Genomic DNA, 55,615 nt, shown 5'->3' with positions numbered 1-55,615 from the left:
TGTCACTGGCTGAAAAAGACAAGATGGTCCTGCAGGCCGAACAGATCATTGGATCTCATCCGGCGGTAATCAACGTCTTTTCCTTTGCCGGCGAAGGCGGTCTTGACCAGAATACCGGCGGCGCGCAGGCACCGGCGGACACGGTGGGGCGGGTCCAGTTTGAAATTATCCCATGGGAAGATCGTCCGAACGTTTCGGAATCCGCTTTGTGGGGATTGTTTGAGCGCCACTTTGTGGCACCCGAATATGATGGCGATTACGTAATCGGCGATCTCAACGCCAAACTGGCGACAATACCCGGTATCGTTGTTGAAATCCTGGCATTGGAACAGGGCCCGGCCTCGGCCAAACCGGTTCACCTGCGTATCAAGGGGGACGGTTGGGACGAATTGAGATCGGCCACCGTCGCCGCGCGCCAGGTCTTTGACGAAACGCCGGGGCTGATCAAAACCGAAGATACCCTGCCCCTGCCTGGTATCGATTGGCAGATCGATGTCGACGTGGCCAAAGCTGGTCGGTTCGGCGCTGATGTAGCCACTGTTGGTGCCATGGTGCAGCTTGTGACACGCGGCATCCTGTTGGGTGAGATGCGCCCAGACAATACGGATGAAGAGATCGAGATCCGTGTCCGATTGCCGGAAGAGGATCGCGTGCTGTCGACTTTGGATACGCTCAAGGTCCGCACTCCGGACGGGTTGGTTCCGCTGTCGAACTTCGTGACCCGGGAACCCGTGGCCAAACTGGCCCAGATCAACCGTGTCGACCAGCAACGTTACTATGACGTCAAAGCGGATGTTGAACCGGGTCTGAGCAAGGTTGTGACCAAAGGGCCGGACGGGAAAGAAGAACGTCTGGCTATAATGCGCGAAGTGACCGACGGCTACACTCCAACCGGCACCGTGTTGGACGGCGACGTAGGAAAGTCCTACGAGCTGGTTCAACTGACCGGTGCAAAGAATATAGACCAGCTACGTAGCGTGATTGACGCGGGAGACGCGCAGTTCGCCCTGATCAACCCGAATGAGCGGATCGCAGTACTGACCGAATGGCTGGAAACCAGCCCCTTCGCCAACTCGATCAGTTGGCAATGGACCGGTGATCAGGAAGAGCAGGAAGAATCCGGCGCATTTCTGGTGAATGCCTTCATGGGTGCTTTGGGGCTGATGTTCGTGATCCTGCTCGCCCAGTTCAACTCGTTCTACAATTCGGTGTTGGTGCTGTTGGCAGTTGTTCTTTCGACCACCGGGGTTCTGATCGGCATGATCGTGATGGAGCAACCCTTCTCGATCATCATGACCGGCACCGGCATCGTTGCTCTGGCAGGAATTGTGGTGAACAACAACATTGTTCTGATCGATACCTATCAGGAATACAGCGCCTATATGCCAAGGATCGAGGCAATCGTCCGCACCGCGGAATCGCGTATCCGCCCGGTTCTGCTGACTACGTTGACCACGATGGCAGGTCTGACCCCAATGATGTTTGGGCTTTCGCTGGACTTTATCAATGGCGGCTATTCCATCGACAGTCCCACCGCTCTGTGGTGGAAACAGCTGGCCACAGCGGTTGTCTTTGGTCTTGGCATCGCCACTGTTCTCACCCTGATCGTGACGCCGTCGCTTCTGGCGCTGCGTGTCTGGGTGACGACTTACGCTGTCTGGCTCAGCCGCGGGCTTGCCCGTATGACCGCGGGGCGGTCCAGTAAGATCGCGCAGGACATGGCTATTGGTCGCTCGGCCCGCAAACTACAGGCGACCGAGATTGTGTGGGATGAGCCGCACCAATCCGAGACCGGTTTGCAAGACGAGCCCACGGATCAAATTCCTGGATCGCCGCTAAAAGCCGCAGAATAAGAATGAAAGGACCGGGATTTCCGGTCCTTTTCGTTTTCTGTCGTCACAGTCGGGACCAGGTCTGGTGCGCGCAAATCGAATGTTCACAGCCTTTGACCATGAGCTTGTCACCCTGCAACGTCATCTGCGGAACAGCATCAACGTCGATCAGGGGAACCCAGAACTCACCCCCACCATATTTTCCGCCGCCTTCGCTCGACACGTCCCAGAACAGCTTTTTCCCGATATTCGGCGTTTGAACTTCTTTGCCGGAAGAATCAAAAGCCGAAAGTATCGTGCCGCAGAACTTGTCCGCGCAGGCGGATATCTGGATATGCGAGATCAGGTTCTTTCGATCAGGTTCGGTCTTCCACACGCCCTCAATCGGGTCAGCCGCGACCATAGCCGGGAGAAGAACCACAACGGCTACAGATACTAATCGTCTTGCTAATCCATTGATCATGGCGTCCACCTACATGCACGGCGCATCCTAGCACATTCCGCAGGGCAAGATGAGCCCCTCAGGCGGCCTCACTGTCGGATTGCTGGCGGTTCCACAGTTGAGCATATCGCCCGGACCGCGCCAACAGCTCGTCATGGGTGCCCTGTTCGATGATCTCGCCAGCTTCCAGAACCACGATCCGATCAGCCTCGGCAATGGTGCTGAGGCGATGGGCAATCGTGATCACGGTCCGCCCTTCCCCAGCGCGCGCCAGCGCATCCTTGATATCCTGTTCCGTGTCGGTATCCAGGGCCGAGGTCGCCTCGTCCAGCAACAGGATCGGAGGGTTCTTCAGCAATGTCCGCGCGATGCCAACCCGTTGCTTTTCGCCGCCGGACAGTTTCAGGCCGCGCTCACCCACCATGGTGTCGTATCCGTCAGGCAGCGAAGTGATGAAGTCATGAATCTGGGCGGCACGGGCTGCGGCCTCGACATCCTCCGGGGTGGCATCGTCGCGCCCATACGCAATGTTGTAGCGAATGGTGTCGTTAAACAGCACCGTATCCTGTGGCACAACGCCGATCGCGGCATGCAGGCTGGTTTGGGTCACATCCCGAACATCCTGCCCGTCGATCTTCAGCGCGCCTTTGGTCACGTCATAAAACCGGAACAACAGCCGCCCGATGGTCGATTTTCCAGACCCCGTCGCCCCTACGATCGCGACCGTCTGTCCGGCCGGAACCGTCAAGGAAACACCCTTGAGGATTTCCCTTTCAGGGTCATAACCAAAATGCACATCTTCAAGTGTTACCTCGCCACCATTGACCGCAAGGTCGGGTGCATCGGGGTGATCGATGACTTCGGCGGGTTGTTCGAGCAGATCAAACATCTGCCCCATATCTACCAGCGATTGCCTGATCTCGCGATAGACCGTCCCCAGGAAGTTCAATGGAACGGTAATCTGGATCATATACGCGTTGACCATGACAAAATCGCCCACGGTCAGGTTTCCATTCTGAACGCCAATTGCGGCCAGAACCATGACTCCGATCAGGCCGCAGGTGATCAGGAAGGATTGGCCAAAATTCAAGAACGCCAGCGAATAGGCGGTTTTCAGCGCCGCCCCGGCATAGGCTTTCATCGACACGTCGTAACGTGCAGTTTCGCGGGATTCCGCGTTGAAATACTTGACGGTTTCGAAGTTCAGCAAACTGTCAATGGCGCGCTGATTGGCTTCGGTGTCCTGATCGTTCATCTCACGCCGCAGCTTTACCCGCCATTCGGTCACGGCAAAAGTGAACCAGATATATAGGCCTATGGTGACGGCGACGACCACCAGATACCAGACGTCGAACAACCACATCAGTATGATCGCAACCAGCAACAGCTCAAGGATCAGCGGCCCGATTGAGAACAGCAGGAAGCGCAGCAGGAATTCCACGCCTTTGACGCCCCTCTCGATGATACGGCTCAGCCCGCCGGTGCGGCGCGAGACGTGATAGCGCATGGACAGGTTATGGATATGTCGGAACGTCTCCAGCGCCAGCGCCCGCAAGGCCCGCTGTCCAACAGGGGCAAAGGCGGCGTCCCGCAATTGCTGGAACCCAACCGTCATCATGCGCGCCACGCCGTAGGCAACCGTCACACCCACTGCGCCCAGCGCTAGCGGCGGCACGCCTTCACCTGCCAATGAGTCAACGGCGCCTTTGTAAAGGATCGGTGTATAAACCGCGATCAGTTTGGCCAGAACCAGCATCGCCATGGCAATAACCACGCGGCGCTTTACCCAAACCTCGTCCTGCGGCCAGAGGTAGGGCGCAACCTTGCGGATTGTGCGCCAGCCTGAACTGCGCCCGCCGCTCTGCACCCCGTCATTCGAGGCCATCGGAGATGTTCGTCTCATCACGTACCTTGTCTGCGGTCAGAGAAAGGCTCTGGCCCGCGACGGGCCAGCGCGTTGATTATTCCGGTATCGTAAAGATTTGCCCCGGATAGATCAGATCCGGGTCGCGGATCAAGTCGCGGTTGGCTTCGAACAGGCGCACATACAGGATGCCATCGCCAAAGCGGTCACGCGAGATCGCCCACAGCGTGTCTCCCCGCTGCACAGTGACCGACCGGATTGCCGGGGTGTCCTGCGCCGCCGTTCCGTCACCGCCACCTGATGCTGCTTCCAAAACTTCAACAGGCTCGCGCTTGAAGGGGGTTTCGACCCGGCTGAGGACCTTCCCGTCCGTGTTCACCGCGTCAACACGCAACGTGTAAACACCGGGGTCGATGCCGTCCAGATCACTCCGCCAGGATCCATCCTGTTCCGGAGCGAGGTCGGCAACAAGACGATTGTCCAGATACACCCTGATGGCCGCGCCGTCCTGTACTCGCCCGGTCAACTGGACATCACCGGTTTCAGAATACCCGATGGTATCCAGCGCGACCTGTTCCGGCGGGGTATCCCGAACCACGGGCGGCTGCACGAGCTCAACGCCTTCTTCGCCCGACCGCAGTACCGCGATCTGCTGACCAGTTTCAGTTGTCTCTACTGCTTCGTCGGCAACCTGCGTTTCGCCGGTATCCGGCGCGGTCGCTACAGGGTCTGATGTTTCGGTCTCAGCAGGAGTTTCGGTCTCTGGGTCGACCACTGCAGCGGCTATTTGTTCATCACTCTCGGCTATTTCGCCCTGATCGGCAGCATCAGTTTGCTGCGCAACCGGCTCTTCCTCGACCGGCTTGGGCAGGGCGGCGATCAGATAGTCATCAGACCGGGTTGTTTGCCCGCTGCTTTTGCTGTGCAGGACTAGTCCCTGCGCGGAATCGCTGAAGGGGATCGAGACAAACTCGGCGAATTGCCCGCCGCTGTCCACCGTGAATGTGTGCACGGTTTCACCGTTCAGCAGAACCTCAATCTGGCTGCCCGGCTCGGCGTCACCTGACAAAAGCGCCGTTCCGTCTGCTTCAACAAAAATCTGATCCAAAACCGGGGGGGCCACGGGTGCCGGTGCATTCTCTTCCGTCGGGGCCGCTGCAGGTTCTGTGTCTGGAACCACATCTGTCGCTGCAGCCGTATCTTCAGCGGGTTCAGCGGTTGGTGCCGCATCCGGTGTTACGGCGGCCTGCTCAGCTGGTTCTGTTGTGGTGGTTCCTGCGGGCGCTTCGGCCACTTGTTCCTGCGGCTGTGTGGCCGCAACAGATGCGGGTTCCTGCGGTGCGCCCGCCTCAGGCTCTGGCGCTTTGGTGAAAGCGCCGGACAGATACACACCCCCAACGCCCAGCACGGCAACCAGACCCGCAATCACACCCCAGACAAAATTGCCCGAGCTTCCGTTTCCCGATTTGGCGTCCATTGTTTTCCTTTCACCCCACCGTACAAAAGCTTTGTCTTCAAAAGCCTTCCAGCGGACAGTTGAGCCAATCTATCAATCCCGCTATCACGGGTCAAAACCTCTGACACAACCCCGGAGCCTCTCTTTCATGTCTCAGAAATCCGTCTGTGTGTATTGCGGGTCACGCAATGGGGCCGAGAAGGCTTATTCTGAAACCGCACGACAATTTGGAAACCTGCTTGCACAGGAAGGCTGGCGACTTGTTTATGGCGCTGGGGATGTCGGGCTGATGGGAGAAGTTGCCCGTGCCGCGCAACAGGCCGGTGGCGAGACCTTTGGCGTCATTCCGGTACACCTGGTCAAACGAGAGGTCGGCAAGACCGACCTGACCCATTTCGTGATCACCGAAACCATGCACGAGCGGAAAAAGGTCATGATCATGAATTCTGACGCCGTCGTGGTCCTGCCCGGTGGGCCAGGATCACTGGACGAGCTGTTTGAAGCGCTGACCTGGCGGCAGCTGGGCTTGCACGACAAACCCATCGTGATCGTCAATGTGAACGGCTATTGGGACGCGTTGAAAACCCTGTTGCACCAGGTGATCGGCCAAGGATTTGCAGATCGGTCACTGGGCGACTTTGTTATCTGGGCTGAGGATGCGGAGACAGCGATGACAGCCCTGCGCGACAAGCTGAGGTAAACCCGGCAGGTCGCGTAGGTGTTTGACCGAACGCTGCGGTGCATCGTTGCCGCACATATGCGGGTAAGAAATGGGGCTGGTCGATTTGGCGAAGCCTCAAGCCTTTAGGCAGACAGTTCGATGACCGTGATCTCGGGGGTCACACCAAAGCGAACCGGAAGGATGGAACATCCGATGCCGCCGGACACAACCAGATCACGCCCACCTTCGCGTACATGCCCATAGGCATATCTGTTGCCGTATTTAGAGGGCACGATCGGCGACCAGCCAAACAGGCGGATCTGACCGCCATGCGTATGACCGGACAGCGTCAAGGCCACCCTGTCGGGCACTTGAGGGAAGATGTCGGGTTCATGCGCCATCATCACAACCGGGGCGTCGTCGGTGATTTGTGCCAGTGTCCCCGACAGATCATCCAGCCCCTGCGGTTTACCGTTACGCCAGATCGCAAGCTGATCTTCAAGACCCGCCAACCAGATACCAAGAGCTTCTAGCTTGATGGCGGCATTCGACAAAACCGTAATTCCGCTCTGTTCCAGCGCATCGACATATCGGTTGGGGCCAGCACCACGGCGCTGCGCCTGCCGGTCATCCCACCAGTCGTGATTGCCAAGTACCGCAAAGACGCCGTTCTTGGCCTCAAGCTTAGCAAGAACCGGTGCCAGATCGTTCATTTCGACAGGACGTGAAACGCCTTTGTGGCTTGCGAAGAAATCACCCAGAAGCAGGATCATATCCGGCGCAAGCGCATTCGTACGCCGTACCACCTGTTTTATTCGGTCCAGCCCGACCAAAGGCTCGCCCAGATGCAAATCGGCCAGCACGGCAATCCTGATCGGTGGCGCTGTCCAATCCTCTCGGCGGACGCGCCATTTTCGCACGCGCAGCCGTAGGGCGGGTTCGATGAAAAACCCGTAGACTGATGTGATTAGGCCTACCAGCGTCACCGCCAGCAGGCCCTTGATAAACCAGCGTCGGTTCAATTCATTACATCCGCGACGCGACGTTTTCCCAGTTCACCAGATTGTCGAGGAAGTTCGACAGGTAAGCCGGACGCTTGTTGCGGAAGTCGATGTAGTATGAGTGTTCCCAAACGTCACAACCCAGCAGAGCGGTTTGGCCAAAGCACAGCGGATTCACGCCGTTTTCGGTCTTTGTCACGGCCAGCGAACCGTCAGTATTCTTGACCAGCCACGCCCAGCCCGAGCCGAACTGACCGGCACCCGCCGCACTGAACTGCGATTTGAATTCGTCAACCGAACCAAAGCTTTCGGTCAGAGCTTTCTCAAGCTCACCGGGCATGGCGTTGTCGCCGGGGCCCATCATTTCCCAGAACTGGTTGTGGTTCCACAGCTGGCTGATGTTGTTAAAGATACCGTTCTGCGCGACGGCATTTGCGTCGTATGTGCCAACGATGATCTCTTCCAGCGACTTGCCGTCCCATTCGGTGCCGGCGATCAGCTTGTTGCCATTGTCGACATAGGCTTTGTGGTGCAGATCGTGGTGATATTCCAGTGTTTCCGCGGACATACCCTTGGCTGCCAGCGCGTCATGTGCATAAGGAAGATCAGGAAGTTCAAAAGCCATGTCGGCCCCCTGTTTAAATTTGAGTTGCGGTTCCCAAGGTTAAATGCTTTGGCAGCCGCCGCAGGTCAAGGGCCGAGACAAGAAAACCCGGAGGCAGGCGATGCTGACACAGGCGCGCAAGATGTTCTACCGCGCCCGCGGTTACTATGCGGGCAACCTGAACGGCGAGCCGTTTCGTCTGGACCCTTATCATTCAAAGTTCTGGCGTAAAGCCTCCACTGGCCAGTGGGAGCCTGAAACCTTTGCCGTGATGGACCAGTATCTCTCGCCTGAAAACGATTACTTGGATATCGGCGCATGGATCGGGCCCACAGTTCTTTATGGTGCGCGTAAGGCACGCCATGTCTGGTGCTTTGAGCCCGACCCCACAGCGTTCCGTCACCTGGCTTGGAACCTCGACCTGAATGACATTCATAACGTTTCCGCTTTGGGTGTCGCACTGTCGGATAAGTTCGGTGTCGCCCGCATGGCCTCGGTTCGTGGAGAGCCCGGAGATTCTACCAGCTCCCTTCTGCACGACGGCGCGCACGGAACCGATACCCTGACGATTGCCTGGGATCAGTTCGCCGCAGTGAACGATCTGTCCGCCGTGTCTTTGGTGAAGATGGATATCGAAGGTGCCGAATTTTCCGTGCTGCCGACGCTGGTGCCATGGCTGAAGGAACAGCGCCCAGCCCTTTATCTTTCAACACATGCGGGACTGTTGGATTCGAAGACGCGGTTGGATCGTATGGAGGAATTGGCAGAGCTTCTTACATTTTACCCAACCTGCCGAACCAGTGAAGCGACCGGAACCGGATCACAGTGCTTTACCGACGCCTCCGCACTCTCCGGGTTCAAAACTTTTTTGCTAACCGGTTGAAACCCTCGAACAGAGATTCAACCGATCTGCCTCTCAGTACAAACTCGGCGACGAGACGGGCTTACACGCCCCGCTGCCGCTTGGTCGGTTTGACGCGTTCGCTTGCGGGAAACTGGCGCGGAGCTTTAAGTTGCTGGTATTGGGATCGAATGTTGCCGTGTAAGCAACCCTGTAGCTACCCGACACTTTAGCCTGTAGGGTCAAGTGCCAAGACAAATGATATTCACCATTTCGCGTTACTTTGAATTTCGTGTTAGCCGGGGTTTCTGGGGAAATGCCTGCTAGTTCATTCGAAGCGCGTATTGCACCATCGAAAGCTCGGGCGCGTTTGTTTTCGCTATCCACACTCAGATAAACCTTGGGAGGAATCCATCCCCTTCCTTCAATGCTATGGAGATCACATGCGTAGTTCTTGACATCAGCCTGCGCAGTCGCCGCAAACATCCCCGCGATCAGAACAAAAACAGAAAGCTTCATCATACCAATCCCACGTTTCAAGAGGCCGGTACCACGATTACTTTGCATTTGCCTTTCGCAAAGCCGTCACGTGGCAGGTAGCTGGAAGTGGAGGTAGACTTAACAATGGCTTTCATTGTGTTCCGATTCAGATTCAGCGTAAATGTTAAATTTAGCAGGTCAATCGCATCGTATCGCGATTCATTCGTCGCGTATGTTCGCCCACTGGCTGTATAAACATAATTCTGTGCGCCCCATCCAATCAAAAGCACTTTTGGGGAGTCGCGTTTCACTTCACCAGTGCTGAACGTGGTGTCAATCTTGGGGATGTCTACTTCCTGCAACAACGCTGAACGGCCAAGCCTATCTATTGAGAAGACCACGCGCTCAGGGGTCGGGCGATTAGCAATACCTTTGCCAAAATTACATTCAAAGCTTTCTTTGTACGTTTCGGAAATAGCAACTGCGGGGAATGCAATAACGATCGAGGCGCAAAATGCGACTGCCTTGATAAAATTCATTAAACGTCAAACTCCTGTATACTTTTTTGATTAGCTTAAAAACACTTAGAGTTCAGGCTGTCCACATGCAATACGCGAGTTTTAGTTAACTTTCTCTGATTATGAGTGTGACGCTCACATATTCAACACTGAACCAACGGAAAGCACTAACTTACAGATTTTGTATGGTAGGCTGTAAGCGTGAAAAAACCGCCCGCATATCGCGAACGGTTCAATTCTAACGCGCAATAGTTTTGGTCAGTAAACGCCAACCTCACTGCCCGGTTGCGCCGCAACCTTCAGCAGTTTGAAAACGTAATCCGCAGCCGAACGGAAGCAGACCACGCGGAAGGTTTCGGCATCGTCCATCCAGAACGCACCTGCCACTTGCGCCAGGCGCGAGCGGCGGATTTGGCCGGGTTGGAAGGCCTCGGTCGACAGATCAACCGGAGCGACTTTGCCCAACACTTCTCGTGCGCTGGCGCCTGATATCGTGAAGACCGCGCGGGCATCCGAGACGTTGACGGCCAGTGCGTGAGTTTTTCCCAAAGCTTTGATCATTGCGGCCAGTTTGGCCTCGACCTCGGCATAAGGGACCAGCACCAGCAGCTCGTCTGGTGACATCCAGCATACGCCGGTATCGCCGCTGACCAGCGCCGCGCGCTGACCGGGCACATTCTGCCCAGTCGCGTCCTTGACGGCCTTGGCGAGGCTTTTGTCGGACAAGTCGCCGCGCAGGGTGATCATGCCTTGCAGGCCACATTCCCTGACATTAGCGATGCCATCATAGCTGGCGTGGTTCAGTGCGCTGATGGGTTCAGACATTCTGCTTCTCCCCGTCCTTGTCGAAGAAGATCGGGTCCACGATCTTGGCTTTGTACGTTTTGCCGTCGGTGCCCGGGAACTCGACGATTTCACCCATCCGGTCCGGGCCGTGCTTGATCAGGCCCATAGCGATCCCTTTGCCAAGGTTCGCTGAGAAATAGGTCGAAGTGACACGCCCGATCATGTTGCGCTGACCATTGGCATTTACACCCTCGCCCACTGCATATGCGCCATCAGGCAGAACAGAACCATCCACAGTCTCAAGCCCGACCAGTTTCCAACGCTCTGGGTCGGCCATATGGCTGCGCGAATGGGCGCGTTTGCCAAGGTAGTCTTCTTTCTTTTTCGACAGTGCCCAGTGGAGCCCCAGATCCTGCGGGATCACGGTGCCGTCGGTTTCGTCGCCGATCATGATAAAGCCCTTCTCGGCCCGAAGAATGTGCAGACATTCGGTGCCGTAAGGCATCACACCGAATTCCTTGCCTGCTTCCATCAGGGCATCCCAGAACGCCTGACCCTGCGAGGCGGGAACGGCGATCTCGTAGGACAACTCGCCCGAGAACGAGATGCGATAGGCGCGGCAGTCGAACACGCCGATCTTGCCATCTCGCCATTCCATAAAGGGCAGCGTCTCGCGGCTGACGTCCATGCCGCCCAACTTTTCTAGAACCTTGCGGGCGTTCGGGCCGACTACAGCGACCTGAGCATATTGCTCGGTCACGTTGGCGACATAGACTTTCCAGTCCCACCATTCGGTTTGTAGCCATTCTTCCATGTGACCATGGATACGCTCGGCACCGCCGGTGGTGGTGTGGCACAGCCATGTGTCCTCATCGATGCGTGCGACCACGCCGTCGTCGATCAGAAAGCCGTTTTCCGAGCACATCAGGCCATAGCGGCATTTTCCGACCTTCAGCGTGGACATCATGTTGGTGTACAACATGTCCAGAAACTTGCCTGCGTCAGGGCCTTTGACGATCAGCTTGCCCAACGTCGAGGCGTCCAGCAGGCCAAGGTTTTCGCGGGTGTTCTTCACCTCACGGTTCACGGCGTCATGCACGGATTCACCGGGACGGACATAGGCGTAGGTCCGGCGCCAGTGGCCGACCGGCTCCCAATCGGCGCCGTTCTTGTCGTGCCAGTTGTGCATTGGTGTCTGTCGGATCGGCTGGAACACTTCACCCCGCGCTTCACCGCCGATTGCGCCCATCGAGATGGGTGTATAAGGCGGGCGGAAGGTCGTGGTGCCGACCTTCGGGATTTCGGACTCCAACGCATCAGCAAGAATTGCCAAGCCATTGATGTTGCTCAACTTACCCTGATCCGTCGCCATACCAAGTGTGGTGTAACGCTTGGTGTGCTCAACGCTCTCATAGCCCTCGCGCGCAGCCAGTTGGACGTCCGAGACTTTGACGTCATTCTGGAAGTCGAGCCAGGATTTCATGCGCAGCTGGATTTCTGCGTTTGCTGGCATCAGCCAGACAGCCTCCATAGGAGCTTCTGCAGTGGTTTCGCCAACAGGAGCCTTGATGTTTTTCGGCTTGAAACCTGCGGCCTTGGCTGCGGCTTTTCCCGCCGTGTGGGCGTCGGTCAGAACGTCGCCCAGCGCCAACGCACCATTCGATGCCCCGGCGGCCAGAACAAAGCCCTCACCGTTTGCGCCCAGCGGCGGGCGCGAGGGATCGGGGCGGAAAAAGGCATTCGCGTCATCCCAGGTCAGCTTGCCACCGCAATGAGACCACATATGAACGACCGGCGACCAGCCGCCCGACATGGCCACTGCATCTGCTTCAACCTCTTCACGTGCGCCGCCAACACCTTCCTGGTTGCAGATGGCGACTTTTTTGACGCGCTTGCCGCCCTTGACCTTGGCAATGGCCTTGCCCGGATCAACGCGGATCCCCAACTGGCGGGCTTCCTCTGCCAAAGGTCCAGCCGTTGCCCGTGCGTCAACAATACGCAAAACATCCACACCCGCTTGCTTCAGCGTAATCGCGGTGCGATAGGCGTCGTCATTGTTGGTGGCGACGATGACACGCTCGCCCGGGGTGACACCCCAGTTCACGGCATAATCGCGCATAGCAGAAGCCAGCATCACACCCGGAACATCGTTACCAGCAAAGGACAACGGGCGTTCAATTGCGCCGGTTGCAGTCACAATTTGCTTGGCACGGATACGCCAGAGGCGGTGGCGCGGGCCTTGCACGCCCGGCGTGTGGTCTGTCAGGCGTTCATAGCCCAGCACGTAACCATGGTCATATACGCCCGCACCCATGCAGCGGGAGCGCATGGTGATGTTGTCCATTGTTTCGAGTTCGGAAACCAATTGCTCCACGAACTTATCCACAGGCTCATCATTGACCGTGCCGCCGTCAACCGGAGCGCGACCGCCCCAATGTGCGCTCTGCTCAATCAGCAGAACCTTGGCACCCGAAGCTGCTGCCGCCTTTGCCGCCTGTAGGCCAGCCACGCCGCCACCGATGACCAGAACATCGGTGAAGGAATAGAAGTGCTCATAGGTATCGGCATCGCGGCTGTCCTTGTCGGGCGCTTTGCCCAGACCGGCAGACTGACGGATGAACGGCTCGTAGACATGCTTCCAGAACGGTTTGGGGTGGATGAACATCTTGTAGTAGAAGCCAGCCGGCAGGAACCGGGCAAAGGCTGTATTCACTGCCCCAATATCAAAGTCCAAGTTAGGCCAATGGTTTTGCGAAATCGCAGTCAGACCGTTGAACAACTCGGTCGTGGTGGCGCGCTGGTTCGGTTCAAACCGGTTGCCCTGCCCCAGCCCGACCAGGGCGTTCGGCTCTTCGGCGCCGCTTGCAACGACACCGCGGGGGCGGTGGTACTTGAACGACCGGCCCATCATCATCTGATCGTTGGCCAGCAGTGCCGAGGCAAGCGTGTCGCCCTCATAGCCCTGCATCGAAGTTCCATTGAAGGTAAACGTGACCTTTTTCGACCGATCAATCAGCCGGCCTTGTTTTGCGAGACGGGTGCTCATTGTGCGGACCTTTCGCGGGTGGAGGCGTCGGAGCCTCCGGCGGGAGTATTTTTGAAAAGATGAAGCATCAGGAGAACTCTCTCCAGGTCCATCCAGGGCGCTTTGCGGCGATGGCCTCTTTGATGTCCTGCGGCGGCTCAGAGGTCTGAGCCGTGTAAGTGCCGAACACTTCCAGCGTGCTTGTGCAGCGTGCCGCATGAAACCACTTGCCGCAGCCATTGGCATGGCGCCAGCGTTCAAAGTGCACGCCCTTGGGGTTTTCGCGCATGAACAGGTAGTCGTGGAACTCGTCATCCGACGAGCCGGGACCAAAACGCTTCAGATGCGCCTCGCCACCGGCGGCCAGTTCGGTTTCTTCGGCATCAACGCCGCAGTAAGGGCAATTCAGGATCAGCATGTTGTCATCCTTTTGGCGGTTGGTTGGCGCAGCGGCCAACCGGAATTCTGTTATTTGGCAACCTCGGAACCACCTTCAGTGTGCCACCCCGGCGGCCACGCTTTCGTCGATGAAGCGGCCTTCCTTGAAGCGGTCCAGCGAGAAGGCCTCGGTCAACGGCGAATGACCTGTGGCCATCAGCTGTGCCATGCCCCAGCCGGACCCGGGAATCGCCTTGAAACCGCCGGTGCCCCAGCCGCAGTTGATAAAGCACCCGCCCAGCGGAGTTTTCGACAGGATAGGTGAGCGGTCACCGGTCATGTCGACGATACCGCCCCATTGGCGCAGCATCTTGAGGCGTGAAATCATCGGGAAGGTTTCGACGAGGGCGCGGACGGTTTCCTCGATATGATGGAAACTGCCGCGCTGGGTGAAGTTGTTGAACCCGTCGGTCCCCCCCCCGATCACCATCTCGCCCTTGTCGGACTGCGACATGTAGCCGTGCACGGTATTGGCCATGACAACCACATCCATGCAGGGTTTGATCGGCTCGGATACCAGCGCCTGCAATGCAATGGCTTCCAGCGGGAGGCGGAAGCCCGCCATCTCGGCCAGTTGACCGGAGTGGCCCGCAACGACGATACCCAGCTTGTCACAATCGATGGCACCCTTGGTGGTGTCTACGCCGACGACACGGCCATCCTGAGATCGGACACCCGTGACTTCGCATTGCTGGATGATGTCCATACCCATGGCTGAACAGGCGCGCGCATAGCCCCACGCGACGGCATCGTGACGGGCAGTACCGCCGCGTTCCTGCCACAGCGCCCCTAGAACCGGATAGCGGGGGCCGTCCAGGTTGATGATTGGCACCAGTTCCTTGACACGTTCGGGGGTGATCCATTCGGTCTTTACACCCTGCAGGGCGTTAGCGTGTGCGGTTCGCTGGTAACCGCGAATCTCGTGCTGGGTCTGCGCCAGCATCATCACGCCACGCGGGCTGAACATGATGTTGTAGTTCAGATCCTGGCTCAGATCCTCGTATAGGCCACGCGCCTTTTCATAGATCGCCGCCGAAGGGTCCTGCAGGTAATTCGATCGGATGATCGTTGTGTTTCGACCTGTGTTGCCACCACCCAGCCAGCCTTTTTCGATCACCGCGACATTCTGAATGCCGTAGTTCTTGCCAAGGTAATACGCGGTCGCAAGACCATGCCCGCCAGCACCGATGATGATGACGTCATAACGTTTCTTGGGCTCGGGCGAACGCCAAGCGCGTTCCCATCCGGTGTGATAGCGCAGGGCCTCCCGCGCGACAGCAAAGGCTGAGTAGTGTTTCATAAGCGAATCCATCCGGTTCGGTGATTGCGCGCAGATATGCCGCGCGGCGACAGTTTAACCGCGCCGCGCAACGCCGCAATATCGCACTATTGCGACATGTCGTTCATTCGCGGCCATTTGTCCCTTTTGTTGGACGTCGCACAGGTCTAAGTCAGGACAGCATCTTCGGAGGGACCATGACGTTCTGGGTTCTGATTTTTCTTGTCGCGCTGTTGATCGCGGTGTTTTTGAGTTTCACACTGCTGCGCAAACGCCGTGGGGATGAACCTGCGGCGGCTTACGATCTGCGTGTGTATCGCGAACAGCTCTCCGGTGTAGACCGGGATCTGGCGCGCGGGGTGATTGGTGAGGCCGATGCGGAACGGGTCCGCACCGAAATCTCTCGACGAATTCTTGCCGCTGATGAACAGATGAAAAAGGGTGGCTCGGGTGCTGGGCCATCGCGGACCGTCTCGATTGTGACGATCCCGGTTGTCATGCTGATCATCATTGGGGGCGCGATGGCGATGTATCATCGTATTGGTGCCGTCGGGTTGCCCGACATGCCCCTGACCACGCGGCTGGAACTGGCCGAGGAGGTGCGCGCCAATCGTCCGTCCCAGAGCGCCGCAGAAGAGCTGGCGACCCCACCTCAAACGGCGCAGCTTGACGAAAATTACGCGTCTCTTCTCAAGCAGTTGCGAGAGACCGTTGCGGCCCGCCCGGATGATTTGCAAGGGCAGATGCTTTTGGCGCAGCATGAGACCAATTCGGGGAACTTCAAGGATGGATATACCGCGCAACAAAGGGTGATCGAACTGTCAGGCGACGCAGCCACAGCCGAGCACTACGCGGATTTTGCCGAGATGATGATCCTGGCTGCGGGCGGATATGTGTCGCCCGAAGCTGAAAAGGCCCTTGCCGAAGCTTTGAATCGCGATCCCCATCACGGCCCGGCACGATATTATTGGGGGCAAATGCTGGTTCAGACAGGTCGACCGGACCTTGCCTACCGCATTTGGGTCGAAACGCTGAGGGAAGCCCCGGCAGGCGCGCCGTGGGCGGGGGCGATCCGGGATCAGATTGATGAGTTGGCCTTTCGGGCAGGGGTTTTCAATCCACCGGACCTGAGCGCGCCGTCTGGTCCAAGTCGCGAAGACATGGCTGCAGCAGCGGAAATGAGCCCCGAGGAACGGCAACAGATGATTCAGGGAATGGTGAATCAGTTGTCCGACCGCCTGGCGACGGAAGGCGGCGCGCCCGAAGAATGGGCTCGTCTGATCTCCGCTCTGGGTGTTCTGGGCCAGGGCCAACGGGCCATGGATATCCACAATGAGGCGCTGGAGGTGTTTGCCGGAAACACCGAGGCGTTGCAGATCATTGATGCCGCAGCCCTCCAGGCCGGGATTGCGCAATGATCCACGACGTTTTCGAAGACTTCGCCAATGCGCTTCCCCCGATGCAAGCGCTGATAGGGCTGGATCTGGGTGAAAAGACCATCGGCGTCGCGGTTTCCGACCGAATGCGGGGCGTGGCCAGCCCGTTGGAGACCGTAAGGCGCAAGAAATTCACACTCGATTCCGCCCGGTTGATCGAAATTGCTACGGATCGCGATATTGGCGGCATTCTGTTGGGTCTTCCCAAAAACATGGACGGCACAGAGGGTCCGCGCTGCCAGTCTACGCGGGCATTTGCGCGAAACCTGTCCCGTCTGACGGATTTACCAATCGGATTCTGGGATGAACGGCTGAGTACGGTTGCGGCAGAAAAAGCACTGCTTGAGGCGGATACGTCACGAAAACGTCGCGGACAGGTTATTGATCACGTTGCAGCAGGTTATATCTTGCAGGGAGCACTGGACAGACTGCGCTTTTTGTAACAGGTCGGAGACCGATCGATGACGAATATGGTTTGGAAGCGCAATGAGGTCGAAAGCCCTTGTGTCCAGATTTGTGTTGTCCATCCGGCCGAGCGTATCTGCACCGGATGTTACCGCACGATTGACGAGATTTCTCGCTGGTCCAGGATGGACAGCAGCGAACGCGCTGAAATCATGAACGACCTGCCGTCTCGTAAACCGCGACTCAGCAAGCGGCGCGGCGGGCGTGCCGCTCGTATGAATGGCTCCTGATCGATCAGTGAATACGTTTTGATGACATTTCTGGCGGCTGTGTGACCCGTCTCGGGATAGGTGTGTTCGGCGCGGTGCCACGCAGTTCTTTCTGAAACAGAAGCGCAATCTCGGATTGGCTGGTTTTGGGCCGCCGATCATCATTGCGCGCGCATTCCGATTGCAGCACGTCAGCTGCACGTTTGGTCTTTCTTGTATTAGTGAGTCTTCCGATCAAAGTCTTAAGTGGCATTGCGGACGTCCCGTTTCCAGTAACCGTGCCACTGCGGGTCGAGTTCGAGCTCCGAGGGGGTCTAGCTCTTGAACATTGAGGTTCAACGTGAGTGGTAACCCGCAGCGACAGGGTGTGGCTAAAGGTATTTCCCGTCACAAGTAGGGGAAAACACGCGGCCTTTGATCGTTTTTGACGCCTCAATCAAGAAAAACTCTCAAAAGCACATAATTTCCTAACGTCACTATTCGACCCGACTTTGCCGGGACTGGGAAAGCTGGGGCCGAAGCTGCGGGAAACCCGCCGTCAGCAGTCGAATCATGCCTGACATCAAACGACCGGATTTGAGGCTGCATCACGACCTTGACCGATTGGGTGTTGCCTGCTCAGGCGTTCCACAGTCGAAGGTTTTATCCGGCGGCAAGCCAAGCCCTGGCGTTCTCGTACTCTTCGGACGGGAAAAACTGTGTCCGGGTCCCTAACACATGGCTGGCGACCTTCTGCGCCATGCGCTGCCAGCTTTTGTCCCCAACGATGGCAGCTCGGTCCAGTTGTCCGATATGTCGGCTGGCCAACCGAAAATGCGCCGCAAGCGCTGACAGCCCTTGCCAGCCGTCAAACTCCCTGAGGTCTATCAGCAGGCGAAACCCTAGCCGGTCCTGTAACACTGCATCCAGATCACGTTCTGCCTGTTTGTACCATTCAGGGTCCAGCTTGCCCAATAGGCTGATCTGAACACATGGACCGCTCAGGTCAGTCACGTGGATCGACCCAAGGGACTCGCGCATCCAGCGTCGGGCCGCCTCAAGCTCGGCCAGATCAAACACCTGAACCGGACAGGGCAGGATGGGGGCCGCCAGACGAACGCTTGTCTGCACCCAACCCTGATCAGCAACAACTGCGATCCGGTCGAAACCGCGCCAATGGCTTAACCCCAGCTTGGTGTCGGACCAGGCTGCGCCCAGATCATACCCCTGGAATTCAGGTTGTATTATCGCCAGTAGCCGAACCGTGTCGTGTTCCGTTAGCGCAGACTCGATGGCGGGAACCAGAGTATTGGTGTAATCGGCGCTGGTCACTTGCCCCGACAACTCGACTTCTATGAGTGCACCGTCAGAATTCGTATGAACCGTCATCATCGGTCAAAACCTCCAAAGCCAAATAATGACAGGACGTTAGGCGGATTCGATCCATTCGGCTACTCCACCGGCGCATTCGGGGCGGAAATAGGCGATCATTCGACCATCCTGCCCCGCCGTCGCCCCTTCGGCCCAAGGAGCAACGCCGTGCAGGCAATGGCGGTGAAGCAAATAGGCCTCTCCCGGCTTTGCAGGCAACTCGATCCTTGGGCAGGTCGCAAACACCTCGCGACGGGCGGATTGGTAGATGTCGGTTATGTCTACTTCGTGCAGGACCTCAGGTGGCATCCCTTCAAGCGCCTGCCTGAACGCGGTCCGCAGAATGTCATGACTGCCGTCCCACACCACCATCGGAGACGCGTCTGAGCTGGCCTCAGTCAGTGGAATGCCCAGAATCCAGGCATGAGGTTCATCAACCCGGCGGCGGCGATCCTGCCCTGTCGGGCGCAAACCGTCCACATGGGCCGCATCCCTGTTTCGACGGTACCGGGTGGCCGCTTCATTCTCGCCCCGGCGCGGGCGCGGATAACCCGGATAAACAACCGAAACCTGCCCCTTGTGCAGCGGTAAATCTCCAAAGTGTTTGTCGATGAACGCCATGGCCTTTCCGGTCAGAGGCCCGGACTGCCCGACCCTGCCCTTCGTGTCATTGGATAGTGCGTCGACACCGATGAACCACGTACCTTCGCAATCCAACCATTCCGCGTGGGCCGGGTACGTTGTCGACGCCCGTGCGGCAGGCAAAGCGTGGTTCACCCATTCGGCCAAAACCGGATCATACGGGAATTTCACCCAGCCCCGGGCAGAAAAATCGCTCATAAGCCCACGGCCTTGCGCAGCATGTTCAGCGCGACCAGCGTCAGGAACACGGCGAAGACACGTTTCAACGGTTTTGGGTCCATCGCATGGGCCAGCTTTACCCCCCAGGGCGCGGTGATCATTGTCATTGCGACAACGATCCCGAAGGCCACAAGATTAACCGCGCCAATGGTCAACGGGGGGCGATGCTCGGGCGCGATATCTACAAACAAGAACCCAATGACCGAGGGTACGGCGATGATCACGCCAAACCCGGCCGCGGTCGCGACCGCGCGGTGGATAGGGGTGTTATAGAGGCTCATCAGCGGCACACCGAAACTGCCTCCACCGATGCCCATCAGAACGGAAAGAAACCCGACCAGAGGGGACAGGACGGCCCGCTTGATTCCGCCGGGCATTGCGTCGCCCAACCGCCATTCTGCGCGACCCAACCCAAGATAGGCACCGATCACCATGCCCAGAATTCCGAACAGTGCCTGCAAGGCCTCGGTCCGCAGCGCCGATGCGACCAGCACTCCGACAATTGCGCCGACGACAATACCCGGACCCCAACCGCGCAGGATATCCCAATCCACGGCACCCTTCTTGTTGTGGGCTAGAACAGACCGCATCGACGTTACAATGATCGTGGCCAGCGACGTCGCCAGACAAAGCTGCATCAGTTGCGGGCCGCCATAGCCAAGCGTCTGAAACGCATAGAAGAACGCGGGGACCAAAACGATACCGCCGCCCACTCCCAACAGCCCGGCAAGCACACCGGCCAGCGCGCCGATCACAAGCAAAAGGCCCATCATCTGGGCCAGCAACACTGTCTCGGGCATCGTCCCCCCCTTGCCGTTTAAACCTCGACCATCGGCGCAATATGGTCCAGGGCCTGTAGCATGACTTCTGGCCCGGCCCCTTCATGCACGGCCCCTTCGGACAAGGCGCGCCGCCATGCCCGCGCACCGGGGCGCCCCGCGAAGAGACCCAGCATATGCCGCGTGATCTGGTGCAAACGCCCGCCATTGGCAAGGTGCCTTTCAATATAGGGCACCATTTCTTGAACAACCGTCAGCGGATCGCGAACGGTTCCAACGCCAAAGATGCGCCGGTCGGCATCTGCCAGGATATCACCGGGCTGATGATAGGCCGCCCGACCAATCATGACACCGTCAAGACCCGCGTCCAGATGTGCTGCTGCTTCATCCAAGCTGGCGATACCACCATTGATCGATATATGCAGATCCGCAAACGCGGCTTTCATCCGATGCACAAGGTCATAATCAAGCGGTGGAACATCGCGGTTTTCCTTAGGGCTCAGCCCCTGCAACCACGCCTTGCGCGCATGGATCGTTACTCTTTGACAGCCCGCCGCACTGATCTGCTCAAGAAACGCAGGCAGAACTTCTTCGGGCTCTTGGTCATCCACACCGATGCGGCATTTGACCGTGACATCTACATTCGCCGCTTCGCGCATTGCTGCGACGCATTCTGCAACCCGTGCCGGATCTTTCATCAGAACCGCCCCAAAAGTACCAGACTGCACCCTGTCCGACGGGCATCCACAGTTCAGATTGATCTCATCATATCCTGCATCAGCACCCAAACGCGCCGCTTGCGCCAGCTCCTCCGGATCGGACCCACCCAGCTGCAAAGCCACGGGATGTTCCTGCGGTGAATGATCCAACAGATGCAGCGCCCCTCCTCGGACAAGCGCCGGTGCCGTTACCATCTCGGTATACAGCAAGGTTTCCGTGCTAAGCAGCCGATGAAAATACCGACAGTGGCGGTCGGTCCAGTCCATCATGGGGGCAATGCTCAGAGTAGCATGGTGTTGAATGTTATCTCTTCCACGTGCAGTCAACTCAACCATCCTCAAGAATACGAAACCCGCAGCTATCATAGAAAAATCGCCAAAATAAGCCAATTCTTGAGGACTTGGCAAACGAAGCTGATTTGCGGGTTCGGACGTCGTATCAAATCCGATCGCCGCGCTTTCAACACTGGGAAAATCCAGCCGCTCTCTGACTTGCCGCAGACAACGCCATTGGAGAATATGATCAATGGCTTAACAGATGTTTCCGTGATGTTTTCACTGAAGGAAACGCAAGGCGCGAGCTTTGACAGCAAGACCAATTTCGTACTCGCCCAAAAACTATGCCGAGCAGTCACATCTGTCCCAAATATCAAAATTTGATCAAATTTGGTGACAAATCTGATCCATTGAAGTACATCACGGGGAAACAGAATTGACGGAGCCCCCAATGGACCTGAGCGCCTTGCACAGTTTTCGCGTGACTGCATGTGACCTGAACGGTCAGATGCGGGGCAAACGCGTGCCCCCTGAGTATGCGGGCAAGCTGGAGAAAGGCGCCGTGCGCATGCCGTTCTCGGCACTCAATGTCGATCTCTGGGGCGCGGACATTCACGGCAGCCCGCTGGTGTTTGAAACCGGCGATGCGGATGGCGTGCTGCGCCCAACCGACCGGGGCCCGGTGCCTGTGCCCTGGCTTCCGAAAGAAACGGCGCTGGTTCCGATGAGCTTGTATGACGATGCAGGTACCCCGTTTGCGGGTGATCCGCGCCACGCTCTGTCTGCCATTCTTGACCGTTATGCCAAACGCGGCTGGTCGGTCGTTGCGGCGACTGAGTTGGAATTCACACTAATCGATGCTTCGGGTGCGCAACCGCAACCTCCGTTGAACCCGATCACCGGGCGCCGCCTGCTGCATGAATCCGTTCTGTCGGTCGCTGAAATGGATGCGTTTGAGGATTTCTTCACAGATCTCTACGATGGCTGCGCCGCCATGGATATCCCCGCGCAAACCGCCATCTCGGAAAGTGGCGTTGGCCAATTCGAGATCAACCTGAATCATCAGGATGCCATGCGCTGTGCCGACGATACGTGGCTTTTCAAGGCGTTGACACGCGGCCTGGCGCGCAAACACGGGTTTGCCGCAACATTTATGTCAAAACCCTATGCCGATGATGCAGGCAATGGGATGCATGTGCATTTCTCGGTGCTGGACCATCGGGGGCGCAATGTGTTTGACAATGGCGGGCCTGAAGGGACCGGCATTCTGCATTCCGCCGTCGCGGGTTGTGTGGCGGCCATGCCAGGCAGCACGTTGATTTTTGCGCCCCACGGCAATTCTTACACCCGGCTTGTACCGGGTGCGCATGCCCCGACCGGGGCCTGCTGGGCCTATGAGAACAGAACCGCCGCAATTCGAATCCCGGGCGGGGCAACAGCAGCGCGGCGCATCGAACACCGCGTCGCAGGTGGCGACATCAACCCCTACCTGATGCTGACCGCGGTTTTGGGTGCAGCCCTTGCCGGGATCGAAGACGGTCTGCGGCCCCCTGCCCCGATCACAGGCAATGCCTACGATATCGAAGACCTGCCTCAACTGATGCCAGACTGGGCGGCCGCAATTGACAGATTTGAGACCGACCCCCTGGTCGCCCGGCTTTTCCCGGCGGATCTGATCCAGTACCTGATCATGACCAAGCGACAGGAAATTGAACGATTTGAGCGTATCGCTCCTGAAGATCACTGGCTGAGCTATCTCGAAGCGGTTTGACCCCCCTTGCCGCCTCATTCGGACTCAGCTAGAGTTAATTTGATCAAATTTGGTGACACATGAAAATCGGCATATTACAAACCGGCCACACACCAGATGCGTTGCATGGCGAATTCGGCGACTATGATGAGCTGTTTCCTGCACTTCTCGGTGGCAACGGATTTGAGTTCCAGACCTTCGCCGTGGTCGACGGCATATTCCCAAGCGGCGCGGATGACGCAGATGGCTGGGTCATAACCGGTTCGCGCCACGGCGCGTACGAAGACCTGCCGTGGATCGCCCCGCTGGAAGACTTGGTCAGAGAGATACAGCAAAGCGGAAAGCCACTGATCGGCGTATGCTTTGGGCATCAGATCATCGCGCAGGCACTGGGCGGCAAGGTCGAGAAGTTCAAGGGCGGATGGGCCGTCGGACGCACTGAATACGAGTTTGACGGCAACACAGTCTGGCTGAATGCCTGGCATCAGGATCAGGTTGTCGAGTTGCCCGAAGGCGCGCGCGTTCTTGGTCAGAACGCATTTTGCGAAAACGCGATGCTGGCTTATGGAGACACGATCTGGACGGTTCAGGCCCACCCTGAATTCACCAATGGTTTTGTCGCGGGCCTGATGCGCACACGGGGAAAAGGCGTCGTCCCCGAAGACCTGATGCGCGAGGCCGCAAATCGCGAAACCGCCCCGGATGACAACGCCACAATCGCGCGCCATATGGCCGAGTTTTTAAAGAAAGAGAGAGCCTGATGGCTGATTGGACTGATAAACTGCCGGAAGCCGCCAAAGCCTATTTCCACGGACAGCGGCTGGACGAGGTTGAATGTATCATCTCGGACCTTCCCGGAATTGCACGTGGCAAGGCCGTGCCTGCCACGAAATTCGCCAAGCAATCCTATTTTCACCTGCCTGACAGCATATTCTTCCAGACCATCACGGGGGACTGGGGTGAAGCCGCAGGTGACGACGGGTTCATCGAAAAGGACATGATCCTGAAGCCCGACTATTCGACGGCTTCAGCCGCACCCTGGACAGGGGACTGGACGCTGCAAGTGATCCACGACGCCTATGACCGGGATGGTGATCCGATCCCTTATAGCCCCCGTAACGTGTTGAAACGCGTGGTCCAGCTGTATCACAACCGAGGCTGGAAACCGGTTGTTGCGCCAGAAATGGAGTTCTTTCTGGTCGCCCCCAACGTCGATCCCGCACAGGAAATCAAGCCGATGATGGGGCGTTCTGGCCGCCCGGCTGCGGCGCGGCAGGCGTATTCGATGACCGCGGTGGACGAGTTCGGCCCGGTCATCGACGATATCTATGACTTTGCCGAACATCAGGGGTTCGAAATCGATGGCATCACCCAGGAAGGCGGTGCGGGCCAGTTGGAGATCAACCTGCGCCACGGCAACCCAGTCAAACTTGCTGATGAGGTTTTCTACTTCAAGCGCCTGATCCGCGAGGCGGCGTTACGGCACAATTGTTTTGCAACCTTCATGGCCAAACCGATCGAGGAAGAGCCGGGCTCGGCCATGCATATCCATCATTCGATTATCGACATGGAGACCGGCCAGAATATCTTTTCGGGCCCGCAGGGCGGCGAAACGGACGCGTTCTATCACTTCATTGCCGGGTTGCAGAACCATCTGCCCTCCGGTCTGGCCGTGATGGCACCTTATGTAAACTCGTATCGTCGCTACGTGAAAGACCACGCCGCACCGATCAATCTGGAATGGGCCCGCGACAACCGCACTACAGGCATTCGCGTTCCTCTGTCCGGACCTGAATCGCGCCGTGTCGAAAACCGCATCGCCGGTATGGATTGCAACCCGTATCTGGGCATCGCCCTGTCGCTGGCGTGCGGCTATCTGGGTCTGGTTGAACAAGAACGCCCGCGTCGTCAATTCTATGGTGACGCCTATGAAGGCGAAGGGGATATCCCCCAGGTCATGGGCGATGCGCTGGATATGTTTGACGAAGCCACAGCCCTGCACGAAATCCTTGGCCCCGAGTTTGCCCGTGTCTATGGCATCGTGAAGCGGGCCGAATATGAAGAATTTCTGCAGGTCATCTCTCCGTGGGAACGGGAACATCTGCTGATCAACGTCTGAGACTTTTCGTGAACCTGCTCTATTCCAATGACCGCAAGGGCGAATACCCTGCCAGCTGGTATGCCGCGACGGCGAACCCAACGGAACGCTTTCCTGTTTTGGCCGAAGATATTACGGCGGATGTCTGCGTTGTGGGCGGTGGCTACACAGGCCTGTCCGCAGCATTGCATCTGGCCGAGGCGGGGTTCGATGTCGTTCTGCTTGAAGCCCACCGTGTCGGATTTGGTGCCTCGGGGCGCAATGGTGGCCAGCTGGGCAGCGCGCAGCGGATGGATCAGGAAGACCTCGAGCGTCTTGTTGGCGACGCGGATGCTGCAAAGCTGTGGGACCTGGCCGAAGACGCCAAGGATCTGGTCAAATCACTGATCTCCAAGCATCAGATCGCGTGCGACTTGCAACCCGGCGTCGCGGTTCTGGGTCTGTCAGCTTCGGAACGAAAAGAGCTGCACACCCATGCAGGCCATCTGTCCGACCGTTATCAGTATGACCAGATCAAGCTGCTGGATGAAGACGAAGGCCACAAACTGTGCCCCTCGCCCGCTTACAAGGGCGGGTATCTGGACATGGGGGCTGCTCATTTGCACCCATTGAATTTTGCGCTGGGGTTGGCACAGGCGGCGGCCAAAGCGGGTGTTCGCATTTTTGAGGGCACCGAAGTCATCGATATTGACGAAACCCGGCCTGCACTGATCCGGACCGCCAGGGGGAACGTTAGGGCCGACCATGTTGTGCTGGCCTGCAATGGCTACCTTGGCAATCTCAACCGGACCGTCGCGGCCCGTGTCATGCCCATCAACAACTTCATCGCAGCGACTGAACCCCTTGGCAGCGAGGCCGCGCGGGTCCTGACTCAGGATGTCGCGGTCGCGGATACCAAGTTCGTGGTGAACTATTTCCGCCTCAGCGCCGATGGCCGGCTTCTGTTCGGTGGCGGCGAAAGTTATGGCTATCGTTTTCCTGCGGATGTCGCGGCGAAGGTCCGCAAGCCGATGACCGAAATCTTCCCACATCTGCGCGATGTCAAAATCGACTACGCATGGGGTGGGACGCTGGCCATTACCATGCGGCGGATGCCTTATCTGGTGCGTATCGCACCCAATATTCTGTCTGCTTCCGGCTATTCCGGTCATGGTGTAGGCACCGCGACCCATGCAGGGCAATTGATGGCACTGGCCATTCAGGGCCAATCTGAAGGGTTCGATACAATGGCCCGCGTGCCAACCCTGCCCTTCCCCGGCGGGTCTGCCCTGCGCAACCCGCTGCTTGTGCTGGCAATGACATGGTTCGCCATGCGGGACCGGCTTGGGATCTGATCCACGTTACTTGTGACATATTGGTGAATTTCCGCTGGCGCGGCGATTGAGGGCTTGGATTGCCGCCTGAATAGCTTTATCTTTACCAAAGATAGAATTCGGGAATTCCAAATATGACGCTTCCACCAAACGTTCATGACGCCGAACCCATCCCAGAAGCAGCAAAAGAAGCCATCGACGCCCTGATGCAGTCGGGCGACTTGTTTCGCTATACCGCCCCGCAAGATGCCCCGGTGTCTTTGCTGGAGGCCGAGTTTGCCGAACTTCTGGGCACAAAATACGCTCTCGCTGTTTCATCCTGTTCTGCTGCGCTGTTTCTGTCGCTCAAGGCACTGAGTCTGCCGCGCGATGCGCGCGTCCTGATCCCCGGCTTCACATTTGCCGCGGTTCCCTCGTCGGTCATTCACGCGGACTGCATCCCGGTTCTGTGCGAAGTGGGTGAGAATTATCGCATCGACATGGCCGATTTCGAGGCCAAGCTCGACAGCGTTCAGGCGGTGATCATCAGTCACATGCGCGGCCACACATCTGATATGGACGCGATCATGGCGCTGTGCGACGCGCGTGACATCCCGGTAATCGAAGACGCTGCGCATTCGCTGGGCACGACCTGGCATGGCAGAAATATCGGCACCATCGGCAAGGTCGGCTGTTTCTCGTTTCAGTCCTACAAGATGATCAATGCGGGCGAAGGCGGTATTCTGATCTCAAACGATGCTGATCTGGTGGCCCGTGCCGTCATCATGTCGGGCGCGTACGAACATAACTGGAAGAAACATAAAGGACCGTACGGCGACAACTCGCCCGAATTGGAAGAGGCCTTCGCCCGCTGGCAGAACAAGTTGCCATTGTATAACCTGCGCTTGAACAACCTGAGCGCCGCTGTGATCCGCCCGCAGATCCCGGAACTGGCCCGTCGTGTCCGCGATGGTCTTGCGAATCACGACTACGTTGCCGGGCGCTTGAATACCTCACCCCATATCAATGTGCCCGCGCCCTTGCCCCCCGAGCAGCGCGCGCCGGATTCTATTCAATTCAATCTGGTTGGGTTGCAGGAACACGAGATTCGCGCATTTGCCGCCGCATCCGAGGCACGCGGTGTCAAAGTTCAGGTCTTTGGCCTGAGCCAGGACAATGCACGCGCCTTCTGGAACTGGCAATTTCTGCCGGAGACGTTCGAGCTGCCGCAAACGCGTGACATGCTGATGAAAGCGTGTGACGTCCGACTGCCCGTACGCCTGACACGCGCAGAGCTGGACGTGATCGCCGATATTCTGCTGGCCGCGGTCGGCGAAGTGACCGGCCCAATGCCGGTCTACGGCACCTGAGATTAGAACTGACCCACTAAAATGGTGGGCCTTTTTTTCAGGCTCACCTTAATTCAGTTTTGAAAGCTTCTGTTGAAGTTCGGCCAACTGTTTCTTGATATCGTCAAGATCCTCTTTCGGCTCTGACTTTTCGCTTTCCTTCTCTGGCGAGGACCATCTGCCAGACAACCCACCAGTCATAGCCTTCAGAAAGGCCTGCTGCTGTGCTTTCAACGCTTCAAAACCCGGCATCTGGGACATCGGGTTCATGGCGTTCATGTTTTCCATCATCTTGCTTTGGCTTTCGCGCAGCATATCGAACGAGCTTTGCAGGAATTGCGGCATCATGCCCCCGCCAGGCAGCATGTAACTGCGCACAAGATCGTTCAGAACATTGACAGGCAGCACATTCTCGCCGCGGCTTTCATGTTCAGCAATGATCTGCAGCAGATACTGCCGCGTCAGGTCGTCGCCGGATTTCAGGTCGATGATTTGTACTTCGCGCCCGTCACGGATGAATCCCGCGATATCTTCGAGCGTCACGTAATCGCTGGTCTCGGTGTTATACAGCCGACGGCTGGCATAGCGCTTGATCAGCAGCGGTTTTTCTTGGTCCGACACCGGGTACCCTCCCCAAGGATGATGCGTTGCAGCACAGGTTATGCGAGTGCAGCACAAAAAGAAAGGGCAGGTCAATGGACCTGCCCAACGCGATTGCACCTATAGGGAGGGTCGGGTGCGTTTCGCTGACTTTTCTTACTTCGCAGCAGCAGCTTTTTTAGCGGCTGTGGTCACGTCGTTGGTTGCTTTTTTAACAGCGGCGGACGCTTCTTCCGCAGCTTCTTTACCAGCAGCCATCAGCAGTTCGACGGTTTCGGTCTGAACTTTTTTCGCGATTTCTGCGAAAGCGGCCATGTTCTCGGCTGCAACTTCAGCAGACGCGCTTGCGAAATCGGTTGCTGCTTTTGCGTAGTCGGCAGGCTCTGCCTTGGCTTTCGACATCTCGGTCAGTTTGGCCAGCGTGTCTTTGGTCCATTTGCTCGAGATTTCTGCCGATTTCTCTGCTGCTTCCAGAGCAACGCCCGACAGCTTTTCATTCAGCGAAGCGGTCGATTTGAATGCGCCTTCCATTGCGGTTGTGTCCACGGGGAATGCACCCATCATGTCTTTCATGATCGCGGTAAAGTCTTGGGTCTTAGCCATTGTCATAATCCTTTTAGCCAGTCCGGGCCCACCCCGGGTTTCATCAGCTTGAGGACAATATGATTGCTGCAACGCAGCATTGCAAGTTTTTTCTTGCTGCGCTGCAGAAAAAATTAAGTTTCAGAATGAAATCAGGCGTTTGGTTTTGCCACTACATACGTTCCGGGTGCAGCAGCCAGGCTCGGGTGCTTCGAATCGCCAGGTTCACGGGCCGGTACCTGCTTGCCTGAACGTTTCTTAAGCCAGGCATCCCACATGGGCCACCATGACCCTTCATGAAAATCGGCTTCCTTTAACCAGGTGGCGGCGTCTGGTTTCAAATCCGGGTTGGTGTAATGCCCATACTTTTTCTTGCTGGGCGGGTTCACGATGCCCGCAATATGACCCGACTCGGAAACCACGAAAGTTTTTGATCTCGAGCCCATCTTTTGCACACCGCGATAGCAGTCTTTCCACGCCGCGATATGATCGGTTTCGCATGTGATGGCCATCAGGGGCACATCAACGTCACCGAGCTTCAGCTTATGCCCCAGTACCTCAAAGCCATCGGTCGCGAATTCATTGCGCTGGCATAGCCCACGCAAGTACTCCACCGCCATTTTCGCAGGCAGGTTGGCTCCGTCACCGTTCCAGTACAGCAAATCAAAGGCCGGGGGCACTTCCCCCATCATGTAACTTCGAATGGCCGGGCCATAGATAAGGTCACGTGATCTCAGGAATGACATTGTGCGCGCCATGATCCACGACCGCAGAACACCTTCCTTTTTCACTTCTTCTTCGATTCCGTCGATAAAATCGTTTTGAAGGAAAGGCGTGAACTCTCCCTGATCGGAAAAATCCGTCAATGCGGTGAACAGGGTCGCCGATTTGACCGACTTGTCTCCTCGCTGTTTCAGCAGAGACAGCGTCAGGCTCAGGGTGGTACCTGCAATGCAATACCCCACCGCGTTGACCTGTTTGACCTTGCAAATCTTCTTGGCCGCCTCGATCGCGGTCAGGAAACCGTCCTGAATGTAGTCTTCCATGCCGGTTTCGGCATAGCTTTCGTCCGGATTGACCCAGCTCACTACAAACAGGGTATATCCCTGCTCGGTGATCCATTTGATCATGCTGTTCTGGGCTTTCAGGTCCAGAATATAGAACTTGTTGATCCAGGGCGGGAACAGGACAATCGGTGTCTCATATACAGTTTCGGTCGCCGGCTTGTACTGGATCAGTTCCATCATCCGGTTACGATAAACCACCTCCCCCGGCGTCGTCGCCAGGTTACCGCCGACCTCAAAGGCACTCTCATCTGCCAGTTTGACGACCAGCTCGCCATTGTTGGCCTCAAGATCTGACACAAGGTTTTCCAACCCCTTGATCAGTGACTGGCCCTCGGTTTCGACCGCTTTTTGTAATGCATCCGGATTGGTCGCCAGGAAGTTTGTCGGCGCCATCATATCGACGATTTGCTGCGAGAAATATTGCAGCCGCCTTTTGTCCTTGGCATCCAGATCGTCCACGGACGCAACGGCCTGCGCGATCGCTTGCGCATTGGTCTGGTATTGCTGGCGGATCAGTCGGAAATAGGGATTGGTCTCCCAAAGGGGGTTCGAAAATCGCTTGTCTTCTGTTTTGGGGGCTTCGCCTTCCGCGTCAGACGCAGTCAGCGCTTTCTGCGCCTCGGCAAAGTTCAGCACTGACTTGCCCCAGAATTCTATCTGCTGTTCCAGTAGTTTGGCGGGATTTTGCCAAGCCTCCGCCCAGTAGGCACTTGCTGCTCGTGCGAAAAGCTCTTGATTCGGGCCGTCCAGCGCGGGTGTGTGCGGCCGTTTTACAGCCATGACCTCAATCAGGCGCTTGGACAGCTTCTCGACCTTTTCCATATTTTCTTTAAGGCGTTCAATATGTTCTTCGGATACGTCTGGCATGTGGTCTTCACTAGTTGTCATTTTAACAATTCCCCCCTAACCTCGCTGCTATGCAGAATAACGTCGTGGGTGCTGGGGGGCAAAGCGACGAATGGTCCGAACTCTCAGGCTGACACTCAGGAGGCCCCATTTATGCGCTACATGATGACCTACGACCTGATGGAAACTGCGCGAAACACCAACCAGTGGCTTGGTGCAACCGCCAGCGCGATGGCGTCTTATCCGATGTTTTCCATGGTGCCGAACCCCGCATTCAACTGGATGGCCGCCTGGGGTGAAGTGACCGAGCGTACGTTCCAGCGGATGGTTGCAAAGCCCGATTGGGGTATTCGCACGTTCACCTGCGAAGATGGCAAGGATCATCTGGTTGAAATCACGACCGTTCTGGAACGCCCTTTTGGTGATCTGGTACATTTCCGCATCAATGGCCGAAAAGAACAACCGCGCAAAGTGCTGTTGGTTGCCCCGATGTCCGGTCACTATGCAACGTTGCTGCGGTCGACAGTCAAAAGCCTTCTGGTCAATTGCGAAGTCTACATCACCGATTGGCATAATGCGCGCGATATCCCTGTGTCTGCAGGTAAATTCGATGTCGAAGACTACACGCTCTACCTTGTAGATTTTATGAAAGAGCTTGGACCGGACACCCATGTTGTTGCCGTTTGCCAGCCTGCGCCTCTGACCTTGGCCGCAACGGCATACCTGGCCGAGATTGAACCCAAAGCTCAACCAAGCACCCTGACGCTAATAGGTGGCCCCGTCGACCCGGACGCAACGCCGACCGATGTGACAGACTTCGGTCGTCGCGTCACCATGGGCCAGTTGGAAGAAACAATGATCCAGCGTGTTGGCTTCAAGTACAAGGGCGTTGGACGTATGGTCTATCCGGGTCTGCTGCAATTGGCCTCGTTCATGTCCATGAACGCAGATCGTCACTCCAAAGCGTTTTCCGACCAGATCCAGCGCGTCATGCGGGACGAGGCCTCGGACCAGGATGCCCATAACCGTTTCTATGACGAATACCTGGCCGTGATGGACATGACAGCCGAGTTCTATCTTTCGACGGTCGAGCGGGTCTTCAAAAATCGAGAGATTGCGAGAAACGAGTTCGTGGTCGCGGGTCACAAGGTGGACATCAGTAAGATTACCGATGTTGCGGTGAAGACTGTCGAAGGTGCAAATGATGACATCTCCGCACCCGGCCAGTGTATTGCCGCGCTGGATTTGTGCACCGGCCTGCCGGACAGCAAAAAGGCAAGCCACGTCGAACCCGGTGCTGGTCACTATGGTATCTTCGCAGGCCGCAGCTGGCGCGACAACATTCGCCCTCTTGTGATTGATTTCATGAACGAAAACGCGCGAAAACCAAACCGTCGCGCGGCCAACTCCAACAAGGTAGCCTAACCGACATGAGCGGGTCAGCGCAAAATGGCCTCGCCTTTTCCTGTCTATGCGGCAACTTGCAGGGACGTATTTCAACCCGCGGTGTTAGGCAAGGCACACATGTTGAGTGTTTCTGCAATGATTGCCGAGCCGCTCAACTGTATTTCAAGCAACCGGACCCCGCACCCGGACCTGTCGGGATTTTTCAGATCGCACCGGATGAGATCGAAATCAGCACAGGAAGTCAGTATCTTGCGGCGATGCAACTCAGCCCCAAGGGCATGCTGCGTTGGTACGCCAGTTGCTGTAGCGCACCTTTGGCGGCAACGCCCAAAACCGCGAAACTCCCGTTTGCTGGCGTTATCGTCGGCCGGGTTGCGGGTGGTGCTTCGGCGCTAGGACCCGTCACGACACGCGGGTTTGTTCCCCGACCGGACGGAAAGCAAAAGCACGAAAATCCCGGCCCCGCCATTTTTGGCCTGTTGCGCAGGGCCGTCGGATCGCGCCTGTCCGGGCGATGGAAGAACACACCGTTTTTCGATCGAGAAACCGGTAAACCCGTGGTGACGCCAACTGTCATTTCAAAGACCGAACGCGCGATGCTTTACCAGTAATCAAACCGTTTCTGGGCGTCCAACCAGGTTTGCAGTGCCTCATTGACGATGTCGGGCGTCTCGAGGGTCGGCAAGTGACCGGACTTTTCAATAACCAGCAGTTCCGCTCCGGGAATGAGTTCTGCCATGAAAGAATGCTGTTTGACCGGCGTCAAAGTGTCATGCGCACCACACAGAACCAACGTGGGCACCTTGATGCGACGCAACGCGGCCTGTTGATCCGGGCGGCGTTGCAGGGCACGCATCTGACGCACGAAAGTTTCAGCACCCAAATCCTGCGCCATTGCCAGCAAACCGTTCAGGATGGGAATACGCTGCGGGCCCGGTGCCAGCGCGTCGGAACTTACAAGTTTCCGCATGACCTCCTCCAACCGGCCACCTTGCGCGCCAATGATCAGGTCTTCGCGACTGGCCGCCATTTGAGGCGTGTCCGCCTGCGCATCAGTTGCCATCAGGCACAGGCGCGACACACGTTCCGGTGCTCGGCGGATCAGCTCTAACGCCACCACACCACCCATGCTTAATCCAGCCAGTGCAAACCGATGTGGAAGCTGGTCCAGCAGACCCGAGGCGATCTCTTCGATACGCTCACCTGCTGAGAGCGGCGCAACGGTTACGGGTCGCGTCTGCGAAAACACCTCGATCTGAGGGCGATACAGTCGGGCATCGCACATCAGTCCAGGTAGCAGTACCAGCGGCTCGATCACGCGGGGCCTCCATACGCTCGGTTTCCCGAGCCCTTGGGTTTGCAGTCAGGTTGAGAGTTTATCACATTCAAACAAGCGGAACGTCACGGATAGGCGATTGCCCGAAAAGCTGGAAAGTCCGCATAGCGGGACCGTCGTGAAGCGGCACTTTCCTCGGGCTCAGCGCCGGGTTTCAGCAGGCATCCGCGTGGCGCAATATAGCTGTCAATCCGGCGCTGCGGTTTAGGGCGCCACACCAGATTGAAAGCGCAGAGTTTCGGAAAGAACCAGATCTCGGAATAATCCAGGTGATCATGCATCCACCATGCCAGATCGCGCCAATCCCGGCCCTGCGCATACTGATCCGCGAACCAGGGGACAACAACAGACGCCCCGGCAATCCGCTCGTCCCCGGCTCCACGATCCCAGATGTGGCATTCCAACGGGTGATCATTTCGGGCACAGTTCAGTTTGTTTTCATTGCCAAACCTGTTTAGCGACGGTGAGCGATAGCCCGAGCGCACAGCGATCCTGCCAAAGGTCTCTTCCAGCGGGTCCAGCAGAGTTTCACAGAACGCACGTCCTGTCTCGATAGCCAGATCCGGATTGTCTGGAATGTTCTGTTTTTGGTGAAAGTTCCCGATCTCGGAATAGAGGAAATCGCGCATGAAGAAATACCGGGACAGACGAACGCGCCCTAAGGTCTCAAGGCTCCACATACTGCCCGGCTTACGCATCTTACCGCGACCCGAGGCCGCCATCATTCCACCCCCAGCCCTTTTAACCAATCCAGGATACCGGCCACAGCCGCGTCGGTCTGCCCTGGCGACATCAGGCGACCGGCAATAACATGAGATGACGGATCATCCTCGGGACCCATTGTCACCAGTTTGACGGATGCTGGCGCACCCCACGCTTCGGCGACCTCGTGTGTGCGGTCAGGGCGCACCACCTGATCGTTGTCCGAGAACCAGAACAGCACGGGCACCAGGGCGTTCGAGAAATCCAGCGCATAGACTTTTTCGACCAGAACGGACATCGGCACGACCGATTCCCACGGATAGACCGTAGACCAATATTTGTTCTTTTCCGGGTCTGGCCCCGATACATCGCGTTCGTCCCCCATCAGGACCGGTAACCAATCCCTCGCCCATGGCAAAGTGGGAATCCATGCCGCGGCCGTGTTGACCCCGAAATTCGGAGAGACAAAGACCATGCCGACAACATCTTCGCTGAGGCTGGCATCCAAAGCGGCGGCGGCTGCAAGCGTCGCACCGGTCGAAGTTGAGATTACGATCACCTTGTCCCCAACAGCACGCGCGGCCGCCAATCCCTCGGCGGTGTCCTGCATCCAGCCCGAGGCAGTGCCTTCCGCCATGGCTGATCCGGTTCGCCCATGACCTTGCAGGCGTGTGTAAACCAGATTGGCCCCCAGCGCGTCTGCCACAAGGTCCGGCACTGGCCGGATTTCCTCGGAACTTGCTGAAAAGCCATGGATGTAAAGAACGGAATACGGGGTGCGCCGTTCGTTAAAGCCATCCTGCCAGATCACTCGTTTTTCGACACCCGGAACGATATCGTCAAACGCGGCTTCGGTGCTTTCGAAATAAACCTGTACGCCCTCACCGAACTTGCGCGGATCAAAGCTTGGGCTCAGGTTCACCTCTTCGCGCGGACCAAACCAGTAGATAAGGCCGCCGATGACAATAAACGCAAGGAACAAGCGCCCCAGAAGCCATCCCAAACGCCGCATCACGCGTCTCCCAACACATCCAGAACCGCCGCCTCGATCAAGCCAAGACATGCATCATCCGAGAACCTGTGATCGGCATCCTTGACCAAAAGAAGCTGCATGTCCGGCCCTGTTGCGTGGTCCAGCAACCTAACGGCCGTTTCAGTCGAAACGGCTGTATCCGCTGTTCCCTGTAGGAAACGAACCTTGAACGGCAGGTTCAACGTGTCGCGCAGTACAAGGCGCTGCCGCCCATCTTCGATCATCCGTTTGGTGACGATGTAAGGTTCCATGTAATCGGACGGCAACTCGACATGCCCGACAGTTTCCAGGGCGGCTTTCTGGTCATCGGTGAAGGATGCCCAATAGCCATCTTCCGTGAAATCCGGCGCGGCGGCGATCGTGACCATACCTGCAATCTGGTCCGGCAGGGCCTTGGCCAGCAAAAGCGCCTGCCACCCCCCCATGGACGAGCCGACAACGATCAGCGGCCCCTTGGTCAAGGCATCGACCGCAGCGACAGTGTCCTCATGCCAATCCCCAATGCAGCCATCCTTGAACGCGCCAGAGCTTTCGCCATGACCGGAATAATCAAACCGCAAAAAGGCCCGCCCCCGCGCCTGCGCCCAAGCTTCCAGATGGACTGCCTTGGTACCTTCCATATCCGACATAAGCCCACCCAGAAAAACCAGGGTCGGCCCTGAGCCTTCGGTTTTGTGATAGGCCAGTTTTCGCCCTTGTGCTGTTTCCAGAAAATCCGTCGCCGCCATGAAACCCTCTTATGCTTTGGGGAACATCATGCACGGCAGCCCGTTGGTCGCAATTCCCGAATTCGGGGTGTCGTGGCGTCAGTGACCGTACCCTGCGACCCTTGACAGGAATTGCTGCACCTGCCACATCAGCCAGACGCAAATAACCCGCAACCGGGCGTTCAGTGGGCGCCAAACCGACGAGGAGAGCCGAAATGGCCCTGGATTCAAAATCCGTCTCTCTCACTTTCCCAGATGGCAATGCACGTTCCTATGACGCAGGGGTTACGCCCGCGCAGGTGGCTGCCGATATTTCAAGTTCGCTGGCCAAAAAGGCCATCTCGGCCACCGTTGACGGCAAACACTGGGACCTGCAATGGCCTATCGAAGCCGATGCACAGATTGCCATCCACACCATGAAGGATGACGCGCAGGCCAACGAACTGATCCGCCACGATCTGGCCCACATCATGGCCCGCGCTGTGCAGGAAATCTGGCCTGCGACCAAGGTCACCATCGGCCCCGTTATCGAAAACGGCTGGTATTATGACTTCGACCGGGAAGAACCGTTCACGCCCGAAGATCTTGGCCTCATCGAGAAAAAGATGAAAGAGATCATCAACAAGCGCGATCCTGTCACCACCGAGGTTTGGGATCGCGAGCGGGCCATCGAGTTCTACAAGGCCAATAACGAGCCCTACAAGGTTGAGCTGATCGAAGCCATTCCCGGGGACGAGCCGTTGCGCATGTACTGGCACGGCCACTGGCAGGATTTGTGCCGCGGTCCGCATCTGCAACATACCGGTCAGGTTCCCGGTGATGCGTTCAAGCTGATGTCCATCGCCGGTGCCTATTGGCGCGGCGACAGCAACCGCGCGATGCTGCAACGCATCTACGGCGTGGCCTTCACCGGCAAGGAAAAACTGAAAGACCACCTTCATATGCTGGAAGAGGCCGCAAAGCGCGACCACCGCAAACTAGGCCGCGAGATGGACCTGTTTCACATGCAGGAAGAAGCCCCCGGTCAGATTTTCTGGCACCCCAATGGCTGGACCATCTACACCCAGTTGCAGGACTACATGCGCCGTCAGCAGCGCAAGGGTGGGTATGTCGAGGTGAACACGCCGCAGGTCGTTGACCGCAAACTGTGGGAACGATCAGGCCACTGGGACAAATATCAGGAAAACATGTTCATCGTCGAAGTCGACGAGGAACATGCCCGCGAAAAGGCCGTCAACGCGCTCAAACCGATGAACTGCCCCTGCCATGTCGAGATTTTCAAGCAAGGCCTGAAATCCTATCGCGACCTGCCGCTGCGCATGGCCGAGTTCGGATCGTGTAACCGTTACGAACCCTCTGGTGCATTGCATGGCATCATGCGGGTGCGCGGGTTCACGCAGGACGACGCCCATATCTTTTCAACCGAAGAACAGATCGAGGCGGAGACCGCCGAATTCATCCGTTTCCTCAGCGTGATTTACAAGGATCTGGGATTCGAGGATTTTTCGGTGAAATTCTCTGACCGCCCCGAAACCCGCGCCGGATCGGACGAGGTATGGGACAAGGCAGAAGCGGCACTTTTGTCCGCCACCCGTGCCGCCGGGATCGAACCGGAACTGAACCCGGGCGAAGGTGCATTCTATGGTCCGAAACTGGAATTCGTTCTGACGGACGCCATCGGGCGTGACTGGCAATGCGGCACCTTCCAGGTCGATTTCGTTCTGCCCGAACGGCTGGACGCCACCTATATCGGCGCCGACGGGGCCAAACACCGCCCCGTCATGTTGCATCGCGCCACGCTGGGATCCTTCGAACGCTTTATCGGTATCCTGATCGAGGAACACGCAGGCAAATTGCCGTTCTGGCTGGCCCCGCGTCAGGTCGTCGTCGCGTCCATCACGTCCGACGCGGACGACTATGTCGCCAAAGTGGTCGAAACCCTGCGCGCGGCAGGTGTGCGGGCCGAGGCTGACATCCGCAATGAAAAGATAAACTACAAGGTCCGTGAGCATTCGGTCGGCAAAGTACCTGTAATTCTGGCCGTCGGTCACCGCGAAGTTGACGAGCGCACCGTAAGCGTGCGGCGACTGGGTGAAAAACAGACTCAGGTACAACCGCTTGATGTTGTAACAAAAGAGCTGGCACGCGCCGCCACCCCGCCAGATCTGCTGTAACAAACAGCACCATATCCAAAAAAATCCGACCCCTCCTATGGGGTCGGATTGTAACATTTCACCCTTTCTTCATCAAAAACAGTGTATTACGCTGCAAGGGGGCAGGCCGCCCCATGACGCGCTTGTGAGACACGGGCTCGTGAATTCAACTCTGCCCATCAAGCCACTACCTTTGTCATTGTCACAAGCAGACATACCCAGTCATCAAGAGGATTACCGAGATGTCGAAAACAGCTAAATCCCTGGTTATCGCAACCGCAGTCGCAGCCGCCGTGTCTGGTGCCGCAACCACAGCAAGCGCACAGGCAAAAGAAAAGTGCTACGGTGTATCGCTGGCCGGCCAGAACGACTGCGCCGCAGGTCCCGGAACCACATGCGCGGGCACCTCGACCGTTGATTATCAGGGCAACGCATGGACCCTGGTTGACGCAGGCACTTGCGCCGACATCGAACTGCCAGCAGAAGCAAACGGCACACCGCGCAAAGGTTCGCTGGAAGCGCTGGAACGCGACCTGCCGGCATAAGATTGGCCTGACGATTTCAAGGGGCGGGCTCCATCGCCCGCCCTTTCCCTTTCGTGATCGAGGAACTGGCCCATGTTGGATGACACCCACCGGTCAAACCGCCTGCCTGCAGCGCCGGGCGTAGGTTACAAACCGCAACATTTTGCTCAGATACTTGAACACGCACAGCCTGTTGCATGGCTGGAAATCCATGCCGAGAACTATATGGGCGACGGCGGGCGGCCCTTGGCGCAGCTGCGCCACCTCTCCGAAAAGTTCCCGATCTCGGTCCATGGCGTTGGCCTTTCCATTGGCGGTGAAGGCGCGCTGGACCCTGATCATCTGGCCCGGCTAAAACACCTGGTAGGCTGGCTGAACCCTGCAAGCTTTTCCGAACATTTGGCCTGGTCCACCCATGACAGCCATTTTTACAACGACCTGCTGCCCCTTCCCTATACCGACGAAACTCTTGCGCGGGTTTGTGAACATATCGACCAGGTCCAGCACACGGTCGGGCGCCAGATGCTGCTGGAAAACCCGTCCAGCTATCTGGCCTTCGAGGAAAGCACCTGGTCCGAACCTGATTTCCTGAGGGAGATTGCCAGGCGCACCGGTTGCGGCTTGTTGCTGGACGTAAACAATGTCTTTGTCTCGGCCACCAATCTGGAATTCTCGCCGCAAAGTTATATTGACGCCTATCCGCTTGAAAAAGTGTCGGAAATCCACCTTGGCGGCCATGATGAGGATGAAGACGATCACGGTCATCCGCTGCTGATCGACAGTCACGGACGAGAAGTGGTCGACCCGGTGTGGACCCTGCTGGATTATGTGCTGGAGCGTTCGGGGCCAAAACCCATTCTGATCGAATGGGACACTGATGTGCCGGATTGGCCCGTTCTGCGAGATGAGGCCGTTCGCGCGCAATCCGCACTGGACCGGATACCGGTATGAGTGTTTCGCAATCTGAATTCCGCGCGGCCATGATGGATGCGTCAGCGCCCGTTCCCGGCGGATTGCTGGACGGTGGCGCGCGCCCCGCCGGTCGCCGGTTCAGCGTGTACCGCAACAATGTTGCGGTGTCGCTGACCGAGGCGATGCATCAGGCGTTTCCCGTGATTGCCAAATTGCTAGGGGCGCAGAACATGGATGGGCTGGCCGGGATTTTCCTGCGTCAACACCCGCCCTCCTCTCCTCTGATGATGTTTTATGGCGAGGCGTTTCCTGATTTTCTGGCCGGAATGCCCCAACTTGCCCATCTCGGATACCTGCCCGACGTGGCCCGGTTAGAGATTGCCTTGCGCAAGTCCTACCACGCCGCCGACAGCGAACCTGCGCCGGCAGACGTTTTAGCGGTCGAGCCCGAGCAGGTCATGCAGGCCCGGTTGCAGTTTGCACCGGCCATGCAGGTGATCCGCTCGGACTGGCCCATTCACGCTATCTGGCGCTTCAACATGGAAGCCGATGCCCCGAAACCAGATGCACGGGCCGAGGATGTGTTGATCACGCGCGCCGAGTTCGACCCGACACCCAATCCGCTTCCAGCGGGTGGTGCAGACTGGATCGCCTATATGCAGAACGGCGACACAATCGGCGGGGCATTTGAAAAAACGACTGCTGAACTGCCTGAATTTGATCTTGGAACCACTCTGGCACTGCTTCTGAAGGGTGGTGCAATAACCTCTGTGACTATCGAAAGGCCCAAGACATGACTGCTCTGATCTCAACCTACAATAACACCATGGGAAAACTGGACTTTGCGTCTGGCTGGTTGACCCCTACGCTGGCACGGCTGGTCTTTGTTGCGGTTCTTCTGGTCTATTACTGGAACTCGGCCATGCTGAAGATCGACGGATCGATCTTTTCGCCTTCGGCAGGTGCCTTTGGTCAGATTTTCCCCAAAGCGGCAGAAGCTGTTCTGTATGACGTGTCCCAAATGACGTTCTTCCAACGCATCGTCATCTTCATGGGAACGGTTGCCGAATTTGTGCTTCCGACGCTACTTCTGGTTGGACTATTCTCGCGTCTGGCGGCTTTGGGCATGATCGGTTTTATCTGGGTGCAGACCCTTGTCGACGTCACCGGACATGGCGTGAAACTGGGCAGCCTGTTCGACGCGGCCCCGTCCCTGATGGATCAGCGCACGATGTGGACCTTCCTGATGCTGGTGATCGTCGTCAACGGCGCAGGTCCGATCTCACTCGACCGGATCCTGCGCCTTAAGTAACTTAGAAATGCGCCTTGGGCTGGTCCGGTTTTCCTGCGGCCAGCCCAAGTACCCCGGCGACAGCAGCAAATGTGATCGGGAACATGGTGAAAACACCAAAGCCGAACGCGTAGTACATCGCGGCCGCCGACACCAGCAACAAGACCCCGGCAATCAACGCGCGCGCTGGCGCCATGGCCCCGCCCGCGATTGCCAAGAGGGGCGCGATAATCGAAATGGCTTGCACCAGATCAGGATTGTCGACCTGGCTTAGCATGCCTTCAATTTCACCGACATGGTCAACCACGACCACCTTCGCATAGCCGAAGAACCCGACGATCATGCCGATCAACCCGGCGATTACACCCAATAACATTGCGGCATTACGCATTGAAAATCCTCATTGTTGCTTTCAGGCAGATAGGCACTCGTTCAAGAAATGCCAAGCTGAGCACGGGTTTCAGCCGTCCAGCCCAACAACAGCCTGCCATCCGCTTCGATCAGTGGGCGTTTCATCAGGGCCGGATGCTCTCTCAAAAGCTCCAAAGGGGCCTTGGCACGCTGGGTTTCGTCCAATCCGCGCCATGTCGTCGATCTGGTATTAAGCAAGTCATTGCCGAACTCAGCAAAGGCCCGTGACAGCACCGAATCCGGCACACCGTCGCTGCGTACGTCAAAAAACTTGGCGTCTGGAAGTGATTTCAATGCCTTGCGACAGGTGTCACAGTTTTTCAATCCATAAAGCTGCATGTCTTTGACGCTCCTGCCCTTGCTTCCTTTTTAGGCAATCTTGCCCGTTTCTTGCGGTTATTCTTGATTTTTTACTTCACCGTGCAATGTTGAAAAAGGCGAAACGCACGAATTGGACTGTTCAGCATACGCTACGCAGTTTTTTTGTGTGGTGACGCTGACCACAGCCCCCACCAATTTGTGGGACAATGCGTAAGTAGAAGGAGACACGGGACATGCCAACCGGCACCGTGAAATGGTTCAATACCACCAAAGGCTATGGATTTATTGCCCCTGACGAAGGGGGCAAAGATGTGTTTGTACATATCTCGGCCGTAGAACGGTCCGGCCTCACCGGACTCGCAGACAACCAAAAAGTTTCGTACGAGTTGCAGGACGGACGCGACGGCCGCCAAATGGCAGCTGATTTGAAACCACTGTAACGACTTCCCGCTAAACACGCGGTAGATCATTAAGGATGACGGCCAATTTCCGGCCGTTATCCATCCCCCACCGGTTTCGTTCCATTACCCTCGCGCGGGCTTGGCGTCGGCGTGGTTATTCCAGTTTTCGCCCGTAGCCACGATGCAAGATGTGCCTGTCGCGTAGGTGACAACCATTGTCCAGTCCCCGCGCTGACTTGCCCAGACTTCCATAACCTGTTCCGGCCCGCGAACACCCGATGCCACGCGCCGAACTGACTTTCCAGTTTCTGGTGCAGCCGGGGCGCCAGTTCGCACAGAACCTCAGCTATGGGGATTTGGTTCGCACAGGTAGGGCAAAACCAAAAACCAGACATAACAGAGCAAGGTTCAAAAAGCGGGCCATGGAACCAATGTAACAATTCCATGACGACACGTATAGACAAAAGCTATGCAGCTTGTCGGTTCTATCTGCGAATGATCGCCTCGAACTCACGCCATTCGCGCGCCGTCATCCCCGAGTTTTCCTGCGTGACCGCCTCTCCTGCCAGCATTCGTTGCAGGCTTTCGACCATCTGGGCAGACAGGTTTACCGCACCCAGCCGATAATCCTCGAACGCCTTATACGCAAACGGCACCCAATCAGCGACGATCTTGCACATCGCCTCGGCATAAACGCGGATCTCATACTGAGCATGTGGGTCGGCACGCAGGCGCAGGAAGTGGAACAGATTATGCAGGTCCACCTTCCAATACCACTGCGTATAAACGTTTGCGGGTAGGTTCATGCGGGCCAGTTCACGGGCAAGCCCCTGTTGCCCGTCCTGACTGATCATGGACTCGTAGTTGTCATAGCACCGCGTGCTGTCCGCCTTGAGGGTTTCCAATACGCGCGCGGCCTCTTCACCTTCCAACGTTGCCCCACGGCCCTGATTGTTCACTTCGGACTGTGCTGCCACATGTTCAGGGGCGGGGATATAGAACTCGCGATCCAGAATTGAATACCGTGCCGAGTATTCATTCACATTGGCGGTCCGGTGCCGGATCCACTGCCGCGCCACAAACACCGGCAATTTCACATGCAATTTGACTTCGCACATTTCGAATGGCGTCGAATGCCAGTGCCGCATCAGATACCTGATCAGCCCCTCGTCATTCTGAACGGATTTGGTGCCTGTGCCGTATGAAACGCGCGCAGCCTGACAGATGGCGGCATCGTCACCCATATAGTCGATCACGCGGACAAAGCCATGATCCAAAACCTGATGCGCTGTGTACAGGTGGTCTTCCATTCCCGCCGAGACAACTCGACGCGTGGGATGCGATTGCGCGCGTTGCGCGTCGATCTCGGCCTGTTGATCAGGGGACAGCGGCATCGAATCTTCCTTTCTGGCAATGAGTCGCCTCCTACTATATATCGCCGATCGCGGCACAGGAACCGCGATATATGCCGCAGCGGACGCAAAAAACAAATTGCTGCTGAGGGCTCTATCGACACGTCGAGGCGGAGCGCTAAGCTCTTGGCAATGTGAGTCGAAAAAGGATGGCCGAAATGGCGTTGAAATATCTTCACACCATGGTCCGCGTGAAGGATCTGGAAAAATCCATGGCATTTTACGAGCTTCTGGGTCTGAAAGAAACACGTCGGTATGACAGTGAAGCCGGGCGATTTTCTCTGATCTTCATGGCTCCTCCGGGACAGGAAGACGCCCCGATTGAGCTGACGTACAATTGGGACGGTGATGACGAGTTGCCCGCCGACAGCCGTCACTTCGGCCATCTGGCCTACGGTGTCGACAATATCTACGAGGTTTGCCAACATCTTCAGAACAACGGTGTTACGATCAATCGCCCGCCAAGGGATGGTCGCATGGCTTTTGTTCGATCGCCCGACAATATCTCGGTTGAGCTTTTGCAGAATGGCGAAGCACTGGAACCAGCCGAACCCTGGACCAGCATGGAGAGCAGTGGTCACTGGTGATCCGTTGGCTGATAGCAATTGGGCTGGTCGTTCAGGCCAGCCCTGTCAAGGCCGAGCAATGCCGCTTGGCGCTGGCCTTGGCGATGGATATTTCCGTTTCAGTCGATGAGGCCGAAGATGTGTTACAACGGCAGGGGTTAGCCGCCGCATTGATTGCGCCCGAAGTGCAAGAGGCCTTCTTTTCTTCACCGATGCCGGTTGCCCTGGCGGTATATGAGTGGAGTGGCCGCTCAACCCAAAATGTCGTCCTGAACTGGACAATGATCAATGATGTTGGTGATCTGCTGTTCGCATCCAGCCAGGTCAGCCAATCCGTCCGATCTGACAGCGGATCAGCAACAGCTATGGGCTATGCGTTGGCATACGGTGCAACCCTTATGGAGCAAGCGCCGCAATGCTTGTTTCAAACCATTGACCTGTCCGGCGACGGCACGAACAACGATGGCTATGGGCCGCAGATCGCCTATCGGCACTTTCCCTTTCAAAACACTGTCGTGAATGGGCTTGTGATCAACGCAGCCGATTTCGAGGGAGAGCTGTTCCTGATCCCTTTCTTCGAAAATAACGTCCTGCACGGGCCCGGCGCCTTTTTGGAAATTGCCACCGGGTTTGAAGATTTCGAGCGCGTCATGCGAAAGAAACTGAAACGGGAACTGAGCGGTCTGCAAATCGGTGCATTACGGAATGAAGGCCCATGATACGTCAGGTGATCGTCTTTCTGGCTTGCCTGATATCAGGACCTGCCTTTGGCGAATGCCGCCAGGCCCTTGCGCTAGGTCTGGATGTGTCGGGTTCGGTCGACAGCCGGGAATACAGGCTGCAACTGGACGGGCTGGCGGCGGCCCTGAGCCGCCCCGAAGTTGGCCAACTGATGTTGTCGGACGGCGCAACCTCCTTGCGTCTGGCGATTTTCGAATGGAGCGAGCGGGGACATGAACGGATGCTGCTGAAGTGGACAGAAGTACGGTCCCCCGCCGACCTGATCGCAATCAGTGATCGCTTAATCCGAACCTCGCGCAGCGCAGCGCCGCAAGGAACGGCGTTAGGGTCGGCCATGTTATTTGGCTCTTCCCTGCTTGATCAGCAAAGGGGATGCTGGCGCCGTACGCTGGATCTGTCCGGCGATGGCAAACATAATCTCGGACCACATCCACGGGATGTGAAAGCCAGTTTGCGACATGATGGGATCACAATTAACGGGCTGGTGATCGGTGCCGACGATCCGAAAGAAGGTGATCGGAGATATGTTCAGGTCGGTGAACTTTCAGCCTATTATTCGGCCTGGGTCATTTTGGGGCCAAACGCGTTCGTAGAAGTGGCGCTGGGCTTTGAGGCATATGAAGAGACCATGACCCGCAAACTCCTTCGTGAGCTGGACAGCCTTGTCCTGTCTGACGCCCGCCACTGATCAATAGATATACCGTATCTGATCCGTCCAGTACCGTTCAACGCGACGCAGCGAACTTGTGATATCCTCAATGCCTTCAAGCCCAAGCACCCCCCTGCCTTGCAGGCCTTCGGCGTGACGTGCAAACAGCTTGGACACGATATTGCGGATTTCTCTGCCCTGCGGCGTCAGGCGTACGCGAACCGAACGGCGATCAATCTCGCATCTTTGGTGGTGCATATAACCCATCTCAACCAGTTTCTTGAGGTTATAGCTGACATTGCTGCCCTGGTAGTACCCACGGCTTTTCAGTTCGCCTGCCGTAACTTCGTGATCACCGATATTGAACAGCAATAACGCCTGAACCGCATTGATTTCCAATACGCCGACGCGCTCAAACTCGTCCTTGATGACATCCAGCAACAACCGGTGCAGACGCTCCACCAGGACCAGTGCCTCAAGATAGCTGGTTATGAAGCCCTTAGTCTCTGGTGTGGAGACCTGCATTTCCATACTCATCCGACCCTCCGATTCCGTCGCGCTGTTTGACACACGATGAACCGAAAATCCGAAAAATCGGTTAAGCGGAACTTTGCCTTATTTCTGAAAGGTTTGCGCTATGTCTGCAACCAGGCTGGCAAATCGCGCCGGAGGCTGCACCTGCCCCGTAACCCATTGATAAAGGTCCTGATCGTTTTCGTGCAACAGCGCATCATAGATATCCAGACCGTCGGCATCCATGTCGGCCAGATTGCGCCCAGCATAGGCTGACAGGATAATGTCCATCTCTTTGATGCCGCGTCGCATCGACCGCATTTGCATGCGCTTGATGCGCACATCCCGGGGTTCGCTCAATTCTTCTGCTCCAGCATCTGACGCATTTTCTTTTCCAGACGTGCCGCGCGTTCGGAACATGCGCGCATCTCAGCGCGGATGGCGCGCAGTTCGGCCACGGCCGAGGACAGTTCCGTTCCACCTTCGCCCTCACCCACAGGTGCATCCATGCCGTCGCCCTCGCCGGTCAACAACCACATGATCGAGACATTGACCATGCCCGCCATCATCGACAGCCTGTTGGCCCGGGGTTCGGACAGATCGTTTTCCCAATCTGAAATTGTCGCCTTCTTGACCCCAAGACGCCGTGCCAGTTGCGCCTGTGTCATTCCCGCGGCTTCGCGTGCACCGGCCAGACGGTCTCCGAATGTCGCAGAATCCGGACCATACCAGTCGTTTTCATCATTCATTCGGGTCTCCAATTCACTTTATCTATACGGCTTGATCGTCACTCTGACGCACCCTATGACAGTCGGGCTGAACATACAAACCGAGGCCGAGCATGAGTTTTCTGTCTGCGACACTGTCACGCGTCAAACCTTCACCCACCATCGCTATGACAGCCAAGGCAGCCGAGCTGAAGGCCGCCGGGCGTGATGTCATCGGCCTGAGCGCCGGTGAGCCGGATTTTGACACGCCACAGAACATCAAAGACGCCGCTGTTGCGGCCATCGCAGCAGGCAAAACCAAATACACCGCGCCGGACGGCATCCCCGAACTGAAACAAGCGGCATGTGCCAAGATGAAACGCGATCATGGGCTGGACTATTCGCCGGCCCAGATCTCGGTCGGGACCGGTGGCAAGCAAACGCTGTACAATGCCCTGATGGCGACGATGAATGACGGTGACGAGGTAATCATCCCTGCGCCGTACTGGGTCAGTTATCCCGATATGGTGCTTTTGGCGGGGGGCACCCCTGTTGTGGTCGAAACGACGCTGGAAAACAGCTTCAAACTGACCGCAGAACAACTGGAAGCCGCCATCACGCCCAAAACAAAGTGGTTCATCTTTAACTCGCCCTCGAACCCGACGGGTGCAGGGTATAGTCGGGATGAACTGAAGGCGCTGACCGATGTACTGATGCGTCATCCGCATGTCTGGATCATGTCGGACGACATGTACGAACATCTGGCCTATGACGGGTTCGAGTTCTGCACCCCGGCCGAAGTTGAACCCGGTCTATTTGACCGGACCCTCACCTGCAACGGGGTTTCAAAAGCCTATGCCATGACAGGTTGGCGCATCGGTTATGCCGCCGGCCCGGTCGAGATCATCGCGGCCATGCGCAAGATCCAGTCGCAATCAACGTCGAACCCCTGTTCGGTCAGCCAATGGGCTGCTGTTGAGGCCCTGAACGGAACCCAGGATTTTCTGGCCCCGAATAACGAGACATTCAGGCGCCGACGCGATCTGGTGGTTCGGATGCTGAACGAGATCGACGGCGTCACCTGCCCAACGCCTGAAGGGGCCTTCTATGTCTATCCGTCTATCGCCGGATTGATCGGGAAAACGACGCCGGCAGGGACGGTCCTTGTAGACGATGAAGCCTTTGCAACCGCCCTGCTGGAAGAAGCCGACGTGGCCGTTGTGTTTGGTGCCGCCTTTGGCCTGTCGCCGAATTTCCGCGTCAGCTATGCTACGTCCGACGCGGCACTGACCGAAGCTTGCAGCCGCATCCAGCGTTTTTGTGCTTCTCTGAGGTGACCATGTCCGCCGAACTGCCTGAGTATTACTTTCGCATACGTGAAAACGGTGCTGCGGTGTTTCGGATCGATACTGAAAACCGTCAGCGTCGGATCGAAATGGATCAGATTGCCGTCATCAATATCCGCAATGGTGAGGTCAAGCCGCACGGGCAGCGGACGCTGTCAGACCGGGATCAGGCCGAGATTGCCCAATGGATGGAAGAGCGCCGGGCCCTGCTGGCCCAGCGCGACATCGACGACATTCATCGCGCGGTCGACTATCTGAATCTGACCACGCAATGGGCTCAGTCCAAGGCAAGCGACACGCAGCTGGAGGATGTGACCGACAGGTTATTGATGGCCATGCACGACCTGCGTACGGTACTGGTGCGAAAAAAGGCAGATCGGCTGGACAAAGACTAAGCGGGCTCGGCCGATATCTGTATCTGCTGTACCGAATACATCCAGAACCGGGTCATGAGAAGCACGGCCGCGAAGGCGAGACCAAGCACCAGGCCCAGCCAGACGCCGATGCCGTCCATATGACGGACAAAGCCGAAATAATACGACGCGGGAATCCCTACGACCCAATAGCTGAGCGCCGCCATGACCATTGGGATCTTGGCATCCTGCAACCCGCGCAGCAGGCCCAGCGCAATCACCTGCGCGCCGTCGACCAGCTGGAACAAAGCCGCCATGGCAAGCAAACCGGTACCGATGGTCAGGATTTGTCCCCGCTGCGGATCATCTGCTTCCATGAACAGGGAAATCAAAGGCTCGGCACAAGTCAGTAACAGGATGATGGTTGCCACCGACATGACCAGCGACATACCAGTCACGGAGATTGCGCCCTTTTCCAAATGCCCCCTATCCCGACGACCCAGCGCATTGCCAGCCCGGATGGTCGCTGCATTTGATAAGCCCAGGTGAACCATGAAGGTGGCCGAAGCCAGGTTCAAGGCGATCCCATGCGCAGCCAGCGGGACCTGACCCAGCCAGCCCATCATCACCGCAGAAGTCGCGAACAGTGAAACTTCGGCCAATGTGGTCAAGCCGATGGGCACACCCAGCTTCCATACGCTGGCAAACATTTCCCAATCCGGTCGCCAGAACCGTTGGAAGAGGCTGTGCTCCGGCAACGTCCGGACCACGTAGATAACGACCGCAATCAGCGAAACAACTTGTGTCGTAATCGAGGCGATTGCCGCCCCTGTCACGCCCAGTTCGGGGGCGCCCCAGTTGCCAAAGATCAACGCATAATTGGTCAGCCCGTTCACAGCCGCCGCCGCAATTGTGATCCACAAAACGATCTGCGTTCGCTCCAATGCCGCAAGATAGCTTTTCAACACCATCACAATGAGGGCCGGAAACAATCCCCAACCGGCGACTCTCAGATATTCGGCTGCGGTTGCAGCGACTTGCGGTTCCTGCTTCATGGCGATCAGGATCGGATAGGACCACCACAGCAAGGGCATGACTACCACGGCATACAGCAACGACAACCACAGCCCCATCCGGGTCGAGCGGCGAATGCTGGTTTCGTCCCCTTCCGCCGCTGCTGTGGCCACCATGGGCATGACTGCCCAGCCAAATCCCGCTCCAAACAAAAACAACACGAAATAATAACTGTTGGCCAAGGTAACGGCCGCCAGCGCCTCGACCCCGTACCAACCCAGCATGATGGTGTCGGTCAAACCGATCGCGTATTGCGCCAGATGACCGCCAACCAGTGGCAGGCCAAGAACGGCAATAGCCCGAAAATGGGCCGGGTATGTCATCACCTTTGTCATCGCTCCAGCCATATGCGCGGCTTTGGCACGGGACAAGAGCGGATCGGCAATATTTCAGATTGAGACTTTGGTGCCCGACCTTTCCCTGTGGCCCGGCATTTTGATGCTCAGCGGGCGTCGGGATGCAACGCGGTGCCCAGAATATGCTCGGATCGGTGAATAACGTGATGCGCCTGCCCTACGATCAGCGGATCAGGCTCGCACACGATATCGTGATCCTTGCCAGGGTAATCCAGCGAGGACAGGAAGTGACGCATACAGTTCAGGCGCGCGCGTTTCTTGTCATTCGACTTGATAATCGTCCAGGGTGCATCAGCCGTATCCGTGTAAAAGAACATGGCCTCTTTCGCCTCGGTATAGTCATCCCACTTGCTGAGGCTCGCCTTGTCGATCGGTGACAGTTTCCATTGCTTCAGGGGGTCGGTTTCGCGGCTTTTGAAACGGCGCTGCTGCTCTTGCTGTGTAACCGAGAACCAGTATTTGTATAGCTGAATGCCCGAGCGCACCAGCATCCGTTCCAACTCGGGCGTTTGCCGCATGAACTCAAGATATTCGTTGGGCGTGCAGAACCCCATGACCCGTTCCACACCCGCACGGTTGTACCAGGACCGATCATAGAACACCATTTCGCCTACGGTCGGCATCTCCTGAATGTAGCGCTGGTAGTACCACTGGCCTTTCTCTTCCCAGGTGGGTTTGTTCAATGCAACGACACGTGCCTGACGCGGGTTCAGGTGCTCCATGAACCGCTTGATCGTACCCCCTTTGCCTGCGGCATCGCGCCCTTCGAACAACAACACAAACCGCTGCCCCGTTTCCTGCGCCCACAGTTGAACCTTCAAAAGCTCGGCCTGCAGATTGGCTTTTTGCGTCTCATACACCGACCGGGCCATTTTGCGGCCATAGGGGTATTTCCCACTTTCAAATGCCTGCCGGATTTTCTCGGGGCTGGGCGCTGAGGGGTCGGTGTCTTTGGCGAGCGTGGTCTTGATCTGGGTGGGTTCTGCGTTGGTCGTGGCAATGGCGTCCATACATCCTGTCCTTTTCTACTGTCCCGAACGGTGGCTAGCAGAAAGCTCGGAAATGCGCTTTGATTGGTATCAAATAGATGCCTCAAAAACCCATAGTTTCCAGCGCGGATCACTTGTTCCAATGCAAACGTCTTTTTTCAAGCTGAACGGCCATTCTTTCCACGTCAGGACATGGGGCGACAAAGCCGCGCCACCGTTAGTAATGCTGCATGGTTTCCCCGAATACAGCGGCGCTTGGGCTGATCTTGCACCTCATCTGGCAGAACGCTTTTATTGTATTGCTCCGGATCAACGCGGTTATGGCCAAAGCTGGTGTCCCGAAGGGGTGCAGAACTATACCCTGTCACAATTGGTCACGGACATAGCGGCGCTGATAGAATCCTGCGGTGCGCCTGTTGCGCTGCTGGGTCACGACTGGGGCGCATCGGTAGCTTACGGCGTCGCCATGTTCCGACCGGAACTCGTAGATCGGCTAATCATTGCAAACGGCGTGCACCCGGTGCCGTTTCAACGCGCCATGGCCTCGGGTGGCGCACAATCCATAGCCTCGCAATATATCAATCTGCTGAGGGCACCTGATGCCGCGCAAAAATTGTCCGAAAACAGCTTTGTGATGCTGGAACAGTTCTTTCGCCATGGTATGGGGCTGGACTGGTTGACCGAAGCTCGCATGGCCGACTACCGCACTGAATGGGCTCGACTTGGTCGGCTGCAGGCGATGCTGAATTGGTACAGAGCCTCTCCGTTGATTGTCGCCAAACCCGGTGTCCCCGCGACAGACCTGCCCGACCTGCCGCTCGACCGGTTGCATGTCAGGTGTCCGCACTTGTTGATTTGGGGGCCGGATGACAAAGCCCTTTTACCAGAAGCCACTGAGGGGCTGGAGGCGTTTGCCACCCACCTCACCCGTGTCACGATCCCCGGGACCGATCATTGGTTGCATCATCAAAACCCGAGGGCCGTGGCGCAGGCCGTTCTGGAATGGACAGGCCAGACGTAACCAGGCCCTGCCCGTGTGCAACGGCCAGCCGGGCGGCCTTTGTCGCAGCGCCAACGACATCTTTAGCACCTTACCGGTGCCCCCAGTCGTCAGGGTTGTCAGAGTTGTTCGGCGACAACCCCAACTCATCACCATCGGTTGAGCACCCAAGCCCCAGAACCGTCCGGTTTGCATATGAAAAATAGGAGCAGACCTGATTGATCTCGAGGATTTCTCCATCATCCCAACCTGCGTCGCGCAGGGCGCTGACATCCGCCTCGACCAGATCGCCCGGCGCTTCGGTCAGCTTGCGGGCATAATCCATCGCAGCCATTTGCGCCGCATCCAGCGGTGCAGCCAAGGGATCGCGCGCCTCAATCGCTGCCCTGATCGCGTTGCCGCGCGCCGCGTCACCCAGCAAGCGTTGAAGACCCGCAAAGTGATGCTCGACGCAATAGCTGCACCGGTTCAGCGAGCTGACCCAAACCCCCAGCACTTCCAGAAACCATTTCGGTATCTTGTTGCCCGAATGATGCAGCACCGCCTTGTACATGGCCATATGGCCTTCCATTGAATGCGGGCGAAGGCTGTGTGCCATCATGATGTTGTCTACGTTATTGTTCGGCCCGGTCACGCGCTCGTAGAGTTTCTTCAACTTTCCAGTCGCTTCTTCGAACGGAACGGTTCTGATCCAGCTCATTTATTCACCTCCGCTTTACCGGGATCAAAGGACGGGTTATCTGCACGGATTGCAAGCGGCTTGACAGAAAATCCACAACACCTCGCGTCCCTCTTCCCCCGGACCACATCACCTGCCATAATGACGGAAACCCAAAAACAAGAGCAGCACCCATGCCCGAAGATCTGTTGACGCCCAGCGCCACCTCTACCTATGACGCCTCCTCGATAGAGGTGCTCGAAGGGCTGGAACCGGTTCGCAAACGCCCCGGCATGTATATTGGCGGCACGGATGAGCGTGCGCTGCACCATATGTTGGCCGAGATCCTTGACAACTCGATGGACGAGGCTGTGGCAGGCTATGCCAACCGGATCGAGGTCGAGCTGCATTCCGACTACGCCCTGACCGTCCGTGACAACGGGCGCGGTATCCCGATCGACCCGCATCCGAAATTTCCGGGCAAGTCCGCGTTGGAGGTGATCCTGTGCACCCTGCACGCGGGTGGCAAGTTCTCGGGCAATGCCTATCAGACCTCGGGCGGCTTGCACGGGGTTGGTGCGTCGGTGGTGAACGCGCTGTCTGATTCGATGGTCGTGCAGGTGGCGCGGGACAAAACTCTCTATGAACAACGTTTCTCGCGCGGTATCCCGCTTGGCCCGGTCGAAAAGGTTGGCGCGGCCCCGAACCGGCGCGGCACAACGGTGACCTTCCACGCCGACCCGGACATCTTTGGCCATCACAAGTTCAAACCCGCGCGACTGTTCAAATCCATCCGCTCCAAGGCCTATCTGTTCTCGGGCGTCGAAATCCGCTGGAAAACCGCCATCGATGACGGCGAAACCCCGCTTGAGGCCTCGTTCCACTTTCCCGGCGGCCTGTCGGATTACCTGAAAGAGACAATGAACGGCTCGTCCACCTATGCCGAGCAACCCTTTGCGGGCACCGTCGATTTCAACGAGAAATTCGGCACCCCCGGCAAAGTCGAATGGGCCATCAACTGGACACCGTCGCGTGACGGGTTCATCCAGTCCTATTGTAACACCGTTCCCACCCCCGAAGGTGGCACCCATGTGGCCGGTTTCTGGGCTGCGATCCTCAAGGGGATCAAGGCCTATGGCGAGTTGATCAACAACAAGAAAGCCGCGCAGATCACCCGCGACGACCTGCTGACCGGTGGCTGCGCGCTGGTGTCGTGCTTTATTTCTGAGCCGGAATTCGTGGGCCAGACCAAAGACCGTCTGGCTACGGTCGAGGCGCAGCGGCTGGTCGAAAACGCGGTCCGCGACCATTTCGACAATTGGCTGGCGGCTGGTACGAAATCCGCCGGCGCGATCCTCGACTTCCTCATCCTGCGGTCTGAGGAACGCCTGCGCCGTCGGGCCGAGAAGGAAACACAACGCAAGTCCGCCACTAAGAAACTTCGTCTTCCCGGCAAGCTGGTGGACTGTTCCAGTTCAACACGCGACGGCACCGAGTTATTCATCGTCGAGGGCGATTCTGCGGGCGGCTCGGCCAAGATGGGCCGCGACCGCAAAACGCAAGCCCTGTTGCCCCTGCGCGGCAAGATCCTGAACGTGCTGGGCGCGGCCAGCTCGAAACTGGGCACCAATGCCGAGATCAGCGATCTGACGCAGGCGCTGGGTGTCGGGCTTGGCACCAAGTTCAACGTCGACGACCTGCGCTATGACAAAATCATTATCATGACCGACGCGGATGTGGACGGGGCGCATATCGCCGCGCTGCTAATGACGTTCTTCTTCACCCAGATGCGCCCGATGATTGACGCGGGCCACTTGTATCTGGCCTGCCCGCCCCTCTATCGCCTGACACAGGGCGCCAAACGCGTCTATTGTCTGGACGAAGTCGAGCGCGACGAATGGCTGAAGAAAGGTCTGGGCGGCAAGGGCAAGATCGACGTTTCCCGCTTCAAGGGTCTGGGCGAGATGGACGCCAAGGACCTGAAAGAGACCACGATGGACCCCAAATCCCGGAAATTGATCCGGGTCACCATCGACGAGGACGAACCCGGCGAAACCAGCGATCTGGTCGAGCGTCTGATGGGCAAGAAGCCCGAACTGCGGTTCCAGTATATTCAGGAGAACGCGCGGTTTGTGGAGGAGCTGGATGTTTGACCTGAATGAAAGTCTACAAGTTTATTGGTGAGCGCTACGCGCTAGAGAATATAGCATTTAGAAGACTGAAAGTGTCGAAACCAACGGAAACGAATGATCCGTTTGAAATGATTCCCTTTAAATTTGCGAGTGATTCATCTCGTGAACTGTTTCAAAGAATTCTAAAATCCCATACTCGAAATCGAGGCTTCATTTCATTTAGCGGCTGCTTTTCAAGTCCTTCAATGTGGGCAAACTATGCAGATAACCATACTGGGGTTTGCCTAGAATTCGACACCTCGGAAGTAGCATATTTTTTACCAAAGCCTGCAAAATTACTTTCGAAGGTGGACTACGTGAAAGAGTTCGTTGAATTTCCCAGCGAAGCTCTTTTGGCGGAAAACCCTGAAAAGCTGAACGATTGCTTAGACTACGCAATGCGAACCAAGTCGGAGCATTGGAAATATGAAGATGAATGGCGGACGTTCACGACAGACTATGAGAAAGCCGCGTCTTCAAGAACGACATTTGTCAATTTTGGCGAGAACCTGAAATTGAGCAAAGTTATCTTGGGTATCAACTCGTCAGTGAACCCGAGGGACATCACAAAACTCATCAAAGATTCCAGCGTAAGTATCTCGATCGCAAAACCCTCGACAGAGGGTTTTGCCGTGGAACTAGGGCAAAGGTTTCAATAACCTCGTGCCCGCCCATGTGGGCGGATAGGGCGCGTGCTTGATGCTTTGCTTCATGCATTGGCTAGACAGAAGACACACCCACACCACACGCGCCCTCAAAAAACCAAAATCTACTGCAATTCAAACCCCTTCAGTTTACTAATCAAACCAAGACTCGGCTTCCCTGTGACAAGCTGGCTTGGATTTAACGATTAAGGATTTGCAATGGCCCGCCTTTATGACAGTCGAAAACGTGTTCTCGTAACCGGTGGGGCCGGGTTTCTGGGCTCGCATCTGTGCGACCGGCTTCTGGATCAGGGGCATGAGGTTTTGTGCGT

General features: G+C 57.1%; 61 protein-coding genes (2 of these 61 only partly in view). 29 read left to right on the top strand and 32 right to left on the bottom strand.

Annotated features, from left to right (window positions below; all coding sequences use genetic code 11):
- Positions 1-1,853, top strand: the end of a protein-coding gene (locus AC2FNC_RS06785; RefSeq protein ID WP_480492942.1) for an efflux RND transporter permease subunit. 1,927 nt of this gene lie to the left of the window's left edge; 1,853 of the gene's 3,780 nt are visible here — the last part of the coding sequence; its start codon lies off the left edge, out of view; its stop codon occupies positions 1,851-1,853.
- A 43-nt stretch (positions 1,854-1,896) separates the two neighbouring features.
- On the opposite strand, the gene AC2FNC_RS06780 is transcribed toward AC2FNC_RS06785, so the two are convergent.
- The 3 genes from AC2FNC_RS06780 to AC2FNC_RS06770 are packed head-to-tail and all read right to left on the bottom strand — an operon-like array spanning position 1,897 to position 5,615.
- Positions 1,897-2,295, bottom strand: coding sequence for a DUF2147 domain-containing protein (locus AC2FNC_RS06780; protein WP_480473428.1), 399 nt, complete (start codon positions 2,293-2,295; stop codon positions 1,897-1,899).
- Between the two features lie 58 nt (positions 2,296-2,353).
- Entirely contained in the window at positions 2,354-4,177 is a 1,824-nt protein-coding gene (locus tag AC2FNC_RS06775; RefSeq protein ID WP_480492940.1) for an ABCB family ABC transporter ATP-binding protein/permease, read from the bottom strand.
- A 58-nt stretch (positions 4,178-4,235) separates the two neighbouring features.
- Positions 4,236-5,615, bottom strand: a complete 1,380-nt coding sequence (locus tag AC2FNC_RS06770) for a LysM peptidoglycan-binding domain-containing protein (protein ID WP_496714857.1) — start codon at positions 5,613-5,615, stop codon at positions 4,236-4,238.
- Between the two features lie 127 nt (positions 5,616-5,742).
- On the opposite strand from AC2FNC_RS06770, the gene AC2FNC_RS06765 reads away from it, so the two are divergent.
- Entirely contained in the window at positions 5,743-6,294 is a 552-nt protein-coding gene (locus tag AC2FNC_RS06765; protein ID WP_480553808.1) for an LOG family protein, read from the top strand.
- Positions 6,295-6,398: 104 nt separating this feature from the next.
- On the opposite strand, the gene AC2FNC_RS06760 is transcribed toward AC2FNC_RS06765, so the two are convergent.
- A complete protein-coding gene (locus AC2FNC_RS06760) occupies positions 6,399-7,277 on the bottom strand; it encodes a metallophosphoesterase (RefSeq protein WP_480553809.1) in 879 nt (292 codons plus the stop codon).
- Between the two features lie 4 nt (positions 7,278-7,281).
- Entirely contained in the window at positions 7,282-7,881 is a 600-nt protein-coding gene (locus AC2FNC_RS06755; protein ID WP_480553810.1) for a superoxide dismutase, read from the bottom strand.
- Between the two features lie 43 nt (positions 7,882-7,924).
- On the opposite strand from AC2FNC_RS06755, the gene AC2FNC_RS06750 reads away from it, so the two are divergent.
- The gene (locus AC2FNC_RS06750; RefSeq protein ID WP_496714856.1) at positions 7,925-8,743 is read left to right on the top strand and encodes an FkbM family methyltransferase; all 819 of its coding nucleotides are present in this window, start codon (positions 7,925-7,927) and stop codon (positions 8,741-8,743) included.
- Positions 8,744-8,776: 33 nt separating this feature from the next.
- Here AC2FNC_RS06750 and AC2FNC_RS06745 read toward each other — a convergent pair whose 3' ends face one another.
- The 6 genes from AC2FNC_RS06745 to AC2FNC_RS06720 form a co-directional block, all read right to left on the bottom strand.
- On the bottom strand, positions 8,777-9,223 hold the full coding sequence (locus tag AC2FNC_RS06745; RefSeq protein WP_480517539.1) for a hypothetical protein: 447 nt from the start codon (positions 9,221-9,223) through the stop codon (positions 8,777-8,779).
- A gap of 14 nt (positions 9,224-9,237) precedes the next feature.
- Positions 9,238-9,720 (bottom strand): hypothetical protein, encoded by a 483-nt coding sequence (locus tag AC2FNC_RS06740; RefSeq protein ID WP_496714855.1) that lies wholly within the window; start codon positions 9,718-9,720, stop codon positions 9,238-9,240.
- A gap of 237 nt (positions 9,721-9,957) precedes the next feature.
- Entirely contained in the window at positions 9,958-10,524 is a 567-nt protein-coding gene (locus tag AC2FNC_RS06735) for a sarcosine oxidase subunit gamma (protein ID WP_480517543.1), read from the bottom strand.
- Positions 10,517-13,531 carry a sarcosine oxidase subunit alpha family protein gene (locus tag AC2FNC_RS06730; protein ID WP_496714854.1) on the bottom strand — a complete coding sequence of 1,005 codons (3,015 nt, stop codon included), beginning with the start codon at positions 13,529-13,531 and terminating at the stop codon, positions 10,517-10,519. The genes AC2FNC_RS06735 and AC2FNC_RS06730 overlap by 8 nt, the downstream gene beginning before the upstream one ends.
- Positions 13,532-13,598: 67 nt before the next feature.
- A complete protein-coding gene (locus AC2FNC_RS06725) occupies positions 13,599-13,928 on the bottom strand; it encodes a sarcosine oxidase subunit delta (RefSeq protein ID WP_480473438.1) in 330 nt (109 codons plus the stop codon).
- Positions 13,929-14,003: 75 nt separating this feature from the next.
- The gene (locus AC2FNC_RS06720; RefSeq protein ID WP_480517547.1) at positions 14,004-15,248 is read right to left on the bottom strand and encodes a sarcosine oxidase subunit beta family protein; all 1,245 of its coding nucleotides are present in this window, start codon (positions 15,246-15,248) and stop codon (positions 14,004-14,006) included.
- Positions 15,249-15,424: 176 nt separating this feature from the next.
- Here AC2FNC_RS06720 and ccmI point away from each other — a divergent pair, with 176 nt between their 5' ends.
- The 3 genes from ccmI to AC2FNC_RS06705 are packed head-to-tail and all read left to right on the top strand — an operon-like array spanning position 15,425 to position 17,358.
- Complete coding sequence (ccmI, locus tag AC2FNC_RS06715; RefSeq protein WP_496714853.1) at positions 15,425-16,645, top strand: c-type cytochrome biogenesis protein CcmI; 1,221 nt, start codon at positions 15,425-15,427, stop codon at positions 16,643-16,645.
- Positions 16,642-17,106 (top strand): Holliday junction resolvase RuvX, encoded by a 465-nt coding sequence (ruvX, locus tag AC2FNC_RS06710; RefSeq protein ID WP_480517551.1) that lies wholly within the window; start codon positions 16,642-16,644, stop codon positions 17,104-17,106. Before ccmI ends, ruvX begins: the two co-directional genes overlap by 4 nt.
- 18 nt (positions 17,107-17,124) lie before the next feature.
- Positions 17,125-17,358, top strand: coding sequence for a DUF1289 domain-containing protein (locus tag AC2FNC_RS06705; RefSeq protein ID WP_209503450.1), 234 nt, complete (start codon positions 17,125-17,127; stop codon positions 17,356-17,358).
- Positions 17,359-17,979: 621 nt separating this feature from the next.
- On the opposite strand, the gene AC2FNC_RS06700 is transcribed toward AC2FNC_RS06705, so the two are convergent.
- Genes AC2FNC_RS06700 through dusA form a run of 4 tightly spaced genes read right to left on the bottom strand, consistent with a single transcriptional unit; the run spans position 17,980 to position 21,316 of the window.
- A complete protein-coding gene (locus tag AC2FNC_RS06700; protein WP_480603173.1) occupies positions 17,980-18,708 on the bottom strand; it encodes a SpoIIAA family protein in 729 nt (242 codons plus the stop codon).
- A 36-nt stretch (positions 18,709-18,744) separates the two neighbouring features.
- Entirely contained in the window at positions 18,745-19,527 is a 783-nt protein-coding gene (locus AC2FNC_RS06695) for a hypothetical protein (protein ID WP_496714852.1), read from the bottom strand.
- Positions 19,524-20,348: a sulfite exporter TauE/SafE family protein gene (locus AC2FNC_RS06690; RefSeq protein ID WP_480545360.1), complete on the bottom strand. Its 825-nt coding sequence runs from the start codon at positions 20,346-20,348 to the stop codon at positions 19,524-19,526. Before AC2FNC_RS06690 ends, AC2FNC_RS06695 begins: the two co-directional genes overlap by 4 nt.
- 17 nt (positions 20,349-20,365) lie before the next feature.
- Complete coding sequence (gene dusA / locus AC2FNC_RS06685) at positions 20,366-21,316, bottom strand: tRNA dihydrouridine(20/20a) synthase DusA (protein ID WP_480517561.1); 951 nt, start codon at positions 21,314-21,316, stop codon at positions 20,366-20,368.
- A gap of 21 nt (positions 21,317-21,337) precedes the next feature.
- Between dusA and AC2FNC_RS06680 the strand changes: the two genes are divergently transcribed.
- The 6 genes from AC2FNC_RS06680 (at position 21,338) to AC2FNC_RS06655 (ending at position 27,832) form a co-directional block, all read left to right on the top strand.
- Positions 21,338-21,706, top strand: a complete 369-nt coding sequence (locus tag AC2FNC_RS06680) for a hypothetical protein (RefSeq protein ID WP_480621995.1) — start codon at positions 21,338-21,340, stop codon at positions 21,704-21,706.
- A gap of 67 nt (positions 21,707-21,773) precedes the next feature.
- Positions 21,774-23,093, top strand: coding sequence for a glutamine synthetase family protein (locus AC2FNC_RS06675; protein ID WP_480517565.1), 1,320 nt, complete (start codon positions 21,774-21,776; stop codon positions 23,091-23,093).
- Between the two features lie 59 nt (positions 23,094-23,152).
- The gene (locus tag AC2FNC_RS06670) at positions 23,153-23,833 is read left to right on the top strand and encodes a type 1 glutamine amidotransferase (RefSeq protein WP_480473448.1); all 681 of its coding nucleotides are present in this window, start codon (positions 23,153-23,155) and stop codon (positions 23,831-23,833) included.
- Complete coding sequence (locus AC2FNC_RS06665; protein WP_480473449.1) at positions 23,833-25,191, top strand: glutamine synthetase family protein; 1,359 nt, start codon at positions 23,833-23,835, stop codon at positions 25,189-25,191. The genes AC2FNC_RS06670 and AC2FNC_RS06665 overlap by 1 nt, the downstream gene beginning before the upstream one ends.
- Before the next feature lie 8 nt (positions 25,192-25,199).
- A complete protein-coding gene (locus AC2FNC_RS06660) occupies positions 25,200-26,504 on the top strand; it encodes an NAD(P)/FAD-dependent oxidoreductase (protein WP_496714851.1) in 1,305 nt (434 codons plus the stop codon).
- 113 nt (positions 26,505-26,617) lie between these two features.
- Complete coding sequence (locus AC2FNC_RS06655) at positions 26,618-27,832, top strand: DegT/DnrJ/EryC1/StrS family aminotransferase (RefSeq protein ID WP_480553818.1); 1,215 nt, start codon at positions 26,618-26,620, stop codon at positions 27,830-27,832.
- Positions 27,833-27,880: 48 nt separating this feature from the next.
- Here the strand turns inward: AC2FNC_RS06655 and phaR are convergent, their stop codons facing one another.
- From phaR to AC2FNC_RS06640, 3 genes are all read right to left on the bottom strand, one after another.
- Positions 27,881-28,432 (bottom strand): polyhydroxyalkanoate synthesis repressor PhaR, encoded by a 552-nt coding sequence (gene phaR, locus AC2FNC_RS06650; RefSeq protein WP_480473452.1) that lies wholly within the window; start codon positions 28,430-28,432, stop codon positions 27,881-27,883.
- Positions 28,433-28,567: 135 nt separating this feature from the next.
- Positions 28,568-29,014, bottom strand: a complete 447-nt coding sequence (locus AC2FNC_RS06645; RefSeq protein ID WP_209503426.1) for a phasin family protein — start codon at positions 29,012-29,014, stop codon at positions 28,568-28,570.
- Positions 29,015-29,145: 131 nt separating this feature from the next.
- Positions 29,146-30,948, bottom strand: coding sequence for a PHA/PHB synthase family protein (locus AC2FNC_RS06640; protein ID WP_496714850.1), 1,803 nt, complete (start codon positions 30,946-30,948; stop codon positions 29,146-29,148).
- 111 nt (positions 30,949-31,059) lie between these two features.
- Here AC2FNC_RS06640 and phaZ point away from each other — a divergent pair, with 111 nt between their 5' ends.
- Both phaZ and AC2FNC_RS06630 read left to right on the top strand, forming a co-directional pair.
- Entirely contained in the window at positions 31,060-32,331 is a 1,272-nt protein-coding gene (phaZ, locus tag AC2FNC_RS06635) for a polyhydroxyalkanoate depolymerase (RefSeq protein WP_480553820.1), read from the top strand.
- Between the two features lie 5 nt (positions 32,332-32,336).
- Positions 32,337-32,924, top strand: coding sequence for a DUF6151 family protein (locus AC2FNC_RS06630; protein ID WP_496714849.1), 588 nt, complete (start codon positions 32,337-32,339; stop codon positions 32,922-32,924).
- Here AC2FNC_RS06630 and AC2FNC_RS06625 read toward each other — a convergent pair.
- The 4 genes from AC2FNC_RS06625 to AC2FNC_RS06610 all read right to left on the bottom strand — a co-directional run bounded on the left by AC2FNC_RS06625 (position 32,915) and on the right by AC2FNC_RS06610 (position 36,112).
- On the bottom strand, positions 32,915-33,631 hold the full coding sequence (locus AC2FNC_RS06625; RefSeq protein WP_480603155.1) for an alpha/beta fold hydrolase: 717 nt from the start codon (positions 33,629-33,631) through the stop codon (positions 32,915-32,917). The genes AC2FNC_RS06630 and AC2FNC_RS06625 overlap by 10 nt on opposite strands.
- An 83-nt stretch (positions 33,632-33,714) precedes the next feature.
- On the bottom strand, positions 33,715-34,329 hold the full coding sequence (locus tag AC2FNC_RS06620) for a hypothetical protein (protein ID WP_496714872.1): 615 nt from the start codon (positions 34,327-34,329) through the stop codon (positions 33,715-33,717).
- 41 nt (positions 34,330-34,370) lie between these two features.
- Positions 34,371-35,363: an alpha/beta hydrolase gene (locus AC2FNC_RS06615; protein ID WP_496714848.1), complete on the bottom strand. Its 993-nt coding sequence runs from the start codon at positions 35,361-35,363 to the stop codon at positions 34,371-34,373.
- A complete protein-coding gene (locus AC2FNC_RS06610; protein ID WP_480553824.1) occupies positions 35,363-36,112 on the bottom strand; it encodes an alpha/beta hydrolase in 750 nt (249 codons plus the stop codon). The genes AC2FNC_RS06615 and AC2FNC_RS06610 overlap by 1 nt, the downstream gene beginning before the upstream one ends.
- 194 nt (positions 36,113-36,306) lie before the next feature.
- On the opposite strand from AC2FNC_RS06610, the gene thrS reads away from it, so the two are divergent.
- The 5 genes from thrS (at position 36,307) to AC2FNC_RS06585 (ending at position 40,992) form a co-directional block, all read left to right on the top strand.
- A complete protein-coding gene (gene thrS, locus AC2FNC_RS06605; RefSeq protein ID WP_480473459.1) occupies positions 36,307-38,265 on the top strand; it encodes a threonine--tRNA ligase in 1,959 nt (652 codons plus the stop codon).
- Positions 38,266-38,486: 221 nt separating this feature from the next.
- A complete protein-coding gene (locus tag AC2FNC_RS06600; RefSeq protein WP_267365389.1) occupies positions 38,487-38,789 on the top strand; it encodes a BufA1 family periplasmic bufferin-type metallophore in 303 nt (100 codons plus the stop codon).
- A gap of 72 nt (positions 38,790-38,861) precedes the next feature.
- The gene (gene bufB / locus AC2FNC_RS06595) at positions 38,862-39,719 is read left to right on the top strand and encodes an MNIO family bufferin maturase (protein ID WP_480492916.1); all 858 of its coding nucleotides are present in this window, start codon (positions 38,862-38,864) and stop codon (positions 39,717-39,719) included.
- Positions 39,716-40,477 carry an HvfC/BufC family peptide modification chaperone gene (locus AC2FNC_RS06590; RefSeq protein ID WP_480473461.1) on the top strand — a complete coding sequence of 254 codons (762 nt, stop codon included), beginning with the start codon at positions 39,716-39,718 and terminating at the stop codon, positions 40,475-40,477. The genes bufB and AC2FNC_RS06590 overlap by 4 nt, the downstream gene beginning before the upstream one ends.
- Positions 40,474-40,992, top strand: coding sequence for a DoxX family protein (locus AC2FNC_RS06585; RefSeq protein WP_480473462.1), 519 nt, complete (start codon positions 40,474-40,476; stop codon positions 40,990-40,992). The genes AC2FNC_RS06590 and AC2FNC_RS06585 overlap by 4 nt, the downstream gene beginning before the upstream one ends.
- Position 40,993: 1 nt before the next feature.
- Here AC2FNC_RS06585 and AC2FNC_RS06580 read toward each other — a convergent pair whose 3' ends face one another.
- Positions 40,994-41,362 carry a hypothetical protein gene (locus tag AC2FNC_RS06580; protein WP_480473463.1) on the bottom strand — a complete coding sequence of 123 codons (369 nt, stop codon included), beginning with the start codon at positions 41,360-41,362 and terminating at the stop codon, positions 40,994-40,996.
- Positions 41,363-41,403: 41 nt separating this feature from the next.
- Complete coding sequence (locus AC2FNC_RS06575) at positions 41,404-41,721, bottom strand: ArsC/Spx/MgsR family protein (protein ID WP_480473464.1); 318 nt, start codon at positions 41,719-41,721, stop codon at positions 41,404-41,406.
- A 215-nt stretch (positions 41,722-41,936) separates the two neighbouring features.
- Between AC2FNC_RS06575 and AC2FNC_RS06570 the strand changes: the two genes are divergently transcribed.
- Entirely contained in the window at positions 41,937-42,143 is a 207-nt protein-coding gene (locus tag AC2FNC_RS06570; RefSeq protein ID WP_008758035.1) for a cold-shock protein, read from the top strand.
- 84 nt (positions 42,144-42,227) lie between these two features.
- Here the strand turns inward: AC2FNC_RS06570 and AC2FNC_RS06565 are convergent, their stop codons facing one another.
- Complete coding sequence (locus AC2FNC_RS06565) at positions 42,228-42,356, bottom strand: hypothetical protein (protein ID WP_480492915.1); 129 nt, start codon at positions 42,354-42,356, stop codon at positions 42,228-42,230.
- Positions 42,357-42,589: 233 nt separating this feature from the next.
- Positions 42,590-43,498 (bottom strand): FAD-dependent thymidylate synthase, encoded by a 909-nt coding sequence (gene thyX / locus AC2FNC_RS06560; RefSeq protein ID WP_480473465.1) that lies wholly within the window; start codon positions 43,496-43,498, stop codon positions 42,590-42,592.
- Positions 43,499-43,674: 176 nt separating this feature from the next.
- Here thyX and AC2FNC_RS06555 point away from each other — a divergent pair, with 176 nt between their 5' ends.
- The 3 genes from AC2FNC_RS06555 to AC2FNC_RS06545 are packed head-to-tail and all read left to right on the top strand — an operon-like array spanning position 43,675 to position 45,511.
- Positions 43,675-44,103, top strand: a complete 429-nt coding sequence (locus AC2FNC_RS06555; protein WP_480473466.1) for a VOC family protein — start codon at positions 43,675-43,677, stop codon at positions 44,101-44,103.
- Complete coding sequence (locus AC2FNC_RS06550) at positions 44,100-44,801, top strand: DUF1194 domain-containing protein (RefSeq protein ID WP_496714847.1); 702 nt, start codon at positions 44,100-44,102, stop codon at positions 44,799-44,801. Before AC2FNC_RS06555 ends, AC2FNC_RS06550 begins: the two co-directional genes overlap by 4 nt.
- The gene (locus AC2FNC_RS06545; RefSeq protein WP_496714846.1) at positions 44,798-45,511 is read left to right on the top strand and encodes a DUF1194 domain-containing protein; all 714 of its coding nucleotides are present in this window, start codon (positions 44,798-44,800) and stop codon (positions 45,509-45,511) included. The genes AC2FNC_RS06550 and AC2FNC_RS06545 overlap by 4 nt, the downstream gene beginning before the upstream one ends.
- Here AC2FNC_RS06545 and AC2FNC_RS06540 read toward each other — a convergent pair whose 3' ends face one another.
- The 3 genes from AC2FNC_RS06540 to AC2FNC_RS06530 form a co-directional block, all read right to left on the bottom strand.
- A complete protein-coding gene (locus AC2FNC_RS06540; RefSeq protein WP_480546524.1) occupies positions 45,512-46,009 on the bottom strand; it encodes a MarR family winged helix-turn-helix transcriptional regulator in 498 nt (165 codons plus the stop codon).
- Positions 46,010-46,087: 78 nt separating this feature from the next.
- A complete protein-coding gene (locus AC2FNC_RS06535) occupies positions 46,088-46,312 on the bottom strand; it encodes a succinate dehydrogenase assembly factor 2 (RefSeq protein ID WP_480476785.1) in 225 nt (74 codons plus the stop codon).
- 29 nt (positions 46,313-46,341) lie between these two features.
- Positions 46,342-46,734 (bottom strand): helix-turn-helix domain-containing protein, encoded by a 393-nt coding sequence (locus AC2FNC_RS06530; RefSeq protein ID WP_480473470.1) that lies wholly within the window; start codon positions 46,732-46,734, stop codon positions 46,342-46,344.
- 92 nt (positions 46,735-46,826) lie between these two features.
- On the opposite strand from AC2FNC_RS06530, the gene AC2FNC_RS06525 reads away from it, so the two are divergent.
- The gene (locus AC2FNC_RS06525; RefSeq protein WP_480473471.1) at positions 46,827-48,029 is read left to right on the top strand and encodes a pyridoxal phosphate-dependent aminotransferase; all 1,203 of its coding nucleotides are present in this window, start codon (positions 46,827-46,829) and stop codon (positions 48,027-48,029) included.
- A gap of 2 nt (positions 48,030-48,031) precedes the next feature.
- Positions 48,032-48,433, top strand: coding sequence for a hypothetical protein (locus AC2FNC_RS06520; RefSeq protein ID WP_480473472.1), 402 nt, complete (start codon positions 48,032-48,034; stop codon positions 48,431-48,433).
- Here the strand turns inward: AC2FNC_RS06520 and AC2FNC_RS06515 are convergent.
- Entirely contained in the window at positions 48,430-49,800 is a 1,371-nt protein-coding gene (locus AC2FNC_RS06515) for an MATE family efflux transporter (RefSeq protein ID WP_496714871.1), read from the bottom strand. The two genes, AC2FNC_RS06520 and AC2FNC_RS06515, sit on opposite strands and share 4 nt — an antisense overlap.
- A 107-nt stretch (positions 49,801-49,907) precedes the next feature.
- Positions 49,908-50,831, bottom strand: coding sequence for a polyphosphate kinase 2 (ppk2, locus tag AC2FNC_RS06510; RefSeq protein WP_480473473.1), 924 nt, complete (start codon positions 50,829-50,831; stop codon positions 49,908-49,910).
- Positions 50,832-50,952: 121 nt separating this feature from the next.
- Here ppk2 and AC2FNC_RS06505 point away from each other — a divergent pair, with 121 nt between their 5' ends.
- Positions 50,953-51,831, top strand: coding sequence for an alpha/beta fold hydrolase (locus AC2FNC_RS06505; protein ID WP_496714845.1), 879 nt, complete (start codon positions 50,953-50,955; stop codon positions 51,829-51,831).
- A gap of 70 nt (positions 51,832-51,901) precedes the next feature.
- Here the strand turns inward: AC2FNC_RS06505 and AC2FNC_RS06500 are convergent, their stop codons facing one another.
- Positions 51,902-52,510, bottom strand: a complete 609-nt coding sequence (locus AC2FNC_RS06500) for a carboxymuconolactone decarboxylase family protein (RefSeq protein WP_480517598.1) — start codon at positions 52,508-52,510, stop codon at positions 51,902-51,904.
- 152 nt (positions 52,511-52,662) lie between these two features.
- Between AC2FNC_RS06500 and parE the strand changes: the two genes are divergently transcribed.
- From parE to AC2FNC_RS06485, 3 genes are all read left to right on the top strand, one after another.
- Positions 52,663-54,621: a DNA topoisomerase IV subunit B gene (gene parE, locus AC2FNC_RS06495; RefSeq protein WP_496714844.1), complete on the top strand. Its 1,959-nt coding sequence runs from the start codon at positions 52,663-52,665 to the stop codon at positions 54,619-54,621.
- Positions 54,622-54,626: 5 nt separating this feature from the next.
- Complete coding sequence (locus AC2FNC_RS06490; protein ID WP_496714843.1) at positions 54,627-55,298, top strand: DUF2971 domain-containing protein; 672 nt, start codon at positions 54,627-54,629, stop codon at positions 55,296-55,298.
- A gap of 204 nt (positions 55,299-55,502) precedes the next feature.
- On the top strand, positions 55,503-55,615 hold the 5' end (the start) of the coding sequence (locus AC2FNC_RS06485; RefSeq protein WP_480492906.1) for a UDP-glucuronic acid decarboxylase family protein. Its footprint extends 859 nt past the window's final position; the window shows 113 of its 972 coding nt (coding positions 1-113); it begins with the start codon at positions 55,503-55,505; the stop codon falls past the right edge of the window.

The sequence above is a fragment of the Ruegeria sp. BHSA123 genome (genome assembly GCF_059613425.1).
Note: the sequence above shows the minus strand (reverse complement) of the source record. Positions and strands in the feature narration are given on the sequence as shown.

Bases quoted from the DNA above. Each gene is read 5' to 3' on its own strand.
- AC2FNC_RS06780 (WP_480473428.1), bottom strand. From the start codon at position 2,295: ATGATCAATGGATTAGCAAGACGATTAGTATCTGTAGCCGTTGTGGTT.
- AC2FNC_RS06775 (WP_480492940.1), bottom strand. From the start codon at position 4,177: ATGAGACGAACATCTCCGATGGCCTCGAATGACGGGGTGCAGAGCGGC.
- AC2FNC_RS06770 (WP_496714857.1), bottom strand. From the start codon at position 5,615: ATGGACGCCAAATCGGGAAACGGAAGCTCGGGCAATTTTGTCTGGGGT.
- AC2FNC_RS06765 (WP_480553808.1), top strand. From the start codon at position 5,743: ATGTCTCAGAAATCCGTCTGTGTGTATTGCGGGTCACGCAATGGGGCC.
- AC2FNC_RS06755 (WP_480553810.1), bottom strand. From the start codon at position 7,881: ATGGCTTTTGAACTTCCTGATCTTCCTTATGCACATGACGCGCTGGCA.
- AC2FNC_RS06750 (WP_496714856.1), top strand. From the start codon at position 7,925: ATGCTTTGGCAGCCGCCGCAGGTCAAGGGCCGAGACAAGAAAACCCGG.
- AC2FNC_RS06745 (WP_480517539.1), bottom strand. From the start codon at position 9,223: ATGATGAAGCTTTCTGTTTTTGTTCTGATCGCGGGGATGTTTGCGGCG.
- AC2FNC_RS06740 (WP_496714855.1), bottom strand. From the start codon at position 9,720: ATGAATTTTATCAAGGCAGTCGCATTTTGCGCCTCGATCGTTATTGCA.
- AC2FNC_RS06735 (WP_480517543.1), bottom strand. From the start codon at position 10,524: ATGTCTGAACCCATCAGCGCACTGAACCACGCCAGCTATGATGGCATC.
- AC2FNC_RS06730 (WP_496714854.1), bottom strand. From the start codon at position 13,531: ATGAGCACCCGTCTCGCAAAACAAGGCCGGCTGATTGATCGGTCGAAA.
- AC2FNC_RS06725 (WP_480473438.1), bottom strand. From the start codon at position 13,928: ATGCTGATCCTGAATTGCCCTTACTGCGGCGTTGATGCCGAAGAAACC.
- AC2FNC_RS06720 (WP_480517547.1), bottom strand. From the start codon at position 15,248: ATGAAACACTACTCAGCCTTTGCTGTCGCGCGGGAGGCCCTGCGCTAT.
- ccmI (WP_496714853.1), top strand. From the start codon at position 15,425: ATGACGTTCTGGGTTCTGATTTTTCTTGTCGCGCTGTTGATCGCGGTG.
- ruvX (WP_480517551.1), top strand. From the start codon at position 16,642: ATGATCCACGACGTTTTCGAAGACTTCGCCAATGCGCTTCCCCCGATG.
- AC2FNC_RS06705 (WP_209503450.1), top strand. From the start codon at position 17,125: ATGACGAATATGGTTTGGAAGCGCAATGAGGTCGAAAGCCCTTGTGTC.
- AC2FNC_RS06700 (WP_480603173.1), bottom strand. From the start codon at position 18,708: ATGATGACGGTTCATACGAATTCTGACGGTGCACTCATAGAAGTCGAG.
- AC2FNC_RS06695 (WP_496714852.1), bottom strand. From the start codon at position 19,527: ATGAGCGATTTTTCTGCCCGGGGCTGGGTGAAATTCCCGTATGATCCG.
- AC2FNC_RS06690 (WP_480545360.1), bottom strand. From the start codon at position 20,348: ATGCCCGAGACAGTGTTGCTGGCCCAGATGATGGGCCTTTTGCTTGTG.
- dusA (WP_480517561.1), bottom strand. From the start codon at position 21,316: ATGATGGACTGGACCGACCGCCACTGTCGGTATTTTCATCGGCTGCTT.
- AC2FNC_RS06680 (WP_480621995.1), top strand. From the start codon at position 21,338: ATGGTGTTGAATGTTATCTCTTCCACGTGCAGTCAACTCAACCATCCT.
- AC2FNC_RS06675 (WP_480517565.1), top strand. From the start codon at position 21,774: ATGGACCTGAGCGCCTTGCACAGTTTTCGCGTGACTGCATGTGACCTG.
- AC2FNC_RS06670 (WP_480473448.1), top strand. From the start codon at position 23,153: ATGAAAATCGGCATATTACAAACCGGCCACACACCAGATGCGTTGCAT.
- AC2FNC_RS06665 (WP_480473449.1), top strand. From the start codon at position 23,833: ATGGCTGATTGGACTGATAAACTGCCGGAAGCCGCCAAAGCCTATTTC.
- AC2FNC_RS06655 (WP_480553818.1), top strand. From the start codon at position 26,618: ATGACGCTTCCACCAAACGTTCATGACGCCGAACCCATCCCAGAAGCA.
- AC2FNC_RS06645 (WP_209503426.1), bottom strand. From the start codon at position 29,014: ATGGCTAAGACCCAAGACTTTACCGCGATCATGAAAGACATGATGGGT.
- AC2FNC_RS06640 (WP_496714850.1), bottom strand. From the start codon at position 30,948: ATGACAACTAGTGAAGACCACATGCCAGACGTATCCGAAGAACATATT.
- phaZ (WP_480553820.1), top strand. From the start codon at position 31,060: ATGCGCTACATGATGACCTACGACCTGATGGAAACTGCGCGAAACACC.
- AC2FNC_RS06630 (WP_496714849.1), top strand. From the start codon at position 32,337: ATGAGCGGGTCAGCGCAAAATGGCCTCGCCTTTTCCTGTCTATGCGGC.
- AC2FNC_RS06620 (WP_496714872.1), bottom strand. From the start codon at position 34,329: ATGTGGAGCCTTGAGACCTTAGGGCGCGTTCGTCTGTCCCGGTATTTC.
- AC2FNC_RS06615 (WP_496714848.1), bottom strand. From the start codon at position 35,363: ATGCGGCGTTTGGGATGGCTTCTGGGGCGCTTGTTCCTTGCGTTTATT.
- AC2FNC_RS06610 (WP_480553824.1), bottom strand. From the start codon at position 36,112: ATGGCGGCGACGGATTTTCTGGAAACAGCACAAGGGCGAAAACTGGCC.
- thrS (WP_480473459.1), top strand. From the start codon at position 36,307: ATGGCCCTGGATTCAAAATCCGTCTCTCTCACTTTCCCAGATGGCAAT.
- AC2FNC_RS06600 (WP_267365389.1), top strand. From the start codon at position 38,487: ATGTCGAAAACAGCTAAATCCCTGGTTATCGCAACCGCAGTCGCAGCC.
- bufB (WP_480492916.1), top strand. From the start codon at position 38,862: ATGTTGGATGACACCCACCGGTCAAACCGCCTGCCTGCAGCGCCGGGC.
- AC2FNC_RS06590 (WP_480473461.1), top strand. From the start codon at position 39,716: ATGAGTGTTTCGCAATCTGAATTCCGCGCGGCCATGATGGATGCGTCA.
- AC2FNC_RS06585 (WP_480473462.1), top strand. From the start codon at position 40,474: ATGACTGCTCTGATCTCAACCTACAATAACACCATGGGAAAACTGGAC.
- AC2FNC_RS06580 (WP_480473463.1), bottom strand. From the start codon at position 41,362: ATGCGTAATGCCGCAATGTTATTGGGTGTAATCGCCGGGTTGATCGGC.
- AC2FNC_RS06575 (WP_480473464.1), bottom strand. From the start codon at position 41,721: ATGCAGCTTTATGGATTGAAAAACTGTGACACCTGTCGCAAGGCATTG.
- AC2FNC_RS06570 (WP_008758035.1), top strand. From the start codon at position 41,937: ATGCCAACCGGCACCGTGAAATGGTTCAATACCACCAAAGGCTATGGA.
- AC2FNC_RS06565 (WP_480492915.1), bottom strand. From the start codon at position 42,356: ATGGAAGTCTGGGCAAGTCAGCGCGGGGACTGGACAATGGTTGTCACC.
- thyX (WP_480473465.1), bottom strand. From the start codon at position 43,498: ATGCCGCTGTCCCCTGATCAACAGGCCGAGATCGACGCGCAACGCGCG.
- AC2FNC_RS06555 (WP_480473466.1), top strand. From the start codon at position 43,675: ATGGCGTTGAAATATCTTCACACCATGGTCCGCGTGAAGGATCTGGAA.
- AC2FNC_RS06545 (WP_496714846.1), top strand. From the start codon at position 44,798: ATGATACGTCAGGTGATCGTCTTTCTGGCTTGCCTGATATCAGGACCT.
- AC2FNC_RS06540 (WP_480546524.1), bottom strand. From the start codon at position 46,009: ATGAGTATGGAAATGCAGGTCTCCACACCAGAGACTAAGGGCTTCATA.
- AC2FNC_RS06535 (WP_480476785.1), bottom strand. From the start codon at position 46,312: ATGCAAATGCGGTCGATGCGACGCGGCATCAAAGAGATGGACATTATC.
- AC2FNC_RS06530 (WP_480473470.1), bottom strand. From the start codon at position 46,734: ATGAATGATGAAAACGACTGGTATGGTCCGGATTCTGCGACATTCGGA.
- AC2FNC_RS06525 (WP_480473471.1), top strand. From the start codon at position 46,827: ATGAGTTTTCTGTCTGCGACACTGTCACGCGTCAAACCTTCACCCACC.
- AC2FNC_RS06520 (WP_480473472.1), top strand. From the start codon at position 48,032: ATGTCCGCCGAACTGCCTGAGTATTACTTTCGCATACGTGAAAACGGT.
- AC2FNC_RS06515 (WP_496714871.1), bottom strand. From the start codon at position 49,800: ATGACAAAGGTGATGACATACCCGGCCCATTTTCGGGCTATTGCCGTT.
- ppk2 (WP_480473473.1), bottom strand. From the start codon at position 50,831: ATGGACGCCATTGCCACGACCAACGCAGAACCCACCCAGATCAAGACC.
- AC2FNC_RS06505 (WP_496714845.1), top strand. From the start codon at position 50,953: ATGCAAACGTCTTTTTTCAAGCTGAACGGCCATTCTTTCCACGTCAGG.
- AC2FNC_RS06500 (WP_480517598.1), bottom strand. From the start codon at position 52,510: ATGAGCTGGATCAGAACCGTTCCGTTCGAAGAAGCGACTGGAAAGTTG.
- parE (WP_496714844.1), top strand. From the start codon at position 52,663: ATGCCCGAAGATCTGTTGACGCCCAGCGCCACCTCTACCTATGACGCC.
- AC2FNC_RS06490 (WP_496714843.1), top strand. From the start codon at position 54,627: ATGAAAGTCTACAAGTTTATTGGTGAGCGCTACGCGCTAGAGAATATA.